Genomic DNA, 57671 nt, shown 5'->3' on the forward strand with positions numbered 1-57671 from the left:
TAAATACAAGGTGTCTGCCCTTCTTTGAATATAATACAGATAAACAAAGCTTTGTCCTTAAAGCTAAATCAGCTAAAATTGACAGTTCATAATCCTTTGCAAAGAACATACCTGACTGCTTACAGCCTTTAAGTACAAGTGCCGACTTTATTAAAAGCCCCAGCTGCATCTTTATGTCCTCATTTCCATTCCTAAACAGCCTTACTGTTTTTGCTTTTATGGTATCAGACATTTCTTTATCTTCTCCTAAAATATTTTACCTTTATTGGTTAGGACTCGCTAACTATACCATCTAATTCCTAGTTTGTCAATAGGTTTTGGTAACTTTTTTTAATTTTTTTATTTTTAAATCAATTGTTCGCTATTGGTTTATTCACAATGTAGTAATTCTGCTACAAAAAAGCCCTCTTGATGTAAATCTTGAGGACTTTTTTTGTTTTGTATTAAATTTTTTATAAATTGTGAAATTTAATTAGGTATATAAGCACCGTTTTCATCTACACTATATCCGTCAGGAGTTTTTTCAGCCTTGAACATTGATCCAAGCGGACGGCTTCCCTGTATATGTTTATAATGCCACTCATTGTCCGAGCCAAGCTCCCATGTCGGGAACGGGGTATACGGATTAAAATAATACCATTTACCGCTTATATCATGCCATCCCTCAAACATCTTTCCGGTATCGGTTGCAAGATAATACCAGAATCCATCCTGCGAATCAAGATGCCAGCCTTTTTTAAGTGTACTGCGGCTGGTTCCCGAATAATAGTACCAACCTGAACCGTCATAGATCCAGCCCTGTCTTACAGGCGGATTATAACTTGTCGCTCCTCCACCTGAAGAACCTGAAGATCCTCCTCCTGAGCTTCTGCCGGTATTTGACGACACTCTTACACATTTTATTATATAACTGTTATAATTACCGCCTATAAGTACCTTGGATACCTCTCCATATTTAAAATTATTACCTGAATACTCCTGATTGGGACTTACCACATAACCTGCAGCCTGTGCACTTGTAAGCTGCAAATCATACCAGGTTTCACTGGCAGGCATATTTCCGGAGTCTATCTGGATAGTTTCATTTTGAAGATTAACATACCTTATTATGTACTTACCGGCAGGTACATTATCCGAAACTGATATACGTATCCTTTTTTCAGTAGTTAAATTGGCATCAGACGGTGTGGCTACATCAGGTATAAACCTGTATCTGATTCTGGCTTCAATTACAGCAGGTGCTGACGGTACTCCGGTTATAAGACCTGAACTGTCTATTGAAAGCTCTGAGGCTGATAAAGGTCCCGTGGTAAGCACTTCAATTCCTGACGCATCATCAGGCAGTTCAAATGTAACTGCTTGACTGAAGGCTATACCTGCAGTCGCATAGAATTGATCCTCATTTTTGATTCTTCCCTGATCATTTTCTTCTCGTATTTGCCGTCTGCTTCTTGCAAATACTGTCATAGGCAGAGCAGATAATACAAGTACGGTGATCAGTGCCATGATTCCTTTTCTTTTCATAGTAAGATAAACCCTCCATATAATTTTATTAAAAACAGCCGAACAGCACATATAAGCATATCCGCCTATAAACCTAAGTCGTCTCTAACTGTTACTGCTTTGAGAACAGTACCATTTTAATGAGGCAATAGCTTTTAAAGGTCATTCATGCTGTATTTAATATAGATTATACTATTTTATTAAACTTAATAATAGTAACAAATCTATTGCATTAATATTACGTTTATATAAACATGGTTTTTAATTTCACCGCTATACCGACATAACTCTACTTTAGCTGTTTAAAAAGCTTTATTTAAGCTCAAATACAGCCTTTACTGGCTCATGATCCGAAAAACTGAAACCTGTATTAAGATTCTCATATTTTATCATTTCTATATTTTCTGAAAATATAAAACCGTCAAGCGTTACGGTTTCACTCTCACCCTCAATAAATGGTCTTCCTGAATCCCTTGAAGTATTCCTGAGTGCAGATTTTTCATCTTCACCAAGTCTGTCCATAGCAAAATAAAAGCCTTCAGGAAGACTGCTTCTGGGAAAGGGATGTGTATAAGTTTCAAAATCTCCAACAGCACCCTCTTGTGCCTTAAGATTATGATTAAAATCGCCCCCACACAGTACATAATTTCCTTTTTTATATTCTTTTTCCATATCATTAAAAAGCTTTTTAATCTGTGCCGTCCTCACCTCATCACTATGCCCGTAAGCAGACATATGCAGATTTATTATAATTAATTTTTTCTCATTCTCTACAGGTACTGCCGATATACTGTAACATCTGTCAAGATCCAAAAATTTTGTAAATGAGGTTGATATAGGAAAACTTCTTCTTAATGCAGATTCAATTTTATATTTTGAGTATAATGCTATGCCTGATTTATTTTTTCCATGCGGCTGTGTAAGAGGATACATTAAAAATGCCGAATCATAATTTTGTGCAAAAGCCTTATAGTAATCATTAAATTTTTTACTGAATACTTCAAATTCATTTACATGCCAGCTTCTTGTACCGTCTATATCCATCTCCTGTATAAGTGCAAAATCCGGCTGCTGATTATAAGCATATTCTGCAGCTCCTCCGACAGCAGCTGTAACACTTTCTCTGCTTTTTGCCCACGAGCTTTTCCCTCCATCCATAAAAAAACTGAAATCAGGTGTATATGCACCAAATCCTATGTTATATGTAAAAGCGGTATAGTCGGTATTTTTCTTAAGCATATAATAAGCATTTGAAGCCGTGCCTGTAGCAGGTTCTTCTACATCAATCACTATATTATCAGGAAGTCTTTTATAACTTACAAATACATATAACAAATATATAGCTGTTACTGCAGCAATTCCTAAAACGGCAGTTAATATAATCTTTTTAATTTTCTTCATAAATGCAAAACCTTTTTTATAATGTAAAATCTTTTTTTATGCTTTATTATTTATTAAAATTAATTATTTTATTATCAGGATTGTTTTTTCCCGTGAAGCACATTTTCTATAAATTTTCCTATCTCATCCTTTAGTGAATTTCCTCCCTCTTCCCAAAACACCTTCATAGTTCTGCCTATTATATCGTCATTGGCGGCATTTACACGGCCCCAATCCTTAAACAGGTTAAAAAGCATATCAGGCGGCATACCTGTTAAATCACCTAAGGTCTTTATATTATTTTCCTGTAAAATATCAAAAACGACATTTATAAATTCTTTTCTTTCATCAGGTTTAAGCCTTGCAAGCCAATTTACTATTGTTTTGTTTAACAGTGAGGCTGATTTACCTATATCCTTCTCCCTTATAAATTTTGTTCTCTCAAGTTGCCAGTTACCGGCATCATGCTGTGCTATCCCCATATTTATACTTTTTACTACCGACACATCCTCATCATGCTCTAACAGCATACCTACAATGGAATCAGTCGGTATTATAGTTTCAATTCTGCTTACAATACTGTTATAATCATCTTCAGGAACCGATGAACGTGTAAAGCCGGGACCGTCGTTATTAAAAACTCTCCTGATCCTGTCTTTTACGTTTTTATCACAGTATATTGAAGCATAAACCGCAAGATTACCTCCCTTTGAATGACCGCCTACACGTATAACTTCATCTCCTGTACCTGCCGACTCATTTATATAGTCAACTGCCTTCTGTTGTGCAACAGTGCGTTTTGCAAAACTCATGGTAAAATTTTCACGCCACCCCGCTATTGTATCATCAGTACCGCTATATGCTATATAAAGGCTTTTATCATCAAGCTTCATTGAAACTGCACTAAATTGTGTCCCTTCATAGTCGCTGATATCTTCGATATAATTATAAAGAATTATTGCCCCGAATCTGCGTGATCTGCGTATATTTTTAAGTATTTCAAATGGAGTAACCATGTGAAGCCCTCTTTTTTCAATTTCTTTTTGTTTAAATGAACGCAAAAAGATCCCGGCTGCATCACGAAGTCTTATACCTCCCTCTTTATTTGCAGGCACTATACCTGAAAAATTTATATACGCAAGTTCAGCAAGTATCACATTATCAACTTCATTAAAAGCATCATTTGTAAATTTCAAATCGCCACGCCATTTTATATAATCAATTATATTTGCCATTCAATCTGCTCCTTTATATGATTTTTTAATGTCATTCCCATGACTTTATAATACCTATACTATAAAGAAATTTATCAGCCGTCAATATTTTATTTTTTTGTTTTTTTGATATAATACTCTTATAAAAAAGCAGAAAGGATTTATGTTTTGTAATGTATAATATACCTCCTAAGATTCATTTGGCATACCTTCCTACAAGGATTGACAAACTTAACAAAATCTCAACTGAATATGGCAAAAATATTTATATAAAAAGAGATGATCTCACCGGCATGGAATTATCCGGAAATAAAGTGCGTAAACTTGAATATTCAATAGCACAGGCACTAAAACTCAAGGCAGATACTCTTATAACCTGCGGTGCACTCCAGTCAAATCACTGCAGGGCAACAGCCGCCGCCGGTGCAAAACTCGGTCTTAAGACCGTACTTGTACTTAAAGACGGAGAAAAAACACCTCCGTCCGGCAATTATCTGCTTGATCTTATGCTTGATGCTGATGTACGTCTCATAAGTCCCCAGGATTATAAAAATGTTGACAAAATAATGGATAATATATGCAATGAGCTTAAGGCAAATGGACAAAACGGCTACATAATACCTATGGGAGCATCAAATGCCATAGGTATGTTCGGGTATATGGAAGCTATCAGGGAAATTCTTTCACAGGAAAAAGAGCTTGGTATACACTTTGATGCTATTGTGGATACGGTAGGCTCAACAGGTACATTTGCCGGACTTGTGCTCGGTAATGTCATATATAATGCCGGTTTTGATATCATAGGCTTTAGTGTAAGCGAAGAACGCAGTTATTTTCAAGAAGTAACCTATAACAATATAAAAGACTGCTGTAAATATATATCAAATGAAAATTATACACATACTCCGCAAAGCCTCGGAATCAAAAAGGAGGATTTTAATATAATAGATCTTTACAGGGGTGAAGGCTACGGCATCAATTCGCCTGATGATTTTAAGCTCATAAAACATCTTGCATCTAAAGAAGGGATATTTATAGATCCTGTATATACAGGTAAGGCATTTAAAGGCATGCTTTCAGAGATAAGACACTCACAGCTTAAAAATCCGGTAGGCAGCGATATACCAAAAGACGGAATTCATGCAGACTTTTCAAAATATGAAAATATTCTTTTTATACATACCGGCGGGCTGTTCGGATTATTTCCAAAAGCTGCCGAGATAGCCGACTGTATCCGATTTTAATAAAAATTCTCCGGAAGCTGAATTTATACCAAAAAGCCAAAGGCAATATAAAAATATAAAAGGGGATTAATTATGGACACTAAAACTTCACATTCATTTTCCGAATTTAAAAAAACAAAGGACTTTCTGCTCTGTGTCGACTCAGACGGATGTGTCATGGATACTATGGATATAAAGCATAAAAAATGCTTCGGTCCATGTTTTGTAGCAGAATGGCAACTTGAAAAATACAATGATGAAATGCTTGAGCGATGGAATGAAATAAACCTTTACTCTATGGACAGAGGAATAAATCGTTATAAAGGGCTTGAAATTATTTTAAATGAAATAAATGATAAATATATATCTGTTGAAGGACTTGAGGATTTAAGAAACTGGGTGTCAACTACCGGTGAATTTTCATTTAGTTCACTTGAGGCTGAAATTAAAAAAACTGACAGCCCATGCTTAAAAAAGGCTTCAAACTGGTCAAAGATGGTAAACAAATCAATACATGAGCTTGACGAAGACGAACTTCTTCCATTTGACGGAGTGCATGAAATACTTATGCCTGCAAAGTCTCTTGCCGACATAGCCATAGTTTCATCTGCAAATCCAGACGCAGTTCATAAGGAATGGACTAAGCACGGGCTCCTTGATGTGGTTGACATACTGCTTGCACAGGATGCGGGCACTAAATCATTCTGCATAAAAAGGCTGATGGAATTCGGATATGATAAAAAGCATGTACTGATGATAGGTGATGCACCCGGAGATATGTCAGCAGCGGAAGCAAATGGCGTATTTTTCTTTCCGGTACTTGCAGGCAGGGAAAAAGAAAGCTGGGCACAACTTGGAGACATAATAAAAAAATTTACATCAACCGGACTTAATGAACAGCTCCAAAAAGAACTTAAAGAAAAATTTATAAAGCATCTGACAAAATAAGAAAGTAGGAAATATATGAAACTTGCATCCGCACTTGCTGAAAGACAGGATCTTCAAAACCGACTCAATGAGCTTCAAAAAAGGCTTAATAACAATTCAAGAGTACAGGAGGGAGAGTCGCCTGCTGAAGATCCTCAAAATCTGCTTGATGAGCTTGACAGTATAATGACAAGACTTGAGGAACTTATAAAAAAGATAAATTTGACAAACAGCCTTACTATAATAAACAACATATCAATCACCGAACATCTTGCACACAGAGACTGTTTAAAACTTCGCCTTAATATAATGCGTTCTTTTCTTGAAAATGCGAGCGAGGTGGTTGACCGCTATTCACGCAAAGAAATAAAGATATATCCTTCAGTACCCGTAGCCAAACTGCAAAAGGAAGTTGACAGTATTTCAAAAGAAATCAGGCAAACCGATGAGATGATACAGGAACTTAACTGGACAACTATGCTGCTTGATTAGCAAATCTCCGACTGTATTAAATAAATATTTACAGGTATATTTAAAACAAAATTTTTTAAAAAATTAACGGGCTGGGCAACAGACTTTGTTGCTCAGCTCTTAATTTTGGAGTCTGCCGCCTTGTTAAATACATGAAATATACCAAATATAAACTATTATACTAATATTACGGATATTTCTTAAAATATTAAATACAATTTAAGTATAATTAAGATATGGCTAAGATTAAATAATATACAGGAAAAGTATATTAAGAATTATAATGCTATTATATATTTAAATAAAAATAAATAAGGGGGCAATAGTGTGAAAAATACTTTTCATCACTATTTATGCCGCAACCCGGCGGTGAAATGGAGATTAATATGAACGATAAAAAGACGGTTTTAATCAAAACGGACAAGCTATGTAAATCGTTTGTACAGGGCGATTTACAGGAAAATATTTTAAAAAATATTGATCTAGAGATATACTCTGATGATTTTACAGTGATTATGGGAGCCTCAGGTTCCGGTAAATCAACCTTGTTATATATGTTGTCGGGAATGGATAGACCGACATTGGGACATATATATTTTTCAGGCGATGAAATAGGCAGGAAAAATAACGAACAGCTGGCAATATTCAGAAGAAACAATTGCGGCTTTGTTTTTCAGCAGAGTAATTTAATAGAAACTTTAACAGTATTTGAAAATGTCGTTATAGCAGGGCTGCTTAAAGAGAAAAATATTGCCGAAATTGATAAAAAATCTAAAAAATTATTTTCAGATGTCGGAATATCCGAAGATCTTTATAAAAAAGATATTTTAAATATATCCGGAGGAGAAGCACAGAGGATTGCTATTGTTAGAGCTATGATTAATTCACCGAAAATAATATTTGCGGATGAACCTACAGGAGCTTTAAATTCAAAATCAGGAAAACAGGTTCTTGATCTGCTGACAAATTTGAATAAAGACGGACATTGTATAGTGATGGTTACACATGATATACATGCCGCACTTAGAGGAAGCAGAATACTTTATATAAAAGACGGTGTTATACACGGTGAGTGTATTTTGGGTGAATATAAAGAGGATATAAGTGAACGGATAAGTACGCTGGAAGCTTTTTTAGAAAGAATGGGGTGGTAATTATATATGAAAAAAAATTGGATTTTAGCACGTTCCATGATTTTAAAAAATATATATTCATCAATAGTCTATGTCATATTATCAATGATTTTAGCCTTTTTATGTAATAGTATTTTTTCTCTTGAAGATAATTTTAATACATTATTTTCTGCGGCGTTTAAGGATACAAACAGTGCTGACTGTGCAGAAGTAATACCGGCAGATTATTATAATATTAAAGAATATGATATAAGAAAGATGCTGAATGAGGATACAGATGTCAGTAATTATCAGGTGGAGGATGCTCTGCTTCTTTTAAATACGCAGTTAATTCATGAAAATCAGGAAACACAACTTTCCGGAGCATGGATGATTAGAAATTTTAACAGAGATACAAATCTATCTACAACTAAAATTCTTGAAGAATCGCAGGAAAAATATGAAGATCCTATATATATACCTTTTATATGTAAAAGCTTTTTTGGATTTAAGCTTGGAGACAGACTTGCTTTTAAACATAATAACAAAACTGCGACATACCATATTGCCGGATTTACAGAAAGTATCCTTTTCGGAAACAGAGGCACAATAGCTTTTGAACTGCCTGATAAAGCATTTAAGACTATGAATGAAGATTTCGTCGAAAAGAATGAAAACAGTAAAATAATACTAATAAAAACTCAAAACTTATCAATACATAAAAAACTTTTGAGTTTATTTAAGAATGTTCCTTATCTTAATTATGTCGACCGTATCAGTGCCGCTTTTACAATCAACGCTTCAATGAAAGTATATAAATACATTATGATTTTTTTTGCAGTTATAAATATAATAGTAGTTGCACTGATAATTAAATATAAAACACAAAGCAGTATTATAAACGGATATAAAAATATAGGAATTCTGAAAGCAATTGGATACAGATCTGACGAAATAAGTATTACATATGTGATTCAATACATATTTTTAAGCAGTTTAGGCTATATTACAGGGATAATTTTGTCATCAAAATTATATAACAGTATATTTAAATCTATAACTGCCGAAACGGGATTTCAATGGAAAAATAATATAAATCTTATAAGAATAATATGTTTTTTTATAATAAGTATATGTACGATAGCAATTTTAACATTTTTATCAGTAATAAAAACCAGAAAAGTATCTCCTGTCAAAGCACTGCATGGAATACTTGATGATGTTTTACACATTTCTAAAATATCATCAACAAAAGGAGTGCTGTACCCTAATTTCATAATTGCATGGAAACTTTTTTGCAAAAGAAAAAAACAAAATACGGTTTTGATAATAATTATTTCACTGTCTGTACTTGCAGCTTCATTCTGTTTAACATTATATGCGAATATTGTAGAAAACAAAAAGCTCGGACTTAAGCAGATAAGTGGAATGGAAAATTTTTCAATCATTCTTCAACTAACGGATACAGCAGATATAGAACAATCTGTAAAAAAAATAAAAGACATAAATGATGTAAAACAAGTTGTAAAAGCGATAGGTCCCGGAGGTTCCGTACTTTTTTGTGATGATAAAATCAATGCAAGGACTACAGTTTATGATGATTATGAAAAAATTGAAAAGGTAGGACTTTATAAAGGCAGATATCCCATTCACGAAAATGAAGTTGTAATTTCAGCTGCCCTGTCTGATATGCTAAAAAAAAGTGAAGGCGATTTTATAACTATAAAGAATGAATTGCAGGAAAATTGCAATATCGGTGAGTATATAATAACAGGCATAACTCAGGGAAGTTATACAGGAGGAATAGATATCGCACTTACATTTGACGGTATCAGACAGATTGACAAAAATGCCGGATGGCAGACTGTCTATATATACACATCTGAAGAAAAAAATATAGATAAAGTTATTGAAGATATAAAACAAGTTTGTGGTAAAGATATTACATACATAGATAATTTCCAAAATATATTTAATAAACAGTTTGAATCGGTAACGGAAAATATTTCAAATTTGATTATACTTGTACTGCTCTTAAGTATATGCATTATCTCAGTCATAATATTTTTAGTCGCTCAAACTACACTGCTTAGTAATACTTATATGTTCGGTATTTTAAAAGCAATCGGATTTAAAACAATACAGATAATATATCAGGCTATGGCAAGTATGCTTCCGATTGTAATATTCGGAAGTTTAGGAGGATATATATTATCGAAGTTTTTTACTGATATTATAATCACTTTAATGCTGAATAAAATGGGAGTATATAAAGTAAATTTTTTATCACCCGATGTATATATATCAGGCTTTGTGTGCCTGCTGTGTATAGTTTCATCCATAGTATCAGTTTTAACCTTATGGAAATTGAAAAACGAGACGCCGATTTCAGTTATTAAACGAAAAGAATAGTACGATACTGACAATATCGCTTTAATCCCGATATTGTCAGTATTGTTTTTGGTCTTTACACTGTTCTTTCGCCTGTCTATATAACAATTATAATCTATCTACGGAACATCAATAATATCAATAATATTAAGCAAGAGGTATATATATATTTATACAAAACCTGCCTTCCTCTTTTGAAGCAAAAAGTTTTCCTCCCATTTTCTCAATAAGGCTCTTACTTATATACATCCCCAGCCCTGTCCCTATATGTCCCTTTGAATTTTTACCTCTGTAAAATTTTTGAGTTATCAAGTCTATATCCTCATCACTTATAGTATTACCAGAATCTGATATACTTACTTTAAGATATTTATCAATACATTCAGATTTAACAATAATAGGTGTATTTGCATACTTATATGAATTGTTAATAATATTATCAAAGATCTGCAGCGCTTTATTTTTATCCAGTTTTATAAGGCAGGGAACTATTGAAAAAGGAAGTATATAATTTTTATAATCAGCACTTTTTATAATACCTGATATAATCTCACTGGATTCCTCACAAACAAATACTTCCCATTCATCCAGTTCTTCCAAGGTTGTATGCAGCAGATTCTCTGCCAATAAATTTATCTGTTCCGCCTTTGTAATAACGGCAAATAACTTACTTCTTTTATCATCGTTTTCCTCCTGCACTGACAATAACTCAGCCACTGCTTTTATTGAAGCAACCGGTGTTTTTATATCATGACTCAAAGATGCTATCAGTTCTTTATTTTTCTTTTTTAACAAAATCTCATTGTTTTTAGAGATAAAAAGACTCTCTCTTAATGTATTAAAGCTGTCCGCAAAATCTCCAATAATACCTTCAGTTTCTACAATAAGCGGCATTTCCAAATTTCCGCTTATAATATGATCCACATTTTTTTTGATTTTATATATAGGTTTTAAGAATCTTTTTGAAATAATAAATAAAAATACACTAATCACAACAGCTGACATTACCATAAATATAAAACAAAAAAGTTTCAATTGCCTATATTTATTAGTGTATATCTGCTTATCATTATTTATAAATACGATTTTTCCGACTGTAACATTATTTTTATTAACATCTACAATCACATCTTTATTTTTTAGATGAACTGACATATTATTATCCGGTTTAAAATCTTTTGAGGATTTTAAAATAATCTCATTATTGTTATCAATAATAAAAAAATCATTTTCTATATCTTTTATTTCCGTGAATGTATTATCTTTTATCGACTCCCAGTTGTTTTGAACAATTTTTATAATATGATTAATTTCAACATAGCTTTTTGAGGTTTTAACATCCGTCGGAATACATAATACAGAAATACATACCGCTAAATATAATATATAGAAAAATATAACTTTTTTCATATCTTATCCTTTATCATAAAGCATATATCCGATACCCCATACCGTTTTAAACAGTTTTGGATTGTCGGGATCTGTTTCAAATTTATCTCTGAGATAATGTATATGCACATTTAAAGTATTATCTCCTGTAAATGTATTATCCCAAACATTTTGAAACAGTTCCTCTTTTGGAATTGTCCGTCCTTTATTTTTAATGAAATAAAACAGCAACTTTTTTTCCATACTCTTTAATTTTATCTCATTATCCGCCTCATATACAGTTTCATTTTTTAAATCAACTGTACATTTCCCAAGTTTAATAATTTCTTCAACAGTCTCAGGATAATATCGTTTTAAAACAACTTTTATCTTAGCCGTTAAATAATTTAATGAGTATGGTTTTTGTATGTAATCATCACCTCCGATATGTAGTGCAAGTACCTTATCATCATCACTGCTTCTGGCACTTATAAATATAAGAGGCACATTGCTTATATCTCTTATTTTCTTACATAATTCAAATCCTGAATCTTTATGCAAATTAATATCCAATAAAATTAATCTGATTGTATGTTCATTTATTATATCAATGCACTCTTGTGTTGTTTGAGCAGTAATAGTTTTAATTCCGAATAAATTTAAATATTCACCTGTACTTTCCAGTAATGTCTTTTCATCATCTACAATCAAACAGTCAAATGTCATAATTAAATATTCTTTCTATTAATTTTTTCGTCCTTTCGTCTTAATAATGATTCCATTATATACAAAGATTTAATTTTATGCTATACTCTTACGCAGGTTTAAATATAAATTTAACAGCATAAAATATGTGGTAGTCAAGCAAGGCGTGTGAAAAATCCGTCGTATAAAAATATCATGACCTGTACTAAGGCTTTGGCTTTTTTACCTGTTCAATGAGATTTTTAAAAGACAAATATTCAAATACTAAACTATGCAGGGTACATAGTATTTTCACATTTATACCCCGCACATTTACAACAGTATTTTTATTTTTATAATTACTACCTTTCACAGTTTGTATGATGAGGGCGGGGATGGGGATATTAATGCCGTAATTTAACCTATAAAAAGTTCAAAAATACTAATTCTAAAACTAATTAAGCGGCTGCATAAAAAGTATATCATCATTTAAAAATGATTTAATCTCTCCTTTTATAAATTGATTTAACCCTCCTTCAAAGTACGGAACTGCCACTTTCAGATACTCTCTTGTATGACCTGAAATATATCTTTTTTGATTAATCTCTATTATTTCCTCACTTAATATTTCATTCATTTGCCCTATATATTTTTTTCTGAAATCACGGCTGTTTTTCCTGTTTATCTCTGAAAGAGCCAAAGCACGGGATGATTTTTCCTTATGCGTAAGCTGATCTGGCATATTCGCCGCCTTAGTACCCTCTCTTATTGAAAAAGGAAATATATGCATCTCATAAAATCCTATTTTATCCACAAATTCCCTGCTTATGTTAAACTCTTCTTCACTCTCACCCGGAAATCCTACTATTATATCGGTGGTAATTGCAGGATTTTTATAATACTTTCTTATTATCTCTACTCCATTTATAAAATCTTTGCTGTCATATTGCCGATTCATGCGCCTAAGCACACTGTCGCAGCCACTTTGTAGCGACAGGTGAAAATGCGGGCAAAACTGAGGGATTTTTTTTAAGCCTGAAACAAAAACATCACTTATTATCCTGGGTTCCAATGAACCTACCCTTACTCTCTCAACTCCTTCCACACCTGCAACCCTGCTTACAAGTTCAAGCAGATGTTCTTTTTTGTCAATATCCACTCCGTATGATGATAGATGTATGCCTGTAAGCACCATCTCTTTATAACCGTTTTTTGCAAGACTTTCAACCTCAGCCATAATGCTTTGCATGCTTCGGCTCCTTATCCTGCCTCTGGTATACGGTATTATACAATAAGTGCAAAACTGGTTGCAGCCGTCCTGTACTTTTATAAAAGACCTTGTGTGTTTTCCGAGTTTTGATACTCCAAAATCCTCATATTCACATTTTTTGTTTATATCTATGACATTTTCATCATTATTAATCCCTGAAAATACCGGTTTAATTCCGGCAATTGTTTTATCCGCTGAAACTTCCGTTTTTTTATTGTTTTTATCAGAAACAGTATCTGTTTTTACACCTGTAATCTTATCGGTAAAATCAGCCGTTTTTAATTCTATACCGTCATCGGTAAAATCGGCTGTTTTAAGATCCGGTTCATTATATATACTGTCAAAGTATTTATTTATAATTAATGCTATATCTTTCTTTTTATTATTTCCGACTATTATATCTATATTACAGTCTTTTTTCAGCTTTTGCGCCCCTGACTGTACATAACAGCCTGCCGCTACAACTATTGAATCCGGATTTTCTTTTTTTGCCTTATGCAGAATCTGACGTGATTTTCTGTCGGCTATATTTGTAACCGAGCATGTATTTATTATATATACATCAGCTCTGTCATTAAAATCTACCAAAGTGTATCCTGCATCACTCATAATTCGCTGCATTGCTTCGGTTTCATATATATTTACTTTACATCCCAATGTATGGAAAGCAACCTTTCTCATAAAATCTCCTTGACTTTAATCCAATTTATATGTAGGATATATTTAGCGAATGCTTTTAGCATTTCAACTGAAATTTCAGCTTTATAACAGCAGTATCCAGTACCTTTACTCCGTTATAATTCACTTTATTTTAGCAATATTATTTATTAAAATACTTAAATATTATAATTCACTAAGGAGGAATTATTTTTATGAAAACTATACGCATTTCATTAAACTCTATTGATAAGGTTAAGTCATTTGTAAATGACCTGTCTCAGTTTAATGTTGATTTTGACCTTGTATCGGGAAGGTATGTAATTGATGCCAAGTCAATTATGGGTATATTCAGTCTTGATCTTTCAAAGCCGATTGACTTAAATATACATGCCGATAATGACGTTGATCATATTATTGAAGTTCTAAAACCCTATATATACGAGTAATTACCGCTTTTATATATAAGTGTCTTAGTTTGTGTTCCGTAAGTTCCGGATGATATGAATCAATTTATTTGTCCCGGTTTGTTATACAGTATTATACTTTCTTTATACTGTACTATGCTGTGGTATTTTGACCGGATTATGTCAAAACATGTAAATTGTACTTACATATTATGCATCATGCTGACAGCCGCATAGCTGCGGATTTGACTTAATAATGTCAAAGCCGCAGCTTTATTTTGCACTGCACAGTATTCTTTCTTTTGTATCTACTGCCGATTTTATAAGGTCATCTATTTTTTCTGACAATTTTTTCTCAGATTCAAGTATTTTTTCCAGCTGCGGCTTTGTTACAGGGTGTTTTGCTACAAAGATTGTACAACAATCCTCATACGGTTCTATTGATGTCTCAAATGTACCTATTTTTTGTGCAACAGTTATAATCTCCTGCTTATCAAAACCTATAAGCGGTCTGAATACAGGCATCTCACATACATTGTCAGTTACTGCAAGCGAATGTACGGTCTGACTTGCCACCTGCCCTACACTTTCTCCTGTTATAAGTGCAAGATCTCCATTTGTTTTTGCTATCTGCTGTGCAATTTTCATCATATAGCGTCTCATAATTATAGTCAGTTCATCATGTGGACATTTTTCATATATATACAACTGTATATCAGTAAAATTAATTATATTCAGATTAATAACACCTGTATAGCGTGCCATTGTCCGTGCCAATTCTATTACCTTAATCTTTGCCCTTTCAGAAGTATATGGCGGTGCATGGAAATAAACAGCCTCTATTTTTACACCTCTCTTTGCTATCATATAGCCGGCAACCGGTGAATCTATACCGCCTGAAAGAAGCAGCATAGCCTTTCCGTTAGTTCCTACAGGCATACCTCCGGGTCCGGGCAGAGACAGTGAATAAATATTTATATGATTCCTTATCTCAACCTTAATAAGTACATCAGGCTTGTGTACATCAACTCTCGTTTCACAAAATGTCTCAAGTATAGCCTCTCCAAGAAGTGCATTCAGCTGCTCCGATGTTTTTTCATAGCTTTTATCAGCCCTCTTGGTATCAACTTTAAAGCTTACCGCCTTATCCGGATATGCCCTGTCAAAATATTCTATTACCGCCTTTTTAAGATTTTCAAAATCCTTTGACTCAATTCTTACAACCGGACATACGGCAACTATACCAAAAACTCTACATAATGCATCTATAACATCTTCATCATCATAGCAATCATCATCGGCATCTACATATATTCTGCCCAGCTCCCTGCTTACTCTGAAATCACAGGAAAGCGGCTTTAAAGCAATTCTTATCTGCTTCATAAGTGCATCTTCAAATTTATATCTGTTTTTACCTTTTACACCTATCTCTCCATATTTTATTAAAAATGATGTATACTTCATACTAATTAAGACCTTTACTTAAATTTTTTTAATAGCGGAATCAATTCATTAAAATTTCTTAAAAAATAATCCGCCTCGGATACAGTATTATATTCGGAAAATGAAAGTCTTATAGTCGAAAAAGCTTCTTCATCGCTAAGCCCTATCGCCTTCAAAGTTTTAGATACTCTTGGATGATTTGAAGAACAGGCTGAACCGCTTGAAAAATATATATTCTTCGCCTCAAACGCATGTAAAAGCACTTCACTTTTTATGCCCTGTACCGTGATACTGAGTACATGCGGAGCTGACAAAAGACCCTTTTGCGAGTTTACTTTTACTCCTTCTAAATCTTTTATATTATCAATTATATAGTCTTTAATATCCGTTATTTTTTTGATTTTACTGTCAAAATCGGTATATGCACTGCGAGCCGCCTCTCCCATAGCCGCAATGCCGGGCGTATTAATTGTTCCGCTCCTAAGCCCTCTTTGCTGTCCTCCGCCAAATACTATGGGCTTTAGTCTAATATTTTCATTTACATATAAAAACCCTACCCCTTTAGGACCATGCAGCTTATGACCGCTGGCACTTAAAAGATCTATCCCCTTTTTTTTAGGGTAAATCTTATATTTACCGTATGCCTGTATAGCATCTGCATGAAATATAATTTTAGGATTTGCTTTCTTTATAATGCCTGAAATCTCATCAGCAGGTTCAACCGCTCCCACTTCATTATTTACAAGCATTATAGATACAAGTATTGTGTCTTTCCTTATGCAGTCTTTAAGCTCCTCTAAATCTATATGTCCCAATCCGTCAGTCTTAAGCACACTTATCTCAAAGCCCTCTTCCTTTAAATATGCAAGCGGCTCATATACAGAGGCATGTTCAATCGAGGAGGTTATAATATGCTTTCCGGATCTTTTATATGCCTGTGCTGCACCTATCAGTGCCATATTGTTTGATTCAGTCCCTCCCGAAGTAAACACTATCTCCTTGGGATTTACCTTCATAGTTTCCGCCACAGTCTGTGCGGCATCTTTATAATAATTTTCAGCTTCAATTCCCATTATATGCTTTGCTGACGGATTTGCATAATCCTCTTCCATAGTTTTTTTCATAATATCAACTACGGATTTTGCAGTCTGTGTTGAAGCGGCATTATCAAAATAAACTCTCATATATTCAAATTCCTTTATATTATAATTATAGCAGGCAAGATTCATACATAACTCCAGCTTATTAAGCATCAAGATAAAGCATTATTGCGGACAGTACTGCAAGTCCTGCAGTTTCAGTCCTTAATATACGCTTCCCAAGCATTAAAGAATTAAAGCCTGCATCTATTGCAGCCTCAACCTCGGATTCCTCAAATCCGCCCTCAGGACCTATAAAAACCGCTATATCTTCATCTTCTGATATTTTCTTTAAAAATATATCAAGCCTGCCTTTTCTTCTTTCAAGCTCATAAGGTATAAGCTTATGCTTAAAGTCCTTAGTATACTCAAGTACATTTTTAAAATCAAGCGGTTTATTTACATAAGGGATTATATTTCTTTTTGACTGCTGTGCGGCACTTTTGGCTATCGCATTCCATCTCTCAAACCTTTGTAAAGTTTTTTTTGCATCAAGTTTTACCACAACCCTGTTTGTAATAACCGGCACAATCTCGCTTACACCAAGCTCGACAGCTTTTTGTATTATGAAATCCATCTTATCCAATTTCGGAAGTGCCTGAAAAAGCACTATCCTGTTAGGCAGTTCTCTTACATCTTCATTCTCTTCTTTTATTTCAAGATATACACGGTCTTTTTGAATCTTCTCTATAACACATAAATATTCCCAATCACCGCCGGTATTTATAATCAGCTTTTCACCTTCCCTCATACGCAGAACCTTTGAGATATGTCTTGCATCTGCACCCTCTATAACTGCTTTTTTTTCCTGTATACAGGACGGGTTTACAAAAAAATGATACATAAAAATAAATCTGTTAAGCCTGACGTAAAGTCCTTTTTGCACAAACTGCCGACCATTCTCCATCTCTTACTACTTCAATCAGTTCAAGGTAAGGATTTTTTTCTACTGCAGACTTAACCTCCTTTGTCTTAGTGTCTATAATTCCTGAAGCTATAAATAATGCACCGTCTTTTAAATGACTTACTATTTCTTTCTGCAATAGGATTATTACAGGTGCGAGTATATTGGCAACCACTATATCATAGCAATTCTCACCTATATCTTCCTGCACTTTTTTATCTTCAAGTATATTTCCGCATATAAGCTTCATACTACTGTCATCAATATCATTAGCTTTCATATTCTGGTATACACATTCCTTTACATTATCATCCACATCGACTGCCATGACCTCATCAGCACCCAGTTTCAATGCCGTAATGCCAAGTATTCCGCTGCCGGTGCCTACATCAAGTACTTTTATACATGTATCGGATTTTTTATTGTTAATATTCTTATTTTTTTTAATTCCCGGTAAAAAGCTGCTTTTGGGCATACTTATTTTCCCTTTGTGAGCATTTTCCGATTTTGCAGATTTCTTTTTGAGCTCAGCTATATACTTTCTTAAAAGTTTTATACAGAGCTTTGTAGTTTCGTGTGCTCCTGTGCCAAATGCGGTTCCCGGATCTATCTCTACCATGGTTTTATATCTCATATTTTCAGGAATCTTTTCCCATGTAGGTTTTATAACTATGTCTTCTATCTTAAACGGTTTAAAATACTGTTTCCAGTTGTTAATCCAGTCTTTATCCTCAGTTTCATCTTCTATAATTATACATGAACCTATATCGCTAAATACATTAAGCTCCATAAGCTCTTCATTTACCGTATTTAAGATTTCTTCATTATCCATACCGTCTTCAAGATAAAAGCTTACCTTTGCCTTGCCGTCATCTTTAGGCAGTTCAGGCAATATATCTATAAACATCCCCTTCGTCTCTTCATCAGTCAATGGTACAAAATCTTCTATTTCAATGCCTTCTATACCTATATCATTTAAAACTGCACTTATCATGTCAACAGCATCAGTTTTGGTCATGATAGTATACTTTTTCCATTTCATAAAACCGGACCTTTCAATAATTTTTTAAATACATTATATATTTTTAACGCTATGCGGTCAATCACCTGAAACATACTTTAAAAAAACCGGTCCCATTATATTAAATAACGATTTTAAGCAGCTTGATATTATAAAGGTTTAAAGTTATAATACCTTTAAGGAGGTTGATATGAGAATATTATATAAAAATTTAAAAATTTGTTTTACAAGTATTTTTATAAAAACATTAACTATTTTCAACTATTGCCGCAAAAGCATAAAGTTGCATGCGGTTTTGCTGGCCGCCTTTGCCGCAGCAGCTATATTTACAGGAATAAAAATAGAGGGTTTTAAAACCCTGGCAGCCGAGGAAACTCCAAAAACAGCACAAGTAAGTGTAAAAGAACATTTCTTAAGTACGGATTCAAAATATATAAACTATCTCTGGAATGATAAACAATCAGCAGTTCCTGATGCAAAGGTTTATATATTTGAGCCCTCTGATTTTAACGGGCATACAGTATGTATAGATCCCGGACATGGAGATAACTCACATCCTGCAGCAACGCTTAAAAAAGAGAAAGTTTATCCGGTTGAGGATGAAATGCTTGCAGGCATGAATACTTCCATGAAAGGCAAAAAGGCATTTGACTTCGGTGTTGAAGCACGTGATTATAAAAATGTATATGACAATAACGAAACCGAACCCGAATATACTTTAAAGGTCGCCTTGCTTGTAAAAGATAAACTCCTTGCAAAAGGATACAGGGTAGTACTCACAAGAACCGAATACAATCAGAATCTCTCAAATGGTGCAAGAGCGGTACTTGCAGGTGAAACTTCGGATATAATGATTGCAATTCATACAAATGCAAGCGATAAAAGGGGAGTTCGGGGTACTATGGCATTTTATCCGGGCGATAATGATTTTATGGACGGAACTTTACACCCCGGTTATACTAAGATTATGGGAATAGAGCAGAACGCCGCATCTTCACAAAAACTTGCCTCACTTCTTGCAGACAATGTTTCAAAAAGTGCAGGATTTAAAAATCTCGGTTCACATTCAGCAGTGCTTAGAATATTTTCATATTCAAGTATACCTGTAAGTCTCGTCGAAGTAGGATTTTCAGATCAGATAGATGATGCCAGGATCCTTATCGAAAAAAAGAATGAAGCGGCTGAAGGTATAGTTAAAAGCGTTGATGAGTATTTTTCAAACTAAAACGGACTTGCTAAAACAGACTTGCTAAAGTCAGTTTCGATTTTTTAGGGGTGAAAGTTTTTCTGTAAAATACACAAAACACAAATGGGATTTTCGACAAATTATTTTGTTTTAATTTGTGAAATTCCCATTTGTAATTTTAATATCAATATAATAATAATATAAATTATATATTTAAATACGATATTAATTAAAATTAGTTATATTTTATATTTTAAAACACAGATTAATTAAACTGAGCTCCGGCACCCCTTAATACATGTTTAGCCAGCACTGAGGTTGTTATGCTTCCAACTCCCCTTGGAACAGGGCTTATATAAGAAGTTTTTCCTTCTACTGCATCATAATCCACATCTCCACATAAAACTCCGTTTTCATCAACATTTATGCCTACATCAACTACTACCGCACCTTCTGAAACCATATCCGCCGTGATCATCCTTGCCTTTCCGGCAGCTGCTATTAAAATCTCACCTCCACGGCAGGTACCTGCAAGATCTTTAGTTCTCGTATGGCACATGGTTACAGTAGCATTGCGTTTTAATAAAAGCATGGCAAGCGGCTTTCCTACTACCATACTTCTGCCTACAAGAGTAACTCTCTTTCCTGTAAGATCAATCTTGTAATAATCAAGCATCTCAATAACCGCCTGTGCAGTACATGGCGGATATCCGCTTAAATCTCCGGAGAATACTTTGGCTATATTTGCATTGCACATACAGTCCGAATCCTTATGCGGCTGTATAACTTCAAGTACGGCATTCTCATCAAGGTTTTTAGGAAGCGGTCTGAACATAAGTATACCATGTACACTTTTGTCTGAATTGATCTTATTGAATTCAGCCTCAAAATCTTTTTGTCCTACATCCTGTGCAAGTTCATGTACTTCACATTCTATACCTATATCAGCCATCTTCTTTATTGCACCTTTTTCATAGGCAAGGTCATCCGCCCTGCTTCCTACTCTAAGTATGGCAAGTTTAGGAACTATTCCTTTTGCTTTAAGTTCAGAAACTTTTTTTACCATATCTTCCTTCATAGCTGCGGCTACTTCAGAGCCTTTCATAACTATCGGCATATTATCACCTCTTTACCCTGTCAAATATTTTATCTAAAAAATTAAAGCTTTACGAATCTCTTATATTGCTAAGACGGTCTTATCTTCTGCATAACAACGCCGGACACTTTTTCTTTAAGTTTTCTGCCTTCTTCTATAATGGCATCAGCTCTTGAATCAAGCTCCTTTTTATGTGCTTCATCCTTCATAAGTTTGGTATTTATAAAAATATTCAAGGAAGCACCCTCAATTGCCGCCTGTGCAAATATTATCGCAACACCGACATCACTTATAACAAGCGTACTTCCCTTTTCACCGACTATATCAAGAAGTTTCATGGCTTTAAGTACGGTTTCCATTATATTAAGCGGCACCTTGCTTGCCTTATAAAGAACATCTTCAAGAACCTTTTCCTTATATTCCTGCTGCTGCGGTGTGTCCTTTGGAAGTCCGTATGCCTTTGAAAGAGGCTCAAAAACTGCCGCATCATCATCAGTAAGCTTTATAAGCTCTTTCATAAGAGAATCTAGGTTGTTCTTAGTTTCCTTGATTTCCTCCTCAACAGCGGCATACTTTTTTTTACCTATTGTAAGATTTGCAACCATCATACCAAGCGCACATGAAAACGCACCGACTGCGGCACATGCTCCCCCGCCCCCGGGTACAGGTGCTGAAGACGCAAGTTCTTCAAGAAACTGAGTGGTTTTCTTTTCAAGCATCATATCAAACTGACCTCATTCTTTTATTTAAATTATTTTTTAGTTCTTATCGCTGAAATAAAGAAATCCCTCTAAATCCGAAGCTTCAGATACTTAATCTTATCTAAATATGTTTAATCTTATCTCACAAACTGCATTTTTATGATTTAAAATATCTGTTTGCTTGATGTTTAATCTTTATTCCATAAAATACACCCGCTTCTATATAATAAAAGCGGGTGCCTGACATTAGTACTACAGTTAATTGTCTTGTGTATTAAAGAAAATTAGAACAATCCTGAAATTACTCCTGCAGCATCAACATCAATCTTTTCAGCAGCCGGTACTTTAGGAAGTCCCGGCATCTTCATGATATCACCTGTAAGTGCAACCACAAATCCCGCTCCTGCTGAAGCCGTGATGTCTCTTATAGTAATTCTGAATCCGGTAGGTCTTCCGAGGATTTTAGCATCATCAGTCATTGAATACTGATTTTTTGCAACACATATAGGAATATTGCCAAGACCTATCGTTTCAAGATTTTTAATCTCCTTTAATGCTTTAGGTGAATAATCAACACCGTCAGCACCATATACTCTCTTTGCAATCGCTTCAATCTTTTCTTTAATCGGTGCATTTACATCATATACATATTCCATGGTGCTTTCACCCTTTGTAAGTTCAATGACTTCTTTTGCAAGTTCTTCTCCGCCTTTGCCGCCTTTTGCCCATACATCGGAGAGAGCTACATTTACACCGTATTCTTTACATTTTTTCCTTACAAGTTCAACCTCTGCATCTGTATCTGTCGGGAATTTATTAATTGCGACAACAGCCGGAAGATTGTAAACCTTTGTGATGTTTTCAATATGCTTTAAGAGGTTCGGAATTCCTTTTTCAAGTGCTGCAAGGTTTTCAGCCTGAAGTTCATCCTTTGCAATGCCGCCATTGTATTTAAGCGCTCTTATTGTAGCAACGAGAACTACTGCATTTGGACGCAGCCCTGACATACGGCATTTAATATCTATAAACTTCTCTGCACCAAGGTCAGCACCGAATCCCGCCTCAGTTATCATATAATCTGCAAGCTTCATACCCATCTTTGTGGCAATTACGCTGTTGCAACCATGTGCTATATTTGCAAAAGGTCCGCCATGTATAAATGCGGGTGTTCCCTCAAGTGTTTGTACAAGATTGGGTTTAAGAGCATCTTTAAGAAGTGCCGCAACTGCTCCCTGTGCATTTAAATCGCCTGCTCTTACAGGCTCTCCGCTTCTTGAATATGCAACTATAATATTGGCAATTTTTGCCTTAAGATCGTTTATATCATTTGCAAGACAAAATACAGCCATTACTTCTGATGCGGCTGTTATGTCAAAACCGTCCTGTCTTGTAACGCCGTCAGGCTTCTCACCAAGTCCGTCAACTATACGACGAAGCTGACGGTCATTCATATCAATACATCTTCTCCATGTAACTCTCTTAAGATCAATATCAAGCTTATTGCCCTGATGTATATGATTGTCAAGAAGTGCCGCTATAAGGTTATTTGCTGCACAAATTGCATGAAGATCTCCTGTAAAATGAAGGTTGATATCTTCCATAGGAACTACCTGTGCATATCCGCCTCCGGCTGCACCGCCTTTTACACCGAATACAGGTCCAAGCGATGGTTCCCTGATTGCAACCATTGTTTTCTTTCCGAGACCATTAAGTGCATCTGCAAGACCGATTGTGGTTGTTGTCTTTCCTTCTCCTGCCGGTGTCGGATTAATTGCCGTTACCAGTACCAATTTTGCATCCGGTTTTTTAACAAGTTCGTCATTATAATAGCGATAATCTATCTTTGCCTTATATTTTCCGTAGTTTTCCACATATTTGTCAGGAATTCCTACATAATCAGCAATTTCATTGATAGGTTTAATCTTAGCCTCCTGGGCAATTTCAATATCGCTTTTAAAACCCATTTCTGTTCACCTTATATCCCATTTCGAGATACCCTTTCATTTATTTAACATATAGCTTTATAAAATTTATAAATGCATGACCATATATGATATACATGCCTTATAAAACTTTTATAAACCATACATATATTTACATTTAAAACCGCTATGCGGCATTAATGCCTTTATAATATTGTAAACAGCTTATACTTTAATTTTATTATACGCTTTTACAAAAACAATATTATTTCTTTTTAGGAGCTGAATGTATAGACTCTCCAAATACATCTTCAAGTGCCTCGCCTACAGCTTCATTATATGTAGGATGTGCTCTCATTCCCTTTAAAAGCTGGTCTACCGTAAGTTTATTTGCAACTGCGGTTGCGAACTCACCTATCATATCCGTAGCTCTTGCACACATCATCTGAGCTCCTAATATTACTTTGCTGTTCTTATCCGCAACTACTTTCACAAAACCACGCTCTTCCTTTGATATAAGAGATTTGCCGTTTGCGCTCATCATAAATTTGCCTATACTTACTTCAATGCCTTTTTCCTTTGCATCAGCCTCTGTGATACCTACTGAACCTATCTCGGGATCTGTATATACACACCCGGGTACAATATTTAAATCAATACTTCTTTTATGCCCTGCAAGTTCTTCTATCAGGCATATACCCTGTGCACTGGCAAGATGTGCCAACTGCATCCCCTTTATAAGATCTCCTATTGCATAAACATTGTCCATCGAAGTCTTAAAATGCTCATCAACCACTACACGTCCTCGTTCCATTTCAAGTGATACGCCCTCACCAAATAAACCTTCAGTATTTGGAATTCTTCCTACTGCACACAGTACATACTGTGAAGCAATTTTAACTTCTTTTTCTTTTTCAGTATAAGTACATACAAGACTTCCGCCATCTCTTTCAACCTTACCCACTGAAACTGAAGTATGTATATCTATACCTCTTTTCTTCAATATAAGCTTAAGATTCTGTGAGATATCCTTATCCATATTTGCCACTACATTCGCAAGTGCCTCAAGTATAGTTACCTTTGTTCCCAGTGCTGCAAATACCGAAGCAAACTCAACTCCTATTACACCTCCGCCTATAATTACAAGACTCTGAGGTACCTCCTCAAGCTTAAAAAGCTCATCACTGGTAAGCACACCTTCACTGTCAAGTCCGGGAACAGGTATAAGTGAAGGCTTTGAACCTGTTGCAAGCACTATATGTTTAGCCTTGTAGCTGCCCTTATATTCTCCGTCTGCAACTGTTACACTGCCGTCTTTTTCAAGAGTGCCCTTTGCATTGATATAGCTGATTGAATTTGTTTTAAAAAGATGTTCAACGCCTTGACACAACTTATCTATTACATCCTGCTTATAAGCAAGTATTTTTCCATAGTCATAGCTTACACCTGAGGCAGTTATGCCATAGGCTTCAGCCTCTTTTATCTCTCTATATAAAGATGAGGCATGAATCATCGCCTTTGCCGGTATACATCCTCTGTTAAGACAGGTTCCTCCGACTCTTCTTTCCTCCATAACAGCCGTTTTAAAACCAAGCTTTGCAGCTTTTAACGCAGCTACATATCCTCCGGGACCTGCACCTATGACTATTACGTCAAAATTTGTTTCCATAAGCCTCCTTAATATTACATTATATTTACTGCTATCCGTATTTATCCGGTAAAGCAGTATATGATTTATATTTTAAATCTCGCACCGCTAAAGCGGCAAATGTTACACCGTATTTTATAAATCAATATCACCAAGCCATAAGATAATATCTTTTTTCATGGCATCTTTTATATCATCACTTAAAGTCGCAGAGCTGACAGCACTACACAAACTGTCCCTGTCATATCTGCAGTTTTTAAGACAACTTTCAAGTTCAGGTATAAAAGTCGTCTTCATCGCATCTGAAAAGACTGCCGTATCCTTTATAATTCCGCCCTCTACACAAAACTGTATAAGGATCTGTCCCCATTCAAAGCGTTTTGAAATCTCATACTGGAAATCAATCCTTTTTCCAAATATTACATCCCATGATGCAAAATATTCAGTACGTTTCTCTATATCCGCTCTATCAAGATCTTCAAATTTTATTATATCCGCCTTTAATCCATATACTTCCTGAAATGCCTCAAAAAGATTTCTTTTAAGCATCTCTATATCTATGCCCTGTTTAAAATCGGTAAGATTGGCAACTCTTGATTTTACTGAAGCCACACCCTTTGACATAAGCTTCTCTTTTGATACGGTAAGATATTTTGACAAATCTTCTATATTTACATCAAGCATAATTGTCCCATGATGATAACAATGTGTGCCCGTTTCATAAAATGCATTTCCTGAAAACTTTCTGCCGTCTATAAGTATATCATTGCGGCCTGAACGCTGAGCCTTGATACCGAATTTCCCGACTGCTTCTATTATCACCTGAAGCTGCTTATCAAGATTATAATTTTGCTTATCTACAAGAAATGTAAAATTTAGATTGCCCAGATCGTGGTAGACTGCCCCTCCGCCTGAAAGCCTGCGTACTATAAAGCCCCCGTCCGCCTCAAGCTTACTTACCAGACATTCCTTCCACGCATTCTGGTTTCTGCCTATAACAATGGTGTTCCTATTCTGCCACAGATACAGAATACACTGGTTTTTGGCACAGTTAAGCAGCAAATGCTCCTCAACTGCAAGATTTTTATAGGGGTAGGTTTGATTACTTTCTATATATGTGATTTTATCTATCATTATTTTATTTATATCATTTATTTTAAAACTGCCTAAGCCTGTTTTGTAAAAGGCTTAGGCCTCTTATTATACTTCGTAAAAAACCTATTGAGTTCGTTATTTGTGAAAATCATAAACACCTTTTGTATTTATATACGATTTTCTGCAATTATCAGAACTTTCTAAGGAAACGCCGATTAATCAGCGTTTCCTTAATAATTTTATTTCCATTTATATCTAAGTACCGGATTTCTTGCCGCACCGACCTCATCAAGTCTTCCGACAGGTGTTGTAACAGGTGCCATATGCAGTGCTTCAGGATCCTTTTGTGCCTGTTCATACAGCTTGCGGAACACTGCGATCGCATCATCAAGAGTTTCTTTTGATTCAGTCTCAGTAGGCTCCACCATAAGTGCTTCATGTACTATAAGCGGGAAGTACATTGTCGGCGGATGCATACCGTTATCAATCAGTGCCTTTGCTATATCCATAGCTGAAACGCCCGTTTTACGCTTAAGATCTTCAAGACTCATAACAAACTCATGCATGCATATCTGATCATAAGCCATAGTATATATATCCTTAAGCTTATCCATCATATAGTTTGCATTAAGCACGGCATTCTTACATGCCTGCGGGATGCCTTCCTTACCAAGTGTCTTAATATATGTAAGTGCCTTTACAACTACAAGGAAGTTTCCATAAAATGCTTTCATCTCGCCTATGCTGTGTTTCGGTTTAACAAATTTTTTCTCTGCATCTCCTTCAACAAGTACAGCAGGCATAAAATCAGCAAGAAGTTTCTTACAACCTACCGCACCGCATCCAGGCCCACCCCCTCCGTGAGGTGTTGAGAAGGTTTTATGGATATTAAGATGTATAACATCAAATCCCATATCTCCAGGTTTAACAACACCCATAACGGCATTGAGGTTTGCACCGTCATAGTAGTTAAGTCCGCCGCAATCATGAACTATCTTAGTAATTTCAAGTATATTCTTATCAAAAAGACCTACTGTATTGGGGTTTGTAAGCATAAGTCCTGCTATATCATCACCTGCAACAGCCTTAAGTTTTTCAATATCAACACAACCGTCTGCACTTGAAGGGATTGAAACTACTGAATATCCTGCCATAGTAGCACTTGCAGGGTTTGTTCCATGTGCAGAGTCAGGAACGATTATCTTTGTCCTCTTTGTGTCATTTCTGCTTTCATGGTATGCTTTTATAAGCATAAGCCCTGTAAATTCACCATGTGCACCTGCTGCAGGCTGTACAGTAAGTCTGTCCATGCCTGTAATCTCACAAAGATACTTCTCTACGGTCTGTAATACTTCAAGACAGCCCTGCACAGTATGCTCCGGCTGAAGCGGATGTATCTCGGTAAATCCCGGAAGGGATGCCATATCTTCATTTATCTTAGGATTGTACTTCATAGTACATGAACCCAAAGGATAAAAACCGTCATTTACTCCTCTTGATTTTTTAGCAAGCTCTGTATAATGTCTGCTTATCTCCGTTTCTGAAAGCTCAGGAAGATGAAGCTCAGACTCTCTTTTGTCCTTATCAGATGGTGTAACCACATCTACATCACATGGTGGAAATAAAGTACAGCCTCTGCCCGGTCTGCTTTTTTCAAATACTAACATTATTTCACCTCCTTTAAGATACTTACTGCCTTATCTATGCAGCATTTACCGTTTACTTCGGTGCAACACCAGAGTATCCTCTTATCATCAAGCGGATATCCGCCTAAGATTCCATTATCTTCAAGTGCCTTTAATGCCTTTTCTGATGAAACATCCGACACTGTTACAAACTCATGGAAGAACTCCGTTTTGTACTCAGGTTTAAATCCTATCTTTTCAAGTTCTTTAGCCATATAATGCGCCTTTGACATACACAATGTAGCGACTTCTTTTAAGCCTTCCTTACCTACTGCCGAAAGATATACACCTACTGCAAGTGCACAAAGCGCCTGATTTGAACATACATTACTTGAAGCCTTTTCTCTTCTTATATGCTGTTCCCTTGCCTGAAGTGTAAGTACATAACCTACCCTTCCCTTAGCATCATGCGTCTCTCCGACTATCCTTCCGGGAAGTCTCCTTACAAGTTCATCAGTACATGACATAAATCCTATATATGGACCGCCAAATGCTATAGAAAGACCGAGAGGCTGTCCGTCGCCTACTGCAATATCGGCACCGTACTCTCTGGGTGATTTTAAGATTCCGAGTGAAATCGGATTTACACTCATTATATATCTTGCACCCGCCTCATGTGTTATATCTGCAATTTCCCTTGCAGGCTCAAGATTTCCATAGTAGTTCGGATGCTGTACAAAAACACATGCAGTCCCCTGATCAATATGCTTCTTTATATATTCTACATCTGTAAGTCCGTCCTTTGCCGGTACTACTTCAACATCCATGCCGTTTCCATGACAGTATGTCATGATTGTAGCTATGGTATCGGGATGGGCAAGTGCAGAAACAAGTGCCTTTTTCCTCTTTCTTTCACGACACATCGCCACTGCCTCTGCAGCTCCGCTTGCACCGTCATATATAGAAGCGTTTGACACATCCATGCCTGTTATATCAGCTATCATAGTCTGGTATTCATATATTGACTGTAATACACCCTGACTGGTTTCAGCCTGATAAGGAGTATATGATGTAAGGAAATTCTCCTTTGTAATCACACTCTTTACAATGGATGGTATGAAATGCCTGTAAGCACCCGCTCCTCTGAAAATTGTAGGGAATATGACATTTTTCTCAGCAATCTTTGTCATATCTTTGCGTACCTGAAGTTCTGACAAGCCTGAAGGTATATTCAGCTCACCTTTAAGCATCACTTCCTTTGGAGCATCTGCAAATAAGTCCTCAAAAGATGAAAAACCTATTTCAGTAAGCATCGCCTTCTGCTCGGCATCTGTATTAGGAATATATTTTCCCACTAAATCCACCGCCTTTCTTAACTAATATATCTGTGTATGATTTTATTTTAGGCAGCCTTAAAGACTGCCATTCATTTTATTGTTTTAAATATTTTTCAGATAAACCTGCCGGTATTTTAATCTTTGATATTTCAACAAAAATACCTTTAAAGACTCCGGTATATTAATAAAAATATATGTAATATTTAATCAAGAGTCTTTAAAAATGCTTCATATTCCTCAGCAGTGAGAAGTTCCTCTTTTTCTGAAACATCTTTAACCTTAATAAGCCATGCATCATATGGTGCTTTATTAATACTTTCAGGTGAGTCAAGAACCTCTTCGTTAATCTTGCTTACAACACCTGAAACCGGTGAGAATACATCTGAAACAGCCTTTACAGACTCTACGTCTGAAAATGATTCTCCCACCTTCACTTCATCACCTTCTTCGGGAAGATTTACAAATACAAGATCTCCCAAAGCCGACTGAGCATAATCAGTAAGACCTACTGCATATTCTCCGCCTTCCTCTTTTACCCATTCATGTGATTTTGAATAAAGTAATCCTTTCTGCACTGACATAAAATTTTCCTCCTTAAAATTTATTAAATTATTTACCTCTCTTATAGAAAGGAAGTGCTACAACTTCAACCTCAATCCTGCGACCTCTTACTTCAACCTCAAACTTTGTACCAAGCTGTGCATATTCAGGATCAATAAGCGCCATTCCGACCGGATATCCAAGGAATGGGCAGTGTGTTCCGGAAGTGGTATGTCCTATTAACTTGCCGCCTGCGAAAATCTCCTGTTCTTCTCTTATAACACCTCTTCCTAAAACCTTCAAACCTACTCTCGTAATCTTTGGAGTACCTTTCGCTTCAATAGCAGCCTTGCCTATAAAATCAGGCTTATCCATCTTTACCGCAAATGAAAGTCCTGTCTCAAGCGGATCTACGTCATCATTCATCTCATGACCGTAAAGCGGCATAGCAGCTTCCATACGCAGTGTATCTCTCGCTCCAAGACCGCATGGGATAAGTCCTTCTTCTTTTCCTGCTTCAAGAAGCTTGTCCCACATCTTTTCAGCATATTTACTATCAAGATACAACTCCACGCCGTCTTCACCTGTATAACCTGTTTTTGAAACAATACACGGAATTCCTGCAACCTCTGCATCAAATACTGCATGATAGTATTTCTTCGGTATATTTTCCTCAGTAGTCAGCTTTCTTAAGATCTCCATAGCCTTAGGTCCCTGGAGTGCAAGCTGTGCGTAATCAGCTGAAACATTTATAAATTCAACGTCTCCGAACTTATGGTCAAGCATCCATTTAAAGTCTTTTTCAGTATTAGATGCATTAACAACTATAAAGTAGTCATTTTCACCCTTTTTATATACTATAAGATCATCAACAGTTCCGCCTTTTTCATTGCACATAATGCTATATCTTGCCTGTCCGTCCACCATGTTTTCAAAATTATTTGTAAGAATCTTCTGCAGATTGGCAAGTGCATCTTTTCCCTTACAAAGCACTTCACCCATATGTGAAACATCAAAAAGTCCTGCCTGTGTCCTAACTGCCATATGTTCCTTAATTACACCTGTTTCATACTGCACCGGAAGTAAAAATCCTGCAAACGGTACTATCTTACCTCCTGCCTTTACATGTGCGTCATATAATGGTGTTTTTAATTCCATGATCCTGCCTCCTTTAAATGTAGAAAATAATTTAATTTTAGTTAATAATCCTTTTTTAATGAACATATTTTGCAAAATCTAAATTAAGTTCATAAAAAGACTTATTATCATTTTAACAAAAATACACTTATATGCTTTTGTTGTGTTATATATTATAAACTAAATTTTACCTACTGTCGATAGCTAATATAAAAATTAAAACACTATTATTTACGATATTTATTCATAAATCATTTTATCGACTTTATAATATATATTGCTTTTTATTATATTTTTATGTAGTCTCATGCAGCTTTATGTATTTATCAGTTTTTCTTTATATGATATTGTTTTATCAATTATGATAATTTATTGTTAAAGTCCTTTGATATTGTTACTATTTTCTCAAATTGGCATTTTTACCAAACTTTCAAATCCTTTATTTAAGGGCTTTAAGAGGTTTTTATGTTTTGTTTAGAATATTAATATACATTTATGTGAAGCAAAACCTAACTCCAGTGTTTTTTATTAAATCAGCAGTTATGTATTTTCATAATACACTGCTCTGTATCCATTATATACTTAAATAACTGCTCTGATATGTTAAAAACTTTTAAATAAATACCCTATACATAAAAATACCCTCCTTACCGGTTTGTCCGGTAAAGAAGGTACATATCAAAATTTCATTCATTTTTATAATATCTTAATTTATAATAATCTAACCACTTATTATATTATTTACTAAAAAATCCTTTTTTTCTGGTTTTTTCATCATTTTTTGTAAAAGCATTCATCGCTTCATCATAAGCTCTAAGAGCTTCTTTTTGTGCAGGCGTCATCATAGTAGGTACTTGTACTACCAGAGTTACATAATGATCTCCTCTAAGTGAACTGCTTCTTAAAGAAGGCACTCCCTTGCCCTTAAGTCTTATCTTTGTATCTGTCTGCGTTCCGGGCTTCACCTCATATTCAACCTCACCATCAACAGTTTTTATGTTTATCTTGCCTCCAAGTGCAGCTTTTGTAAAGCTTACAGGTACAGTTGAAAATATATTTATATCCTGACGTTTAAATATAGGATGGTCTGAAACCACTGCCGATACTAGCAGATCTCCTCTGGGACCGCCATTTACACCGGGTTCTCCTCCTCCTGCCATACGCACTGAAAGCCCGTTATCTATACCTGCAGGAATTTTAACCTTAAATGTCTTTTTCTTTATAACATAGCCGCTACCCCTGCATGCAGAGCATTTATCTTTTATTACTTTTCCGCTGCCTCCGCATGCAGAACATGTCTGCACATTCTGAACAGTTCCAAAGAAGCTTTGCTGTGTATACATAACTTTGCCCTTACCATTGCATTTTGTGCAGGTTTCAGGTGTTGTTCCGGGTTTTGCACCACTGCCATGGCAAGTAGAACATTCTTCCTTATAGTTTATGCTTATCTCCTTTTCACAGCCAAATATAGCCTCTTCAAATGTAAGCCTTACACTTGTACGTACATTTGCTCCCTGTATGGGACCATTTGAAGGCCCTGAATGTCTTCTTCCTCCTCCAAATAAATCTCCAAAGATGTCGCCGAATATATCAGCGCCCTCAAATGAACTGAAATCAAAGCCGCCAAAGCCTCCGCTACCTCCGGCACCGCCTTCAAATGCCGCATGTCCAAACTGATCATATTGTCTTCTTTTTTCAGGATCACTTAAAACTGCATATGCTTCACTTGCTTCCTTAAACATCTTTTCAGCATTTTTATCACCCGGATTTGCATCCGGGTGATATTTTTTTGCAAGTACCCTGTAAGCTTTTTTTATAGCGGCATCATCGGCATTTTTACTGATACCAAGCACCTCATAATAGTCTCTTTTGTTCTCTGCCATAATTTTTTATATTATACCTCTTTAAAATCTCCGTCTACTACATCACCATCCGGCTCAGCACCTCCCTGTCCTGCAGTGCTGTCGGCACTGCCTGCAGCCTGTGCTCCGGCTTGTGCATTTTCATAAACCTTAGCAAAAAGCTTCTGAGCAGTTTCCATAAGCTTCTCCTTGTTTGCCTTTATATCAGCAATCTGATCATCAGTCATAGATTCAGCAGGAGCACGGTTTATAGCCTCTTTTAACGCTGAAAGCTCAGCCTCAACAGCAGCTTTATCATTTGCATCTATCTTATCACCGACCTCTTCAAGTGCTTTTTCAGTCTGGAATACCATGGAATCCGCATCATTTCTTGTATCTATCGCCTCTTTACGTTTCTTATCCTGTGCCTCAAATTCAGCAGCCTCTTTAACAGCTTTTTCAATATCGCTATCTGACATATTTGAACCTGAAGTTATAGTTATATGCTGCTCTTTTCCGGTTCCGAGGTCCTTTGCAGAAACATTAACTATGCCGTTTGCATCTATATCAAATGTAACCTCTATCTGAGGAACACCCCTTCTTGCAGGAAGGATTCCGTCAAGTCTGAACTGCCCAAGTGTCTTATTGTCTCTTGCAAACTGTCTTTCACCCTGTACTACATGTATATCAACTGCTGACTGGTTATCAGCTGCGGTAGAGAATATCTGACTCTTTTTTGTCGGAATTGTAGTATTTCTTTCAATAAGCTTTGTAGCAACTCCCCCCATTGTTTCAATCGAAAGTGAAAGCGGTGTTACATCAAGCAGTAATATATCACCTGCACCGGCATCTCCGGCAAGCTTTCCACCCTGTATACATGCACCTATAGCTACACATTCATCAGGATTGAGTGTCTTACTCGGTTCATGACTTGTAAGCTGTTTTACCTTTTCCTGCGCATTTATCATACGTGTTGAACCGCCTACAAGAAGTACCTTTCCGAGATCCGATGCTTTGATTCCTGCATCATTTAATGCATTCTGTACAGGAAGTGCGGTTCTCTCAATCAAATCACTTGTAAGTTCATCAAATTTAGCCCTTGTAAGTGTCATATCAAGATGCTTAGGTCCTTCAGATGTAGCTGTTATAAACGGCAGATTTATATTGGTAGTTGTTGATGTTGAAAGCTCTTTTTTTGCCTTTTCGGCAGCTTCCTTAAGCCTCTGCATTGCCATTTTATCGCCGGATAAGTCAACTCCCTCAGTTTTCTTAAATTCACCTACCATCCAATTTGTAATTTTATTATCAAAGTCATCACCACCAAGACGTGTATCTCCGTTTGTAGCAAGAACTTCAATAACTCCATCACCTATCTCAATTATAGAAACATCAAATGTTCCGCCTCCGAGATCGTAAACCATGATTTTTTGTTCTTTTTCATTGTCAAGCCCGTAAGCAAGTGCTGCCGCAGTAGGTTCATTTATAATACGCTTTACATCAAGCCCTGCTATCTTACCTGCGTCCTTGGTTGCCTGTCTTTGTGCGTCATTAAAATATGCCGGTACTGTTATAACCGCCTCAGTTACCTTTTCGCCAAGATATGCCTCTGCATCGGCTTTAAGTTTTTGCAGAATCATTGCTGAAATCTCCTGCGGTGTGTAAGCCTTTCCATCAATAGTTGCTTTATAGTCTGTTCCCATATGCCTTTTTATAGAAGAAATAGTTCTGTCGGAGTTTGTAACCGCCTGACGTTTTGCAGGTTCACCTACAAGCCTTTCTCCCGCTTTTGTAAATGCAACCACACTAGGGGTTGTTCTTGAACCCTCTGAATTCGGGATAACTACAGGTTTTCCACCTTCCATCACTGCTACACAGCTGTTTGTCGTTCCTAAATCTATACCTATTATTTTACTCATTATTATTCCTCCAAATTTAATTTTAATTTTTATATTAAATATAACTATATTTTAATTTTTAATATTTTAATCTTTTATGTTTTTTATATTTAGTTTGCAACCTTTACCATACAGAACCTGAGTACACTGTCTTTGTACATATAGCCTTTCTGAAACACTTCAACTACTGTATTTTCTTCCACTTCCTCATCCTCAATATGCATCACTGCATTATGGAAATCAGGATTAAATTTTTTACCAAGTGCCTCAATCTCTTTTACTCCTGAATCTTCAAGATCTTTAAGCAACTGTCTGTATATCATATCCATACCTTCAGCAAAGGCTTCACACTCCTTATCCTCAGGCACATTTTTAAGTGCCCTTTCAAAGTTGTCTATAGTCGGAAGTATCTTTTCTGCAATATTTTTCGCACCGATATCAAACATGGCTGATTTTTCCTTCTCACTTCGTTTTCTGAAATTATCAAACTCAGCCATATTTCTACGAACTCTGTCCTCAAGCTCAGAGATTTTTTTATCTCTTTCATCCCCTTTTTCTTTACTTTTGGACTTTTCTTTGTCCGAAGTATCCTTTTCAGCTTCTTTTTTACTGTTTTCTGCCTCCCCGGCACAACAGTCTCCGGCAGAGTCCTCCGACTTATCGGCATTTTCGCCCGTTGACGAAAAACCTTCTGATTGTGCTGTATCCGTATCATCGCTGTTTTTATTATTATCTTCACAGTGATTTTCAGATTCATCATCAACAGTTTCAAAAAAATCATCTTCTAAGTCAGCTTCCTGCTCGTTACCGCCTTTAACAGTATCTTTACCGGAGCTTTCAGAAGATTGTCTATCATGCTCCCTCCCGGTAGACTTATATGAATTTTCCTTTTCTTTCACCTTTTTTTCCTTTCGTACTGGTTCTTGTAGTTATTTATTTTTCCTATTATCATATTTTAAATTATTATATTTTAAATCAATTTATATTTCTGTTATAGTTTAAATTAATTAAATATATTTAACCATATGCACTGAAATCTTTTAATGTGTCATTACTCTCATTATATGCTTACGGCTTATAATCCATTTTAATATATAAAATTTTATAATAATAAAGTCTTATAAGCATATACTGCTATTGTAAAGTCATCCATCCTTATCAAAATTCTCCTTTATACCGCTCATAACCGCTCTTACTGTTTTAACCACCCTTTCATAATCCATACGCTTAGGACCTACAATTCCAATAGTTCCTCTTATGCCCTGTCCAAATTCATAAGTTGCAGTAACAACAGAATAGTCCTGCATACTCTGTACCGGCAGTTCATCGCCTATATAAACATGAAACTCACCTGGAGTCGAAGCTCCTCCGGCACCTGCTTCATTAAAGATTTCTCTTAATTTATCCTTTTCTTCAAAAGCATTTATAAGACGGCTCGCCTTTTCCTTATCTGAAAGCTCAGGATATTTAAATATATTAGTGGCACCGCTTGTATAAATTTTAAAGTCCTCATTATCATTGCTTAGAACTTCTGCAATCTCCGATACCACCATACCGGCAATATCTGCGGAGATGCCTGCATCCTCTTTCAGCTTTGCAATAATGTTTAAATTTATCTCATCAATTCCCAGCCCGTTTATACTTGTATTTAAAAGGAAATTCAGATTGAATATCTCCTTATCGGAAACAACTCTGCCCGTATCTATTATACGATTGTTAATAATGTTTCCCTCAAGTACGGTAACTAACAGCAGCTTATGCTTCTCAATTGCAGAAAGCTGTATAAATTTAAGTTTATTGCCATGTATACTTGGCCCGCTTATCATAGTTGCATACTTTGTATTTGAGGCTATAATTTTTGCCAGCTTTTGCAGTACTACTTCAAGTCTGTCAACCTTCTGCACCATAAATTCCTTAAACGCATCCATCTCCAGCTGCTTTTCCTTTAAAATCTCATCAACATAGAAACGATAGCCTTTATCTGACGGTATCCTGCCGGCAGAAGTATGCGGCTGCATGATATATCCCATTTCTTCCAGATCGCTCATCTCATTTCTTATCGTCGCTGAACTTAAATTAAGCCCTGCAATCTTTGATATGGTTCTTGAACCTACAGGTTCTCCCGTTTCCATATAGCTTTTAATAATGGCTTTAAGTATCTTTACCTTTCTATCATCAGGCTCCAATCCGGATTTCCTCCTTTCTAAACCACCTATTTAAATGCTTCTTGCTTATTTTAATTAAATAAATAATGGTTTTTTTGTTAGCACTCATGTCTTGAGAGTGCTAATTTATGTATACTATATGATATATACATCTGTTTGTCAAGGATTAAATAAAATTATTTATTGAACATTTTGTGAATAAAATCAAAGTTTTTATCCTTTATAGAGCTTGTTTATGGCTTAAAGAAAATATACTCCAAACCAATATAACTGACCACTGATAAAATACACTGAATATAGGATTACTGAATAATTTATTCCCATTTACCTGCATCATTTCTCAGTAGCTTTTATTTTTATCCTCATCATAATTTAGGCTAAGCAACATGATTTTTACTTTAGAATTTTAAGAAAGTATACTATTTCATCAGTCTCTTTAATATTATAAAGAAGCTTCTATGTTTAAAATTAAAAACAATTGCTTGTACAGCTTGAGATTGTATACTATAATACTAATGCTTTCTGATTCTCATTCAGAATGAAAATTTATACTACATAAAAAGGAGGTAATAATGTCAGTAGAAATAAAAAAAGTTGAGAAATTTCACCACCCCAAAGGCTTGTGGTTAGCCTGTATGGGAATGTGTGCATCAAGCTACCTTAAATATGCAGTATCTGGTATAGCGATTTTTTTCTACACCTATCAAATTAAGGAAGGCGGGCTTGGTTTAAGTGAAACTGATGCAGGTAAGCTTATTTCACTTACTGTTTCTATCGGAGCACTTGTGCCTGTACTAGGCTCAATTATTACAGAAAGATGGTTGGGTATACAAAAAGCCTTACTACTTTCATTTTTCTTTCAAGGTGTTGCATATTTATTTTTCTATATGTTTACACCTAATGTACCGCTTGTGCTTGTGGGAATTTTTATAAATATTTTTGCATCGGCATTTTTAAATAATAATCTGAGTGCCATTGTCGGTTTGTTATATTCAAACAAGGATCACTCAAGGAAAGATGCCGCATACGGATTTTTTTATATGGCGGTAAATATAGGAAGTTTCTTTGGTCCTATAATTGGCGGACTTATAACAGACAAGTGGATGGCAGTTAAAAACTCTGCTGGTGAGATCGTTACTTACGGCTACAAATATGCATATCTCATGGTTTCAATAGGTATGTTCATTACATGTTTTATTTTTTATATTCTTGCACCTAAATGGTTAAAGGAAGTAGGAAAGTACCCTGAAGGTAAAAAAACTAAGAAAATGAATGACAATGCTACTGCTGTTGTTAAAGAAAAGCTTACCGATACGGATAAGAGAAGAATAGTTGCAATGATTATAATATTTGTTTTTGCGACTATGTATTGGGCTGCGTATTTCCAGACTTCTTATAGACTTCTTATACAATCAATGCAATGGCAAACAAGTATGTAAATCTTAAAGTAGGTTCATTCAAAATACCGGTTGTATGGCTGATATCATTTAACGGTATCCTTTGTATCATACTTTCACCTATTTTTGGATCAATGTGGGTAAAACTTGCACACATGAAAATGGATCCTCCGGTTACTTTAAAAATGGCTGTAGGTATGATTATAACAGGAGCGGCATTCTTTATAATACTTGGAGGCTACTATTCCCTTAATGGAGTGCTTGATGAAAGCGTAAAAATGAGTTTATGGATAATGCTGCTTGCATACACCATACTGACTATCGGTGAGCTTCTTGTTTCACCTGTCGGAATGGCACTTTTTAGTAAACTTACCCCTGAAAGATTTTCGTCTTTAGGTATGAGTGGCTGGTACTTGTGTTACTTCTTCTCAGGACTTGCATCCGGTGCACTTGTATCGGTTACAGGCACTTGGGGATACGGAAAAATACTTTGGATACTGGGAGGAAGTCTTGTTATTGCAGGACTTGTTATGCTTGCATTAAAGCCTTTCCTTGAAAAACTTATAGCTATGGATCAGTTAGGAAAAGAATCCGAAGCGGTTGAATAGGTTTATAAATTAAATATCATTATAAAAAGGGGTTGTCGGGAAATATTTCCCGACAACCCCTTTTTGCGTTAATATTCTCGATAGCCTTGCTTTTTTATAGAAAGTTTTTTTATAAACAAAAAGGACTGTTTTAACAATCCCCTTTTGTTTATTATTGACTGCTATTATACCGTCTAAATAAAACAGGTTTTATTGACTTTTTTCTTTTAATAGCTGCCTGTGCTGCTTTGTCATATCAGAGGAAAGTTCTGTTTGGGGTACTGTATAATTATTTCTTCTTTCATATACAACTATATATCGTCAATATTATCCTTGAACCCTGATATGGATTTCAGTTTATAATTGATTTTATTTCTTCGCAGCACTCTCATCCCAGCTTCCATCCGCCTTTAAGAGATAGCCGTCCGGTGTTCTCTGACTCTTTAGCATCTTTCCCATGCTGCCGTCAGAAAGCGTATTAAAATAATACCACTTGCTGTCAATCTGCTGCCATCCGGTGCGCATAGCACCTCTGGTGCCGTCAGATACAGGATTAAGATAATACCATTCTCCCTTTCCATCTTCCATCCAGCCATAGTGCATAGCACCGGAGCTGTCCATAAAATACCAGTTTCCGTCAACATTCGCCCAGCCTGTAACCATCTCTCCTCTCTCGTTAAAGAGATACCATTTTTCCGAAAGATATGCCCATGCGGATTTTGCCGGTGAACCATCGACATCCAGTTGCCATACCGCTCCTGACTGCTTCCAGTTGCCATGATTATAAATTCCTCCACTAGTCCGGATATATGAATATGTACTGGAATAAATACTGCTATTTCCTGATTTAGAGCTTACGTTGCCATGGAAAGAAGATCCTGAACCGCTACCGCCGGAGCTTCGGGAACCTCCGCTACCGCCGGAACTTCGAGAACCCCCACCGCCACCGGAGTTTCTTGAGCCGCCGCTGCCGCCGGAATTTTTGGAGCCACCGCTGCCGCCGTGATCCGGTGAGGACGGAGATTCGCTACCGCCCGGTGTCGGTTCTGAGGGTGTTTGTGTCCCGCTATTTCCCGTTCCTGCCTGTACCTGCAAAGTAAAGCTTTCCGTGTAAACCCTGCCTGCAGAATCCATCGTTGTTACCCGCAGATGGATAATTGGCTCCGCAGCGGCATCCACACTCACTCCTGCTTTCAGCTTCAGCATACTGTCAGCGCTGACCTCAAAGCGTGCATCACTCACGGTGTAGCTGTGTGTATCTCCGACATTAGGATCAAGTGTTGTAAGCTTCCCTACTGTTTCTCCAGGTCTGCCTGCTGTCAGTGTATTTTTGGAAAGTGTAATTTTTTTCGGAGGATGGTTCTTGGGTTTCGTAACATCTATTGTAAAAGCTTTCGTTACAGAAGCACCAAGTGCATCTGTTGCCGTTACACGAAGAACTATCGTTTGCACAGAGCCAAATGGAATGTAGTTTTCCCCTTTTAAACGCAGCAGATTATCATATACTACCTCAAAACGTTCATCATCGACAGTATATGTATGGATATCTCCAATATCCGGATCCGTAGTAGTCAAACGTCCCACTTCCGCCAGATATTCATTGCTGTAAATGAAAAGAGGGTTAAGCGTAATGTCTGTCGGTGCATGATTTGCATAGTTTACCGGAGGAGTAGGAGGACTGACAGCATCTTCCGCATTTCCGGCTTTATCTGTATACTGAACCCGTACGGTAATTTCTTTTCCTGCATCTGCCGCTGTCGGTACATAGCTGGACTGTGTTGCGCCGTCAATGGCTGTTCCGTTCGCATACCACTGATAAGAAGAAATTGCTGTCGCCGGAACCCAGACCACATTATGGACATGAAGCTCTCCGTAATCGCCATCGTATACCTTAGCACTTAGCGTCCGCCCGGTATGTGCGATTCCTCGAATATAAACAGAGGCTCTGAAGCTGTTATTTTGAATTGTATTGCTGCTTTCTCCGGTAGTATCAACAATATTGGCACCATAAATGGTATTATCTCTGACTGTAACATTTCTCGTCGGATGAAGTCCATCGTTACGAAGCCGTATGCCCCAATGCGTATCATTTTCTGTGATACTTTGATCATGATACACAGTATTGCCGGTAATCTCACCACTTTGCAGACCCACCAGATTGATTCCGGTTCTGTTTTCAAGGACGGTATTGTCGGCAAAGATAAGATTTTCCGCAACACTGTTTGCATAGTGATTTCCAACCACAAACCCGGTACTGTTCCCCGAGAATACACAGTTGCGTATTTCAACATCTCTGACAATCGGATGATCCCCCTCGGGTTCAATATCAATTCCTGATTTTGGGGGTGTGCCATCAGATCGTTTAAACTCCGACTCCAGTATTTTGACATTCTGACCGCCTACAATCGACATCCCCTGACGGCGGTTATGGTCGCAGACAACCTTGTAGATGATGATATTTCTGCTGTCCTCTCCTAAAAATATACCATCTCCCCAAAATTCACCTGCATTCAAATTCTCAATAACCACATTGGTGGCATCGGTAATGCGAACTCCGTATCCGGTCTGCCCCAGATTTCCGATATGATTATCACGATCCCCAATCAGAGTGCCGCCGATAATATGTACATTATCGACATGCGTGATACTGAACATCTGATAAGATCTCTCCCCATTGGGAATAGCATGAAGTACGGCATCGTCAGCCATACGCACTATAATATTGCTTTTAAGTACCAGCCCCGCTTTTTCATAGCTGTGTCCCTTCTGATACAGGGTGTTAATCATGTAGTTGCCTGCCGGAATGTCTACGATTCCTCCGCCTGCCGCAGAAGCTGCATCGATGGCTTTTTGTATCGCTGCGGTATCATCACTCACACCATCCGCCGCCGCACCATAGGCTGCATCACGAACATTTGCCACAAAACCGGTAACAGGATCAGGAACATAAACACCTGTTGATGCTGCCGCTTCCTGTGAAAAAATACACAGAAAACAAACCAGCATCGGCATAAAGTATACGAACCCTTTCTTTTTCAATTTCATTCCTCCTTTTTGATATTTATAATGAGCATTTTATAAATGCCTGAAACCCTTGATTTTGTCGGGTTTCTTTTGTAAATTTATATAAATCGTCTCTCTAGAGGTGCTAAAATATAGGTAACAACATCAATAATTCTAACCCCCTATGGAGCAGAAAATTTATGACTGCTAAATATTATCAAGCTTACTTTACATGAACTTTTTTCAAATTGTCAAAATAAGCTCTTTGACAACTCTTGACTCAGGCATGATTTTATAATTTTGTCTTTAAAATTTACCGGCTTTTTATATTTCGATAAAACTGCTTTCTATAAAAACTGTTTTCTATGTTTTGATTTTCAAGAATCTTATTAGCCATTCTCTTTATATCTAAAATCCGGATAATGCCTAATTAACAAGTATTATTTTAATATCTTAAATTATTTTTTCGAATTTTTTTCTACACTAAATCTCTACCATTGATGGTATAATAAAGTATGATTAATAAATTAAAATACCATAAGAATTATACTTAACTTGGATAAACTTATCAACCGGTTTTACAATAATATTACGCTCAAGTAAACATTGGAAATCCGGCAGTAGAAAAAACACCGGATATTTATAAAAAGCATTAAAGATTTTTCTCACTATTCTTTTTAGCAAAAAGTTTAGGGAGTGTGCAACTCAAAATGAGCCACACACTCCCTATTTTGAAGCTGTCTATTTCCATACAGCCCCTTTAAAACTGCCAATATTTTATTTAATAATATTAAGCACAAAAGCCAGTAAAAGAAATGCCGCTGCGGCAAACTTGGTAAGCTTTTCCAAAGTGCCTTCCATTGAACGTGCTTTATTTCTGCCCCAGTATGAATCTGCAATTCCGCCTATTGATCCGAGCCCTTCAGAATTACCTTCCTGTAAAAGGACCACCGCAGCCAGAAAAATACATACTATTATATATACTACTGAAATAATATTACTTAACATATTCTACTCCTTACAAGCATATAAAAAGCCGATATTATCCAACTTTAATAATCTCACGCTTATTATAAGCACCGCATGCCTTGCATACTCTATGCGGCATCATAAGTTCTCCGCATTTGCTGCATTTTACAAGATTACTTTCTTTCATCTTCCAGTTAGCTCTTCTTTTATCTCTTCTGCTGCTTGATGATTTGTTTTTTGGACAAATTGACATAATAACACCTCCTTATCTTTGCAGTTACAGCCCGCAATATTATAACCAATTATACAATTTATGTCAAATAATTATTACAACAACATCATAATTTCAATATCATAATTATAATGATATATTTACTGTACTTATATCACCCTGTGTATAAAAGCCTGTCAATAATCCCGAAGATTTCCTGCCTGCCCCTTTTATCAGTGGCAGAAAAAGCTATTATATCACTGTTTGTATTTAATTCCTGTTTTATAATTCTGATATGCCTCTCCAGTACACTTCTTTTTATTTTATCCAGCTTTGTAGCTATTATCACCGGCTCAAAACCTCTTTTTAAAATCCACTCATACATAAGTTTATCATTTTCAGAGGGCTTGTGTCTTATATCCACTAAAAGAAATATACACTTTAAATTACGTGAAAGATTAAGATAATTTTCTATCATTCTTCCCCATTGCTTTTTAGCTTCCACTGATACATCAGCATAGCCATAACCCGGCAGATCAACAAAATATAAACTCATATCTCTTTTTTTCAGGTCGGCAGACGTTTCGGGAGATGTTATCCTCCCGTCTTTATAAGATGTTTTTTTTTCATCACGGAGAGCGGTATTTCCCTGCGTATCTGTGCTCATTTTAATTAAACATACCGCCTTATAAAAATTAATTGTCTGTGTTTTTCCCGGAGAAGATGATGTCCTCGCAAGTGATTTTCTGTTTAAAAGTGCATTTATAAGACTTGATTTTCCTACATTGGATTTACCGCAAAAAGCTATCTCGAGATAAATATTTTCAGGCAGCCTACTTGTAATTCCGCACACTGTTTCGAGCATTGCATCTTTTATAATCATATCCCGTTCTCCGCAGTTTTTTGTTTCTTCACATGAGTTGTTTTAATTTTTTTAGCTGTATCCTGCACTGCAAAAGCATGTTTTAATACCTTATCAAAACTTGCAGCATAGATTAGTTTAAGCCCGGCTGTAATCTCAGCGGAAAGTTCTTCTATATCAGGTTTGTTTTTTAAAGGAACTATAACATTTTTTACACCTGCCATCTTTGCCGCAAGTATTTTCTCCTTAAGACCTCCTACCGGAAGCACTTTACCTCTTAATGTAATCTCACCCGTCATGGCAGTGTCCGCTTTTACAGGTATAAGTGCCGCCGCCGACAGCATAGCTGTCGCCATGCTTATGCCTGCACTTGGACCGTCTTTAGGAACTGCCCCTTCAGGTATATGAAGATGAAGATCATTCTTATAAAAAAAATCATCTTCTATATTATATAAAGAAGCACAGGATTTTATACAGCTTAATGCTATTTGTGCAGATTCTTTCATAACATCACCCATATGTCCGGTAAGCACCAGATTACCTTTACCTGGCAATACATTTACCTCGATCTGCATTGTATCTCCGCCTACACTTGTCCAGGCAAGCCCCCTTACAAGCCCCACTTCATCAGCTTCGGAAGCATGGTCAAAATCCACTTTTTCCTTACCGAGATATTTTTTAAGCTGTCTCTCCCCGATCTTTACCTTGCCTTTTTTACCTTCAAGTATTGCTCTCGCACATTTTCTGTAAATTTCACCTATACGCCTTTCGAGGTTTCTTACACCTGCTTCTCTTGTATAGTTATGTATTATCTTAACTATTGCACTGTCTGTTATATCAACCTGCTTTTCATTCAATCCATTTGCTTCAAGCTGTTTTTTTAAAAGATAATTTTTTGCAATATGAAATTTCTCATTCTCAGTATATGAATTTACCTCTATGATCTCCATTCTGTCAAGCAGAGGACGAGGTATAGTGGAAGTAGTATTTGCAGTTGCCACAAACAGAACCTGTGAAAGATCTATGGGTATTTCAACAAAATGGTCTCTGAATTTATAATTTTGTTCCGAGTCAAGAACTTCAAGCAGTGCTGAAAAGGTATCACTCCTATAATCGCTTGAAGCTTTATCTATTTCATCAAGAAGCATAAGCGGATTTGATACGCCTACCTGTCTAAGACCTTCAACAAGTCTGCCCGGCATAGCTCCGACATAGGTTTTTCTATGTCCTCTTATTTCCGCCTCATCCCTTACTCCACCCAGACTTATGCGTATATACTTTTTCCCGAGTGCTTTTGCAATACTTTTCGCGACAGAAGTCTTTCCGGTTCCCGGCGGTCCTACAAGACAAAGTATAGGACCCTTTCCTTGGGGATTTAAGATCCTTACTGCCAGATACTCTATCACTCTTTCTTTTACTTTTTCAAGACCGTAATGATCTCCTTCAAGCACTGAGGCGGCATGTTTTATATCCTTATTATCATCTGTATATATACCGAAAGGTATATCAAATACCGTATCCAGATAAGTCCTTATAGTGCTTGCCTCTTGGCTGTTGCTCTGCATAGTTTTGAGGCGGTATATATCTTTTTTAATTTTATTTTTTTCATTTTCAGGAATACTAAGTTTTTCAAGTTTTCTCTCATATTCCTCACTTTCACTTATATGATCTCCATCACCAAGCTCATTATGTATTATCTTAAGCTGCTCTCTAAGAACATATTCCTTATGGTTATTGTCCATATTTTCTCTAAGCTGATTCTGAAAATCATTTTTTATGCGTATTATCTGGTTTTCCCTTGTAAGCTCCCTTATGACGGTTTCATATCTCTGGCTGTAATCAGCACCGTCAAGGACCTCCTGTTTTATCTTATAATCCCAGGGTATATCTGCCGCTATTTTTATAAGAAGCTCATCAAAATCAGTAATTGCAGAAAGCGTATCAAGCTCAAGACTTAATCTCTTGTCAGATCTTGCAAGGACGGCAAACTGTTCTATTACAACTCTCATCATAGCCTCTTTTGCAAGCGCATCATAAAGATCAGGTTTTTCATTGCATTCATCAGTATATACTTCAGATATTATATAGTCAGTATCTGAAATAATCCTGCCCAGCTTTACCCTGTAAAGTCCTTCTGCCGTAATTCTTAAATTACCTTTTTGCAGCCTTGCCGTCTGCTTAATTGATGCCAGAGTCCCATATTCATAAAGATCTTCCATCTTAGGATCATATACGCCCGGATCTTTCTGAGTTACAAGAAATACATTCTCATTATTGCTTCTCGCTATTTCTGCAGCAGCTATTGATTTTCTTCTTGTTATATCAAAATGTATGGTTGCTCCTGGCAAAAGGGTTATATTCTTAAGGGCAATAGTAGCAACCCTAAGTTTTCTTTTTCCTTTTGTAAACTCATCCATAATTATTTTTTAGGCTATCTCCGGATTATCTTTTTTAGATTTTTTATATTTTGTATTTACAATAGTATCTCTAAAAACAAATTCAGGTTTACCGCCTTCAATAGCATCTTTTGTTATAGTGCATATCCCGATATTTGAATCTGAAGGTATATCATACATGAGATCCATCATTACATTTTCCATAATTGAGCGGAGTCCCCTTGCACCTATCTTTCTTTCTATTGCAAGTTCTGCCACTTTTTTAACCGCTTCATCGGTAAACTCAAGTTTTACATCATCCATCTCAAAAAGCTTCTTATATTGTTTTACAAGAGCATTTTTAGGCTCTACAAGTATGCGTACAAGACTATCTTCATCAAGCATACTGAGCGATACCGTTATAGGAACTCTTCCTATAAATTCAGGTATAAGTCCGTATTTTATTAAATCCTGAGGCATAACCTGCTTAAACAGTTCATCTGCCGTATGCGTATGCCTTAAGGTGATCTCCGAATTAAATCCTATACTGCCTTTTCCAAGTCGTCTCTCAATAATTTTTTCAAGTCCGTCAAATGCACCGCCGCATATAAAAAGTATATTTGAAGTATCTATCTGTATAAGCTCCTGATGCGGATGCTTCCTTCCGCCCTGCGGCGGAACGCTTGCTATAGTTCCCTCAAGCAATTTAAGCAGTGCCTGCTGCACACCTTCACCTGAAACATCTCTTGTTATTGAAACATTTTCAGATTTTTTTGCTATCTTATCAATCTCATCAATATATACAATACCATGTTCCGCCCTGCGCACATCATCATCTGCCGCCTGTATAAGCTTTAAAAGTATATTCTCAACATCTTCACCTACATAACCGGCTTCAGTAAGAGTTGTGGCATCAGCTATTGCAAAAGGCACATTCAATATACCTGCAAGTGTCTGTGCAAGGTAAGTTTTGCCTGAACCGGTAGGACCCAGAAGCAATACATTACTCTTTTGTATCTTTACATCATTATCAGTTGAGGTTGCGTTTATAATCCTTTTATAATGATTATAAACCGCCACTGATAAAATCTTCTTTGCATTATCCTGACCTATAACATATTCATCAAGATAGCTCTTTATCTGCCTCGGCTTTGGCAAATTTATTTCCTTGTTAACAGGCTTTTCTTCTGCCTCCCCCGCAAGCTCCTCCTCAAGGATTTCTGCACAAAGCTCTATACATTCATCACATATATATATACCATCAGGTCCTGAAAGAAGTTTCCTTACCTCATTTTGTGATTTTTTGCAAAATGAACATTTTATCTTATCATCATTTTTACCTGGCATCAGTCAACCTCCTAGTGATGTGTAATTACTTTGTCCACTATACCATATGACATAGCTTCTTCAGCGGACATATAGTAATCCCTCTCCGTATCTCTTTCAATTACCTCAATAGGCTGCCCTGTATTTGCCGCAAGCATCTCATTCAGTCTTTTCCTGTCTTTTAATATCTGCTCGGCAACTATCTGTATCTCGGTAGCCTGACCTCTTGCACCGCCTGAAGGCTGATGTATCATAATCTCAGAATTCGGAAGTGCATAACGTTTTCCTTTTGCACCTCCTGCAAGTAAAAAAGCTCCCATGCTTGCAGCCATACCCATACATATAGTTGATACATCACATTTTACATATTGCATTGTATCATAAATAGCCATACCCGATACAACACTTCCACCGGGGCTGTTTATATAAAGGTTTATATCCTTTGAAGGATCTTCTGATTCAAGGAAAAGAAGCTGTGCCACAACAAGCCCTGCTGTAACATCATTTACTTCTTCACCCAAAAATATAATACGATCCTTTAAAAGTCTTGAATAAATATCAAAAGCACGCTCTCCTCTGCTTGTTGACTCTATAACTGTTGGTACTAAACTCATACTAACCTCCTTTTATTTCTGCCTTATAGGACAAATAAAAACTTAAGCAAACCTTTCTTGTATATAAATGGTTAATCTATAAGGATTTACGGACATAAATATAAAACACCATATACTCAACTGTCTGTAAATCACATTGTAATAGGGATATAAATCAAATTATACAAGTTTTGCCTCTGAAACAAGGAAATCTACAGCTTCCTGTAATTTCAGATTTTCCATTACATCATCAGCATTTTTTTTGCCAAATGCCTCTTTAAACTGTTCAATTTCCATCTTATAATTTTTTGCAAGCTTTTCAAGCTCTTCTTCAAGCCTCTCCTCGCTCACCGATATATCTTCAGCTTTTACAACGGCCTCAAGTACAAGGCTTGTCTTAATATTTCTTAAAGCCCTTTCTCTCATTTGCCCCCTGAGATCCTCCATACTCATGCCTGTATACTGCAAATACTGTTCAAGAGTAAGTCCCTGGTTTGAAAGGTTGTTTGCATAACTGCTTACCAGTCTGTCAATTTGTGCCTCAACCATAGGGTCGGGAATTTCAAGCTGTGCATTTTCAACCACCTTTTCAATCACGGCATTTTCATTCTCTGAGGCAGCATTTTTTTTCTTCACCTGTGCAAGCTTTTCTTTTAAATCCGACTTATATTCGTCAAGTGTTTCAAACTCGCTTACTTCACCGGCAAACTCGTCATCAAGTTCAGGCAGCTCTTTTTTCTTGATTTCCTTAATTTTAACTGTAAATACCGCAGGTTTTCCTGCAAGCTCTTTAGCATGATATTTCTCAGGAAATACAACATTTATATCAAATTCTTCACCTAAGCTGTGCCCTATAACCTGCTCCTCAAAACCCTCTATAAAAGAATGTGAACCTATTACAAGCGGATAATCCTCCGCCCTTCCGCCTTCAAATCTTACCCCGTCAACTTTACCGTCAAAATCTATAAGAGTATTATCTCCATTTTCAACAGGTCTGTCATCTATAGTTATAAGTCTTGAATTTTTTTCCTGTTCTTTTTTAAGAGCCTCTGATATGTCTTCATCATTGACTTCCTCATCAGCCCTCTTTACTTCAACACCCTTATATTCCCCAAGTGTAACTTCAGGTTTTACAGCCACCTTTGCACTATATACAAACTCTTTCCCCTTTGCCATTTCCTTTATATCAATCTCTGGCTTTGATACAACATTTAAACCTGATTCCTTTACCGCATCCGGATAAGTTTTATTAAATATTATATCAATAGCATCTTCGTATAAAGTACCCGGGCCATAAAATTTTTCAACCATGCCTCTTGTTGCTTTTCCTTTTCTAAAACCCGGTATATTAAACTTACTTTTATTTTTTTGAAATGACTCAGTAAGTGCCTTGTCAAATTCTTCAGCACTTACAGTGATAGTCAGTTCAGCCATATTTTTACCTAAATTTTCAACCTTTAAACTCATTTCTTAATAATTATCTCCTTAGTAGTCTGCTCTGTCTTTTATGTATATTTCAAATGGACATTATAACATAAAGAAAAAACAGGGGCAAGGACATTGAATTTATAAATTTTAAATTTTTTCAGATTTTTTCAATTTTATTAAAACCTGCTATAATATAATTGTTTAAAGTTCATCTGTTTTAATTATATTTATGAAAGGTTTGTCATGAAATACAGTAATAAAAATGAAGCATATATAATCATAGACTCGGTTCCCGGAGATAAATCAATATCACACAGGGCATTTATGCTGTCAGCAATAGCAGAAGGCAGTACATATATAAGCGGCATATCAATATGCCGGGACTGTTTAAGTACAATTAACTGCCTGCAATCTATGGGCATAAAAATAGATATAGATATATCAAAAAAAACAGCCATTGTACATGGAAAGGGTCTATACGGTCTTTCAAAACCCGAAAATGTCCTTGATTGCCAAAACAGTGCAACCACAATGAGGCTTTTAAGCGGTATATTAAGTGCCATGCCATTTGATTCCGTGCTAAGCGGAGATCCTTCATTAAAAAAAAGACCTATGAAAAGAATTATAGAACCGTTGAAACTTATGAACGGAGGCATATACTCATTAAACCATGATTATGCACCCCTTTATATAAAAGGCGGAAAACTAAACGGTATAAAGTATTTTTCAAATATCCCAAGTGCTCAGGTTAAATCAGCCATACTTTTTGCAGGGCTTTATGCAGGCAACACTACAACTGTCCTTGAACCCGAATTATCAAGGAACCACAGTGAACTTATGCTTAAAGACTTCGGTGCCGGAATCAGCACTGACTATTTTAAAGATACCTCTGACGGCTTTCATATAAGCACTACTATATCAAATACAGATAAACTTTATTCACATGATATACATATACCCGGCGATATATCTTCTGCCGCATACTTCATGGCTGCAGCACTTATAATTCCGGAGATGCATGTTTTAATAAGGAATGTAGGAATCAATCCCACACGTACCGGTATAATAAAAGTATTTAAGCAGATGGGAGCATATGTAAATATATATCCTGCTGAAAATAGTGGCTCAGAACCCTATGCAGATATTGAGATAAAAAGTTCACAACTTCATGGTATTGTAATTGAAGGTTCTGTAATTCCTACACTTATAGACGAACTTCCTGTAATATGTGCAGTATCATGCTTTGCACAGGGAACAACAATAATTAAGGATGCGGCAGAACTTAAAGTCAAAGAATCTGACAGAATAGCCGTTATGTGCAGCGAACTTTCAAAGCTCGGTGCCGATATTACCGAAACCTGTGACGGCATGATAATAAACGGTAAAAAAACGCTCCGACCTTCAAAAATCAATTCATACCATGACCACCGCATAGCTATGACATTTGCCGTATTAAATGCCGCTATAGGCGGCGGAATAAATATTAAAGGCAGTGAATGTGCTGATATATCATATCCCGGATTTTATAATGAACTAAAAAAAGTCTGTCAAAAAAGCTATTGAACATTATATAATGCAGGTCAAAGCTATATTATAACAGACTTAAGTTTTAAATTAATTAAACAAAAAGCAAAAAATACAATATATATTAAAATACATACTGTTTTATACCGTGTCTGTATGATTTTAGACACAGTAATATATGTATGCAGCAGTCTAAGGAAACGACCTTTAAATCATCGTTTCCTTGGACTTCATAGCTGTCCTCTTTCTTAGAGTGGAATCAAGAATTTTTTTTCTTATTCTTAGGCTTTTAGGCGTAACTTCAAGGAGTTCATCAGTATCTATAAATTCAAGTGCTTTTTCAAGACTCATAATCTTAGGAGGAACAAGCTTTAATGCATCATCTGAACCTGAAGCCCTTGTATTTGTAAGCTTTTTTGTCTTGCACACGTTAATTTCAACATCTTCAGACTTTGCACTTTGCCCTATTACCATGCCTGCATATACCTTTTCACCGGGACCTATAAAAAGCAGACCTCTCTCCTGTGCGTTAAAGAGCCCGTAGGTAATTGCCTCACCATTTTCAAATGATATAATCGATCCAGTTTTTCTGTAAAATAAATCTCCCTTATATAGACCGTAACCGTCATATTCTGTATTTATTATTCCATTCCCTTTTGTATCGGTCATAAATTCACCCCTATAACCTATAAGTCCTCTTGAAGGAATGGAAAATTCAAGTCTTGTATAACCATTATGGTTAGGACTCATACCATGCAATTCACCCTTTCTTGAAGTAAGTTTCTGTATCACAGTTCCTGAAAATTCATCAGGCACGTCAACATAAGCTATCTCCATAGGTTCAAGCTTCCTATTTCTATCATCAATACGATAAATAACTTCCGCCTTGCTTACAGCAAATTCAAAACCTTCACGCCTCATATTTTCAATTAAAACCGATAAATGAAGTTCACCCCTGCCTGAAACTTTAAAACAGTCGGACGAATCGGTTTCCTCCACTTTCAGGCTTACATCCGTATTTAATTCCTTAAAAAGCCTGTCTCTTATATTCCTTGATGTAACATATTTACCTTCAAGACCTGCAAGCGGAGAGTCATTTACCATAAAATTCATTGAAATAGTAGGTTCGGATATCTTCTGGAAAGGTATTGCCTTAGGATTTTCAGCACCGGCAAGCGTATCGCCTATATGTATATCCTCAATGCCTGATATCGCAACTATTGCACCTACATTTGCTTCACCGACTTCAACCTTTGTAAGTGCCTCAAATTCATAAAGCCTGCCTACTTTAACTTTTTTACGCCTTTCAGGATCGTGATGGTTTAAGAGCAGAAGTTCCTGGTTTACCCTTATGCTTCCATTCTCAACCTTTCCTATCCCTATCCTTCCTACATAGTCATTATAGTCTATAGTGCTTATAAGAAGCTGTGAAGCGGCATCAGTATCTCCCTCAGGCGGAGCTATATTTTTTATTATAGTTTCAAATAAAGGTGTCATATCATCATTATCATCATCTACATTATATCTTGCCCATCCTGCCCTTGCACTTGCATAAATAAAAGGACAGTCAAGCTGTTTTTCATTGGCATCCAATTCCATAAGAAGCTCAAGCACTTCATCAACCGCCTCAGCAGTCCTTGCCTGTACTCTATCGCATTTATTTATAAGACATATCAGATCAAGATCAAGATCAAGCGCTTTTCTAAGTACAAATTTTGTCTGCGGCATAGTACCCTCATAGGCATCAACCACAAGTACAACCCCATTTACCATCTTAAGCACACGTTCAACTTCTCCCCCAAAATCAGCATGACCGGGTGTATCTATTATATTTATCTTTACTCCGTTAAAACTTACAGCTGTATTTTTTGAAAGGATTGTAATACCTCTCTCACGTTCTATATCATTTGAGTCCATCACTCTCTCAACAATTTCCTGATTTTCCCTGAATATCCCGCTTTGTCTTAAAAGCTGGTCAACAAGTGTGGTTTTGCCATGGTCAACATGAGCTATTATAGCAATATTTCTTATATCCTGTCTTTTTGTAATCATAAAAATTTCTCTCCATACTATCTTTAAAGCTGTATAAGTTCAATTATTTACTTTAAGCTTATAATACAGATATTTCAGACTGTACTTTATATTTAAAACATTTAGGGTGTTTTTTTAACTTAAAAGTATATATCTTAAACACGGCTATAAAGTATACTACAAATATATAATTTTGCATACCCGGGCATGAAGCTGAAATATCATCAAGCAAAGAAAAGTATACTACAAATATATAATTTTGCATACCGTAAAGCACCTATCTGTAAATTTATACAATATCTTTTACTTAAATATTATATTCTTTGTATATTGCATTTTTAAAGTATAATATTGTATAATATACAGCTAATAATTTACAGAGCAGATATCATAAAGCTATACTCTGTATACTTTAAAATCTATATACAACTTTCTTAAAAGAAAATAGATTTTATATCTGTTTAATAAATTATATAAAATAATTAGGGAGGGACAAATTTGGAAAATTTAAACAATTATAACATTCAAAAAAGAGCTGTGGATTCAATTGCAAAAACCCAGCAGATTCCATACAGTCCTGTAGCTTTTGAAAAAGGGGAAGGTGCAATACTTTTTGACTTTGACGGCAAAAGGTACATAGATTTTCTTTCAAGTGCCTGTTCAGCCAACCTCGGACATGGCAATAAAGAGATAGCACAAGCCGTAAAAGCACAGATGGATAAACTCACTCAGTATACTTTTGCTTATTTCAACACTGCACCTCCTATGCAGCTTGCTGAAAAATTATGCAGTATAGCCCCGGGAAATTCACCCAAAAAGGCTTTGTTTAGCTGTACAGGTTCAGCAGCAATGGATTCTGCCATAAAAGTAGCAAGAGCCTATACAGGAAGAAACAAACTTATATCTATGGAAGGAGCCTATCACGGAAGCACCTACGGAGCCTTGTCGGTTTCAGCCTTGAGTCTTAATATGAGAAGACATATAGGACCTCTTATTCCTGAAGTTTATCATTTTCACTATCCGACAGATGAATACAACTGGGAAAAGTGTATTGAGGAAATTGAACATGCATTTTCATATTATCTTCCGCCTGATGAGGTTGCGGCAATCATAATAGAACCTATAGCCGCAGATATGGGACTTATAATACCGCCTGAAGAATGGATACAGAGCTTAAGAAAATTGTGCGACAAATATAAAATTTTACTTATAAGCGATGAAATACAGCTTGCACTTTGCAGGACAGGCAAATGGTTTGCAACAGAAAACTTTGGTATCGAGGCTGATTTGTATGTCATGGGAAAAGCGTTAGGAGGAGGTCTCCCATTAGGTGCACTTATAGGAAAAAAGGAGCTGCTTGACTGTCTTGAACCTCCGGCACATACATTTACACTTTCCGGAAACACTACTGTATGTGTAGCGGCACTTAAAAATATAGAAATCATGGAAAGAATAGATGCCAACAAACTTTCAATAGAAAAAGGAAATTATTTAAAGGACAAATTTTTAAAATTAAAGAAAAAATATGATTTTATAGGGGATATAAGAGGATTCGGATTAAGTCTCGGTGTTGATATAATCAATCCGTCAACAGGTAAAAAAGACCCCAAAGCCACTTCTAAAATCTGCTATGAATGTTTTAAACGTGGGCTTATATTGATTTTTTTAAATAAATCAACCTTAAGGATACAGCCACCTTTAGTAATAGAGTATGCCGAAATTGATGAGGCTATGGATTTACTTGAAAATGTAATGCAAGACTATAGTAACGGAGCTATAAGCGACAGTGTCCTTAATGAGATAAAAGGATGGTAGATTCCAATAAGCAATTAAAAAGGAGAAATTTTATGGATAAAAATTTTAATATAAAAACAATAATTATATTTGCCGGATCATATGTAGCCACAATCATCGGTTCAGGATTTGCAACGGGGCAGGAAATACTGCAGTTTTTTTCATATTACGGGATTTCCGGAATTATAGGGATATTTATAGCGATGTTTTTATTCTCTTTTCTTGGAATAGAATTTTTAAACCGTGGAAGAATTGTAAAACCGAAAGACACTATGAAAATGTTTACTCTGTATTTCGGCAAAACATTAGGTACACTGCTTGAGTACTTTGTCCCTATATTTTTCTTCGCAGTATTTGTAGTTATGATATCCGGTGCAGGAGATACAATTTCTGAGTATTACGGTCTTAATCGTTTTGTCGGAAGAATTGCAATGGCAGCTGCAGCATATATTACAGTCTCTTTAGGACTTAAAAAATTAGCAAATGTCATAGGAAATATAGGACCTGTAATAATAATATTTACAATATCCGTAGGACTTATAAGCCTTCTGATGCATTTAAACAATCTACCTGCATCACTTGAATATTTTAAAAATACCAGCAGCAGCCTTAATAAACCTGCTCCAAATGCTGTAATATCAGGTTTATTATATACAGCATACAATGTAGTGGTACTTGCAGGATTTTTAGGTGGTCTCGGTTCTACTGCAGAGCATAAAAAAGACACTTTCTGGGGAGGTTTACTTGGCGGAGTCTGCCTTATGCTTTCAGCAGGAGTTATGTATCTGGCTATGCTTGCACAATCCGAGTTTGCATTTAGCAAGGATATACCTACACTTTATCTTGCAGACCAGATAAGCCCTGTTATAGGCAAATTGTTTTCAATCATATTACTTTTAGGTATATTTTCTACCGCAACTCCTCTGTTATGGATGTGTTCAAATAGATTTGTACCTGATGAAAATCCAAAATTTAAATTTATAGCCCTTATAATAACAATACTTGGACTTATAGGCGGTATGTTTGAGTTTAAAGCTCTTGTAAGAACAATATATCCATATACAGGCTACATAGGAATTGTAATGATGGTACTTATAGCATTTAAGCTGTTTAAATGGAAAAGAGAAGGCAAAACCGGTCTTGAGGAAATGCAGGCAATTGAAAACACAAAGGAATAATGGTGAAAATATGTATGATATAAATAAATTATTATTAAATCTGGTTAAAAATGATTATTCAGAACATCTTTCAGATGAAAGCTTTATAGTAGATTGTTCTCTCGGTCAGAATCCTTATGGATTTAATCCTGATGTTAATGTAGATCTTGATATATTTAAAACACTTGATTCCTATCCGCATTCAGACAGTGAGTTAAAAAAAGCAATCATCAAAAGATTTTCAAAAAGAGTAGAGCTTAATGAAGATAACATAAGCCTTACATGCGGTTCTATTGAGGCTTTATTCTCATTGAACAGGGTTTTTATGTATAAAGGAAAAAAGGTAATAGGTACTGCTCCGCAGTTTACCGCAGTAATTGATGATATCCATATCTATGAAGCGGTTTATATACCTGTTTTTTTAAATAAAGAAAAGAATTTTAAGTTTAATACGGATGATTTTTTAAAAACAATATATGAAAACCACAGTTCCTATATTTATATAGACAACCCAAATAATCCCACCGGTCAGGTTATACCAATATCTGAAATTGAAAAAATTATAGCGGCTGCACAAAAAAATAATTCATTTGTATGTATAGATGAAGCTTATGGAGATTATATGGAAGATGATAATTCAGCCATAAATCTTATAGGCAAATATGATAATTTTGCTCTTGTAAGAAGCCTTTCAAAAGCTCTTGGCGCTGCAGGCATAAGAATAGGATATATAATTTCAGGAGCAAATTTCATAAAAATATTTAATAAAGTCAAACTTCCTTTTGCAGCCACAAGCCTCAGTATATATATCGGACAACAGATTGTAAATTCAGGATGGGAGGAATTTGCAAAGAAGCAATCAAGAAAAAATAAACCTGTAATACGAGAGAATCTTTCAGCTATAAGAACCTCATATACCGATGACAGTGTTCCTATATGCCTGTATTATGTTGAAAATAAGGACATAAACCTTGAAAAAGTTTTAATCAAACATGGCATAAGGGTAGTTACATGCGAAGGGTATGACGGACTTGGAAAAAACTATGTAAGAATAAATCTTAATAAGGATTTTAATACTATGCTTGAATGTCTTAAAAAAGCTGATAAAGAAC

Annotated in this window: 46 protein-coding genes (2 of these 46 running past the window's edge); 13 read left to right on the plus strand and 33 right to left on the minus strand. The window is 36.1% G+C overall.

The annotated features are described in order from the left end of the window. The 4 genes from HMPREF9333_RS04975 to HMPREF9333_RS04990 all read right to left on the minus strand — a co-directional run. Positions 1-232: the beginning of a DUF3793 family protein gene (locus HMPREF9333_RS04975; protein WP_005540289.1), read on the minus strand. The gene continues 365 nt to the left of window position 1, outside the view; 232 of the gene's 597 nt are visible here — the first part of the coding sequence; its start codon is at positions 230-232; the stop codon falls past the left edge of the window. A 236-nt stretch (positions 233-468) separates the two neighbouring features. Then, positions 469-1524 carry a hypothetical protein gene (locus HMPREF9333_RS12195; RefSeq protein WP_156797278.1) on the minus strand — a complete coding sequence of 352 codons (1056 nt, stop codon included), beginning with the start codon at positions 1522-1524 and terminating at the stop codon, positions 469-471. Positions 1525-1815: 291 nt separating this feature from the next. Continuing rightward, entirely contained in the window at positions 1816-2904 is a 1089-nt protein-coding gene (locus tag HMPREF9333_RS04985; RefSeq protein ID WP_005540293.1) for an endonuclease/exonuclease/phosphatase family protein, read from the minus strand. A gap of 74 nt (positions 2905-2978) precedes the next feature. After that, on the minus strand, positions 2979-4118 hold the full coding sequence (locus tag HMPREF9333_RS04990; protein WP_005540294.1) for an Mbeg1-like protein: 1140 nt from the start codon (positions 4116-4118) through the stop codon (positions 2979-2981). Between the two features lie 152 nt (positions 4119-4270). Here HMPREF9333_RS04990 and HMPREF9333_RS04995 point away from each other — a divergent pair, with 152 nt between their 5' ends. The 5 genes from HMPREF9333_RS04995 (at position 4271) to HMPREF9333_RS05015 (ending at position 10242) form a co-directional block, all read left to right on the plus strand. Then, the gene (locus HMPREF9333_RS04995; protein ID WP_005540296.1) at positions 4271-5341 is read left to right on the plus strand and encodes a D-cysteine desulfhydrase family protein; all 1071 of its coding nucleotides are present in this window, start codon (positions 4271-4273) and stop codon (positions 5339-5341) included. A gap of 72 nt (positions 5342-5413) precedes the next feature. Then, entirely contained in the window at positions 5414-6268 is an 855-nt protein-coding gene (locus HMPREF9333_RS05000; RefSeq protein WP_005540297.1) for an HAD family hydrolase, read from the plus strand. A gap of 15 nt (positions 6269-6283) precedes the next feature. Beyond that, a complete protein-coding gene (locus HMPREF9333_RS05005) occupies positions 6284-6739 on the plus strand; it encodes a DIP1984 family protein (protein WP_005540299.1) in 456 nt (151 codons plus the stop codon). Between the two features lie 365 nt (positions 6740-7104). Beyond that, positions 7105-7872, plus strand: a complete 768-nt coding sequence (locus HMPREF9333_RS05010) for an ABC transporter ATP-binding protein (RefSeq protein WP_156797279.1) — start codon at positions 7105-7107, stop codon at positions 7870-7872. A 6-nt stretch (positions 7873-7878) separates the two neighbouring features. After that, positions 7879-10242, plus strand: a complete 2364-nt coding sequence (locus HMPREF9333_RS05015) for an FtsX-like permease family protein (RefSeq protein ID WP_040882309.1) — start codon at positions 7879-7881, stop codon at positions 10240-10242. A gap of 126 nt (positions 10243-10368) precedes the next feature. Here HMPREF9333_RS05015 and HMPREF9333_RS05020 read toward each other — a convergent pair whose 3' ends face one another. The 3 genes from HMPREF9333_RS05020 to mtaB form a co-directional block, all read right to left on the minus strand. Further along, positions 10369-11631, minus strand: coding sequence for a HAMP domain-containing sensor histidine kinase (locus HMPREF9333_RS05020; RefSeq protein ID WP_005540304.1), 1263 nt, complete (start codon positions 11629-11631; stop codon positions 10369-10371). A gap of 3 nt (positions 11632-11634) precedes the next feature. After that, positions 11635-12315 carry a response regulator transcription factor gene (locus HMPREF9333_RS05025; protein WP_005540306.1) on the minus strand — a complete coding sequence of 227 codons (681 nt, stop codon included), beginning with the start codon at positions 12313-12315 and terminating at the stop codon, positions 11635-11637. Positions 12316-12727: 412 nt separating this feature from the next. After that, positions 12728-14224, minus strand: coding sequence for a tRNA (N(6)-L-threonylcarbamoyladenosine(37)-C(2))-methylthiotransferase MtaB (gene mtaB, locus HMPREF9333_RS05030; protein WP_005540308.1), 1497 nt, complete (start codon positions 14222-14224; stop codon positions 12728-12730). 191 nt (positions 14225-14415) lie between these two features. Between mtaB and HMPREF9333_RS05035 the strand changes: the two genes are divergently transcribed. Beyond that, a complete protein-coding gene (locus HMPREF9333_RS05035) occupies positions 14416-14649 on the plus strand; it encodes an HPr family phosphocarrier protein (RefSeq protein ID WP_005540310.1) in 234 nt (77 codons plus the stop codon). A 231-nt stretch (positions 14650-14880) separates the two neighbouring features. Here HMPREF9333_RS05035 and thiI read toward each other — a convergent pair whose 3' ends face one another. From thiI to HMPREF9333_RS05055, 4 genes are all read right to left on the minus strand, one after another. After that, a complete protein-coding gene (gene thiI / locus HMPREF9333_RS05040) occupies positions 14881-16071 on the minus strand; it encodes a tRNA uracil 4-sulfurtransferase ThiI (RefSeq protein ID WP_005540312.1) in 1191 nt (396 codons plus the stop codon). Positions 16072-16085: 14 nt separating this feature from the next. Next, positions 16086-17234 carry a cysteine desulfurase family protein gene (locus HMPREF9333_RS05045; RefSeq protein ID WP_040882379.1) on the minus strand — a complete coding sequence of 383 codons (1149 nt, stop codon included), beginning with the start codon at positions 17232-17234 and terminating at the stop codon, positions 16086-16088. Positions 17235-17295: 61 nt separating this feature from the next. Beyond that, positions 17296-18033: a 16S rRNA (uracil(1498)-N(3))-methyltransferase gene (locus HMPREF9333_RS05050; protein WP_005540316.1), complete on the minus strand. Its 738-nt coding sequence runs from the start codon at positions 18031-18033 to the stop codon at positions 17296-17298. A 13-nt stretch (positions 18034-18046) separates the two neighbouring features. Further along, positions 18047-19135: a 50S ribosomal protein L11 methyltransferase gene (locus HMPREF9333_RS05055; protein ID WP_005540318.1), complete on the minus strand. Its 1089-nt coding sequence runs from the start codon at positions 19133-19135 to the stop codon at positions 18047-18049. A 169-nt stretch (positions 19136-19304) separates the two neighbouring features. On the opposite strand from HMPREF9333_RS05055, the gene HMPREF9333_RS05060 reads away from it, so the two are divergent. Continuing rightward, entirely contained in the window at positions 19305-20339 is a 1035-nt protein-coding gene (locus HMPREF9333_RS05060) for an N-acetylmuramoyl-L-alanine amidase family protein (RefSeq protein WP_156797280.1), read from the plus strand. 226 nt (positions 20340-20565) lie between these two features. On the opposite strand, the gene HMPREF9333_RS05065 is transcribed toward HMPREF9333_RS05060, so the two are convergent. The 13 genes from HMPREF9333_RS05065 to hrcA all read right to left on the minus strand — a co-directional run bounded on the left by HMPREF9333_RS05065 (position 20566) and on the right by hrcA (position 37323). Then, on the minus strand, positions 20566-21417 hold the full coding sequence (locus HMPREF9333_RS05065) for a bifunctional 5,10-methylenetetrahydrofolate dehydrogenase/5,10-methenyltetrahydrofolate cyclohydrolase (protein WP_005540322.1): 852 nt from the start codon (positions 21415-21417) through the stop codon (positions 20566-20568). 68 nt (positions 21418-21485) lie between these two features. Further along, positions 21486-22118, minus strand: a complete 633-nt coding sequence (locus HMPREF9333_RS05070; protein ID WP_005540323.1) for a cyclodeaminase/cyclohydrolase family protein — start codon at positions 22116-22118, stop codon at positions 21486-21488. Positions 22119-22381: 263 nt separating this feature from the next. Further along, positions 22382-24061, minus strand: coding sequence for a formate--tetrahydrofolate ligase (locus HMPREF9333_RS05075; protein WP_005540324.1), 1680 nt, complete (start codon positions 24059-24061; stop codon positions 22382-22384). Between the two features lie 223 nt (positions 24062-24284). Further along, entirely contained in the window at positions 24285-25688 is a 1404-nt protein-coding gene (gene lpdA / locus HMPREF9333_RS05080) for a dihydrolipoyl dehydrogenase (protein ID WP_005540325.1), read from the minus strand. A gap of 114 nt (positions 25689-25802) precedes the next feature. Further along, complete coding sequence (locus tag HMPREF9333_RS05085) at positions 25803-26801, minus strand: lipoate--protein ligase (protein ID WP_005540326.1); 999 nt, start codon at positions 26799-26801, stop codon at positions 25803-25805. Positions 26802-27001: 200 nt separating this feature from the next. Continuing rightward, positions 27002-28429 carry an aminomethyl-transferring glycine dehydrogenase subunit GcvPB gene (gcvPB, locus tag HMPREF9333_RS05090; protein WP_005540328.1) on the minus strand — a complete coding sequence of 476 codons (1428 nt, stop codon included), beginning with the start codon at positions 28427-28429 and terminating at the stop codon, positions 27002-27004. After that, positions 28429-29742, minus strand: coding sequence for an aminomethyl-transferring glycine dehydrogenase subunit GcvPA (gene gcvPA, locus HMPREF9333_RS05095; RefSeq protein ID WP_005540329.1), 1314 nt, complete (start codon positions 29740-29742; stop codon positions 28429-28431). Before gcvPA ends, gcvPB begins: the two co-directional genes overlap by 1 nt. A gap of 185 nt (positions 29743-29927) precedes the next feature. Then, positions 29928-30305, minus strand: a complete 378-nt coding sequence (gene gcvH, locus HMPREF9333_RS05100; protein ID WP_005540331.1) for a glycine cleavage system protein GcvH — start codon at positions 30303-30305, stop codon at positions 29928-29930. Positions 30306-30333: 28 nt separating this feature from the next. Beyond that, the gene (gcvT, locus tag HMPREF9333_RS05105) at positions 30334-31422 is read right to left on the minus strand and encodes a glycine cleavage system aminomethyltransferase GcvT (protein WP_005540333.1); all 1089 of its coding nucleotides are present in this window, start codon (positions 31420-31422) and stop codon (positions 30334-30336) included. A gap of 716 nt (positions 31423-32138) precedes the next feature. Beyond that, positions 32139-33284, minus strand: coding sequence for a molecular chaperone DnaJ (gene dnaJ / locus HMPREF9333_RS05110; protein ID WP_005540334.1), 1146 nt, complete (start codon positions 33282-33284; stop codon positions 32139-32141). Positions 33285-33295: 11 nt separating this feature from the next. Further along, positions 33296-35158 (minus strand): molecular chaperone DnaK, encoded by a 1863-nt coding sequence (gene dnaK, locus HMPREF9333_RS05115; RefSeq protein ID WP_005540336.1) that lies wholly within the window; start codon positions 35156-35158, stop codon positions 33296-33298. Between the two features lie 89 nt (positions 35159-35247). Further along, positions 35248-36036 carry a nucleotide exchange factor GrpE gene (grpE, locus tag HMPREF9333_RS05120; protein ID WP_005540338.1) on the minus strand — a complete coding sequence of 263 codons (789 nt, stop codon included), beginning with the start codon at positions 36034-36036 and terminating at the stop codon, positions 35248-35250. Positions 36037-36282: 246 nt separating this feature from the next. Next, a complete protein-coding gene (hrcA, locus tag HMPREF9333_RS05125; protein WP_005540340.1) occupies positions 36283-37323 on the minus strand; it encodes a heat-inducible transcriptional repressor HrcA in 1041 nt (346 codons plus the stop codon). A 551-nt stretch (positions 37324-37874) separates the two neighbouring features. On the opposite strand from hrcA, the gene HMPREF9333_RS13255 reads away from it, so the two are divergent. After that, a complete protein-coding gene (locus HMPREF9333_RS13255; RefSeq protein WP_005540342.1) occupies positions 37875-38741 on the plus strand; it encodes an MFS transporter in 867 nt (288 codons plus the stop codon). Next, positions 38723-39307 (plus strand): POT-type proton-dependent oligopeptide transporter, encoded by a 585-nt coding sequence (locus HMPREF9333_RS13260; RefSeq protein WP_005540344.1) that lies wholly within the window; start codon positions 38723-38725, stop codon positions 39305-39307. Before HMPREF9333_RS13255 ends, HMPREF9333_RS13260 begins: the two co-directional genes overlap by 19 nt. A gap of 348 nt (positions 39308-39655) precedes the next feature. Here the strand turns inward: HMPREF9333_RS13260 and HMPREF9333_RS05135 are convergent, their stop codons facing one another. The 8 genes from HMPREF9333_RS05135 to tig form a co-directional block, all read right to left on the minus strand. Beyond that, the gene (locus HMPREF9333_RS05135) at positions 39656-42331 is read right to left on the minus strand and encodes a glycosyl hydrolase family 28-related protein (protein ID WP_040882312.1); all 2676 of its coding nucleotides are present in this window, start codon (positions 42329-42331) and stop codon (positions 39656-39658) included. A 735-nt stretch (positions 42332-43066) separates the two neighbouring features. Beyond that, positions 43067-43297, minus strand: a complete 231-nt coding sequence (secG, locus tag HMPREF9333_RS05140; protein WP_005540348.1) for a preprotein translocase subunit SecG — start codon at positions 43295-43297, stop codon at positions 43067-43069. Between the two features lie 34 nt (positions 43298-43331). Continuing rightward, the gene (rpmF, locus tag HMPREF9333_RS05145; RefSeq protein WP_005540350.1) at positions 43332-43511 is read right to left on the minus strand and encodes a 50S ribosomal protein L32; all 180 of its coding nucleotides are present in this window, start codon (positions 43509-43511) and stop codon (positions 43332-43334) included. A gap of 133 nt (positions 43512-43644) precedes the next feature. Next, the gene (locus HMPREF9333_RS13155) at positions 43645-44352 is read right to left on the minus strand and encodes a GTP-binding protein (protein WP_005540353.1); all 708 of its coding nucleotides are present in this window, start codon (positions 44350-44352) and stop codon (positions 43645-43647) included. After that, entirely contained in the window at positions 44349-46748 is a 2400-nt protein-coding gene (gene lon, locus HMPREF9333_RS05155) for an endopeptidase La (protein WP_005540355.1), read from the minus strand. Before lon ends, HMPREF9333_RS13155 begins: the two co-directional genes overlap by 4 nt. Positions 46749-46757: 9 nt before the next feature. Next, positions 46758-48053 (minus strand): ATP-dependent Clp protease ATP-binding subunit ClpX, encoded by a 1296-nt coding sequence (clpX, locus tag HMPREF9333_RS05160; protein ID WP_005540357.1) that lies wholly within the window; start codon positions 48051-48053, stop codon positions 46758-46760. A gap of 11 nt (positions 48054-48064) precedes the next feature. Next, entirely contained in the window at positions 48065-48646 is a 582-nt protein-coding gene (gene clpP, locus HMPREF9333_RS05165; protein WP_005540359.1) for an ATP-dependent Clp endopeptidase proteolytic subunit ClpP, read from the minus strand. 159 nt (positions 48647-48805) lie between these two features. Next, positions 48806-50092 carry a trigger factor gene (gene tig / locus HMPREF9333_RS05170; protein ID WP_005540360.1) on the minus strand — a complete coding sequence of 429 codons (1287 nt, stop codon included), beginning with the start codon at positions 50090-50092 and terminating at the stop codon, positions 48806-48808. Between the two features lie 204 nt (positions 50093-50296). Here tig and aroA point away from each other — a divergent pair, with 204 nt between their 5' ends. Beyond that, positions 50297-51616, plus strand: a complete 1320-nt coding sequence (gene aroA / locus HMPREF9333_RS05175; RefSeq protein ID WP_005540361.1) for a 3-phosphoshikimate 1-carboxyvinyltransferase — start codon at positions 50297-50299, stop codon at positions 51614-51616. Between the two features lie 168 nt (positions 51617-51784). Here aroA and typA read toward each other — a convergent pair whose 3' ends face one another. After that, the gene (gene typA, locus HMPREF9333_RS05180; RefSeq protein ID WP_005540362.1) at positions 51785-53629 is read right to left on the minus strand and encodes a translational GTPase TypA; all 1845 of its coding nucleotides are present in this window, start codon (positions 53627-53629) and stop codon (positions 51785-51787) included. 477 nt (positions 53630-54106) lie between these two features. Here typA and HMPREF9333_RS05190 point away from each other — a divergent pair, with 477 nt between their 5' ends. The 3 genes in view from HMPREF9333_RS05190 to HMPREF9333_RS05200 are tightly spaced (at most 32 nt apart) and all read left to right on the plus strand, a layout consistent with a single transcriptional unit that may run on beyond the window. Next, positions 54107-55423 (plus strand): aminotransferase class III-fold pyridoxal phosphate-dependent enzyme, encoded by a 1317-nt coding sequence (locus HMPREF9333_RS05190; protein WP_005540363.1) that lies wholly within the window; start codon positions 54107-54109, stop codon positions 55421-55423. 32 nt (positions 55424-55455) lie between these two features. Next, positions 55456-56580, plus strand: a complete 1125-nt coding sequence (locus tag HMPREF9333_RS05195) for a YkvI family membrane protein (protein WP_005540364.1) — start codon at positions 55456-55458, stop codon at positions 56578-56580. Next, positions 56561-57671 carry the 5' portion of an aminotransferase class I/II-fold pyridoxal phosphate-dependent enzyme gene (locus HMPREF9333_RS05200; RefSeq protein ID WP_040882314.1) on the plus strand. The gene runs 20 nt beyond the window's last position, so 1111 of the gene's 1131 nt are visible here — the first part of the coding sequence; the start codon lies at positions 56561-56563; its stop codon lies off the right edge, out of view. Before HMPREF9333_RS05195 ends, HMPREF9333_RS05200 begins: the two co-directional genes overlap by 20 nt.

Source organism: Johnsonella ignava ATCC 51276, assembly GCF_000235445.1.
Lineage (GTDB): Bacteria > Bacillota > Clostridia > Lachnospirales > Lachnospiraceae > Johnsonella > Johnsonella ignava.

Bases quoted from the DNA above. Each gene is read 5' to 3' on its own strand.
- HMPREF9333_RS12195 (WP_156797278.1), bottom strand. From the start codon at position 1,524: ATGAAAAGAAAAGGAATCATGGCACTGATCACCGTACTTGTATTATCT.
- HMPREF9333_RS04985 (WP_005540293.1), bottom strand. From the start codon at position 2,904: ATGAAGAAAATTAAAAAGATTATATTAACTGCCGTTTTAGGAATTGCT.
- HMPREF9333_RS04990 (WP_005540294.1), bottom strand. From the start codon at position 4,118: ATGGCAAATATAATTGATTATATAAAATGGCGTGGCGATTTGAAATTT.
- HMPREF9333_RS04995 (WP_005540296.1), top strand. From the start codon at position 4,271: ATGTATAATATACCTCCTAAGATTCATTTGGCATACCTTCCTACAAGG.
- HMPREF9333_RS05000 (WP_005540297.1), top strand. From the start codon at position 5,414: ATGGACACTAAAACTTCACATTCATTTTCCGAATTTAAAAAAACAAAG.
- HMPREF9333_RS05005 (WP_005540299.1), top strand. From the start codon at position 6,284: ATGAAACTTGCATCCGCACTTGCTGAAAGACAGGATCTTCAAAACCGA.
- HMPREF9333_RS05010 (WP_156797279.1), top strand. From the start codon at position 7,105: ATGAACGATAAAAAGACGGTTTTAATCAAAACGGACAAGCTATGTAAA.
- HMPREF9333_RS05015 (WP_040882309.1), top strand. From the start codon at position 7,879: ATGAAAAAAAATTGGATTTTAGCACGTTCCATGATTTTAAAAAATATA.
- HMPREF9333_RS05020 (WP_005540304.1), bottom strand. From the start codon at position 11,631: ATGAAAAAAGTTATATTTTTCTATATATTATATTTAGCGGTATGTATT.
- HMPREF9333_RS05025 (WP_005540306.1), bottom strand. From the start codon at position 12,315: ATGACATTTGACTGTTTGATTGTAGATGATGAAAAGACATTACTGGAA.
- mtaB (WP_005540308.1), bottom strand. From the start codon at position 14,224: ATGAGAAAGGTTGCTTTCCATACATTGGGATGTAAAGTAAATATATAT.
- HMPREF9333_RS05035 (WP_005540310.1), top strand. From the start codon at position 14,416: ATGAAAACTATACGCATTTCATTAAACTCTATTGATAAGGTTAAGTCA.
- thiI (WP_005540312.1), bottom strand. From the start codon at position 16,071: ATGAAGTATACATCATTTTTAATAAAATATGGAGAGATAGGTGTAAAA.
- HMPREF9333_RS05045 (WP_040882379.1), bottom strand. From the start codon at position 17,234: ATGAGAGTTTATTTTGATAATGCCGCTTCAACACAGACTGCAAAATCC.
- HMPREF9333_RS05050 (WP_005540316.1), bottom strand. From the start codon at position 18,033: ATGTATCATTTTTTTGTAAACCCGTCCTGTATACAGGAAAAAAAAGCA.
- HMPREF9333_RS05055 (WP_005540318.1), bottom strand. From the start codon at position 19,135: ATGAAATGGAAAAAGTATACTATCATGACCAAAACTGATGCTGTTGAC.
- HMPREF9333_RS05060 (WP_156797280.1), top strand. From the start codon at position 19,305: ATGAGAATATTATATAAAAATTTAAAAATTTGTTTTACAAGTATTTTT.
- HMPREF9333_RS05065 (WP_005540322.1), bottom strand. From the start codon at position 21,417: ATGCCGATAGTTATGAAAGGCTCTGAAGTAGCCGCAGCTATGAAGGAA.
- HMPREF9333_RS05070 (WP_005540323.1), bottom strand. From the start codon at position 22,118: ATGATGCTTGAAAAGAAAACCACTCAGTTTCTTGAAGAACTTGCGTCT.
- HMPREF9333_RS05075 (WP_005540324.1), bottom strand. From the start codon at position 24,061: ATGGGTTTTAAAAGCGATATTGAAATTGCCCAGGAGGCTAAGATTAAA.
- lpdA (WP_005540325.1), bottom strand. From the start codon at position 25,688: ATGGAAACAAATTTTGACGTAATAGTCATAGGTGCAGGTCCCGGAGGA.
- HMPREF9333_RS05085 (WP_005540326.1), bottom strand. From the start codon at position 26,801: ATGATAGATAAAATCACATATATAGAAAGTAATCAAACCTACCCCTAT.
- gcvPB (WP_005540328.1), bottom strand. From the start codon at position 28,429: ATGTTAGTATTTGAAAAAAGCAGACCGGGCAGAGGCTGTACTTTATTT.
- gcvH (WP_005540331.1), bottom strand. From the start codon at position 30,305: ATGTCAGTGCAGAAAGGATTACTTTATTCAAAATCACATGAATGGGTA.
- gcvT (WP_005540333.1), bottom strand. From the start codon at position 31,422: ATGGAATTAAAAACACCATTATATGACGCACATGTAAAGGCAGGAGGT.
- dnaJ (WP_005540334.1), bottom strand. From the start codon at position 33,284: ATGGCAGAGAACAAAAGAGACTATTATGAGGTGCTTGGTATCAGTAAA.
- dnaK (WP_005540336.1), bottom strand. From the start codon at position 35,158: ATGAGTAAAATAATAGGTATAGATTTAGGAACGACAAACAGCTGTGTA.
- HMPREF9333_RS13255 (WP_005540342.1), top strand. From the start codon at position 37,875: ATGTCAGTAGAAATAAAAAAAGTTGAGAAATTTCACCACCCCAAAGGC.
- HMPREF9333_RS13260 (WP_005540344.1), top strand. From the start codon at position 38,723: ATGGCAAACAAGTATGTAAATCTTAAAGTAGGTTCATTCAAAATACCG.
- HMPREF9333_RS05135 (WP_040882312.1), bottom strand. From the start codon at position 42,331: ATGAAATTGAAAAAGAAAGGGTTCGTATACTTTATGCCGATGCTGGTT.
- secG (WP_005540348.1), bottom strand. From the start codon at position 43,297: ATGTTAAGTAATATTATTTCAGTAGTATATATAATAGTATGTATTTTT.
- rpmF (WP_005540350.1), bottom strand. From the start codon at position 43,511: ATGTCAATTTGTCCAAAAAACAAATCATCAAGCAGCAGAAGAGATAAA.
- HMPREF9333_RS13155 (WP_005540353.1), bottom strand. From the start codon at position 44,352: ATGATTATAAAAGATGCAATGCTCGAAACAGTGTGCGGAATTACAAGT.
- lon (WP_005540355.1), bottom strand. From the start codon at position 46,748: ATGGATGAGTTTACAAAAGGAAAAAGAAAACTTAGGGTTGCTACTATT.
- clpX (WP_005540357.1), bottom strand. From the start codon at position 48,053: ATGCCAGGTAAAAATGATGATAAGATAAAATGTTCATTTTGCAAAAAA.
- clpP (WP_005540359.1), bottom strand. From the start codon at position 48,646: ATGAGTTTAGTACCAACAGTTATAGAGTCAACAAGCAGAGGAGAGCGT.
- tig (WP_005540360.1), bottom strand. From the start codon at position 50,092: ATGAGTTTAAAGGTTGAAAATTTAGGTAAAAATATGGCTGAACTGACT.
- aroA (WP_005540361.1), top strand. From the start codon at position 50,297: ATGAAATACAGTAATAAAAATGAAGCATATATAATCATAGACTCGGTT.
- typA (WP_005540362.1), bottom strand. From the start codon at position 53,629: ATGATTACAAAAAGACAGGATATAAGAAATATTGCTATAATAGCTCAT.
- HMPREF9333_RS05195 (WP_005540364.1), top strand. From the start codon at position 55,456: ATGGATAAAAATTTTAATATAAAAACAATAATTATATTTGCCGGATCA.